This window comes from Amycolatopsis sp. NPDC059235, assembly GCF_042754125.1.
Lineage (GTDB): Bacteria > Actinomycetota > Actinomycetes > Mycobacteriales > Pseudonocardiaceae > Amycolatopsis > Amycolatopsis albidoflava.
Genome location: NZ_JBHZAG010000025.1, coordinates 53,755 through 103,526, shown reverse-complemented (window position 1 = coordinate 103,526; position 49,772 = coordinate 53,755). Strand labels below are relative to the sequence as shown.

General features: G+C 68.7%; 49 protein-coding genes (1 of these 49 running past the window's edge). 29 read left to right on the top strand and 20 right to left on the bottom strand.

The window, feature by feature from the left end:
• Positions 1–115 precede the first annotated feature (115 nt).
• Positions 116–1,912, bottom strand: a complete 1,797-nt coding sequence (metG, locus tag ACFXI3_RS18915; RefSeq protein ID WP_344280348.1) for a methionine--tRNA ligase — start codon at positions 1,910–1,912, stop codon at positions 116–118.
• 62 nt (positions 1,913–1,974) lie between these two features.
• On the opposite strand from metG, the gene ACFXI3_RS18910 reads away from it, so the two are divergent.
• The 5 genes from ACFXI3_RS18910 to ACFXI3_RS18890 all read left to right on the top strand — a co-directional run bounded on the left by ACFXI3_RS18910 (position 1,975) and on the right by ACFXI3_RS18890 (position 6,409).
• A complete protein-coding gene (locus ACFXI3_RS18910; RefSeq protein WP_378400797.1) occupies positions 1,975–2,565 on the top strand; it encodes a PadR family transcriptional regulator in 591 nt (196 codons plus the stop codon).
• 95 nt (positions 2,566–2,660) lie between these two features.
• Positions 2,661–3,659: an ATP-binding cassette domain-containing protein gene (locus ACFXI3_RS18905; protein WP_378400795.1), complete on the top strand. Its 999-nt coding sequence runs from the start codon at positions 2,661–2,663 to the stop codon at positions 3,657–3,659.
• On the top strand, positions 3,649–4,413 hold the full coding sequence (locus tag ACFXI3_RS18900; RefSeq protein WP_344280357.1) for an ABC transporter permease: 765 nt from the start codon (positions 3,649–3,651) through the stop codon (positions 4,411–4,413). Before ACFXI3_RS18905 ends, ACFXI3_RS18900 begins: the two co-directional genes overlap by 11 nt.
• Positions 4,414–4,510: 97 nt before the next feature.
• The gene (locus ACFXI3_RS18895; protein WP_116198951.1) at positions 4,511–5,125 is read left to right on the top strand and encodes a glycoside hydrolase family 25 protein; all 615 of its coding nucleotides are present in this window, start codon (positions 4,511–4,513) and stop codon (positions 5,123–5,125) included.
• Positions 5,126–5,170: 45 nt separating this feature from the next.
• The gene (locus ACFXI3_RS18890; RefSeq protein ID WP_378400793.1) at positions 5,171–6,409 is read left to right on the top strand and encodes an aminodeoxychorismate synthase component I; all 1,239 of its coding nucleotides are present in this window, start codon (positions 5,171–5,173) and stop codon (positions 6,407–6,409) included.
• Positions 6,410–6,443: 34 nt separating this feature from the next.
• Here the strand turns inward: ACFXI3_RS18890 and ACFXI3_RS18885 are convergent, their stop codons facing one another.
• Positions 6,444–7,403 carry a zinc-binding alcohol dehydrogenase family protein gene (locus ACFXI3_RS18885; protein WP_378400792.1) on the bottom strand — a complete coding sequence of 320 codons (960 nt, stop codon included), beginning with the start codon at positions 7,401–7,403 and terminating at the stop codon, positions 6,444–6,446.
• A 172-nt stretch (positions 7,404–7,575) separates the two neighbouring features.
• Between ACFXI3_RS18885 and ACFXI3_RS18880 the strand changes: the two genes are divergently transcribed.
• The 3 genes from ACFXI3_RS18880 (at position 7,576) to ACFXI3_RS18870 (ending at position 9,033) form a co-directional block, all read left to right on the top strand.
• Positions 7,576–8,052, top strand: coding sequence for a QsdR family transcriptional regulator (locus tag ACFXI3_RS18880; RefSeq protein WP_378400791.1), 477 nt, complete (start codon positions 7,576–7,578; stop codon positions 8,050–8,052).
• A gap of 224 nt (positions 8,053–8,276) precedes the next feature.
• Positions 8,277–8,516, top strand: coding sequence for a hypothetical protein (locus ACFXI3_RS18875; RefSeq protein ID WP_378400790.1), 240 nt, complete (start codon positions 8,277–8,279; stop codon positions 8,514–8,516).
• A gap of 226 nt (positions 8,517–8,742) precedes the next feature.
• Positions 8,743–9,033: a hypothetical protein gene (locus ACFXI3_RS18870; RefSeq protein ID WP_378400789.1), complete on the top strand. Its 291-nt coding sequence runs from the start codon at positions 8,743–8,745 to the stop codon at positions 9,031–9,033.
• 1 nt (position 9,034) lies between these two features.
• On the opposite strand, the gene rsmI is transcribed toward ACFXI3_RS18870, so the two are convergent.
• Positions 9,035–9,874, bottom strand: coding sequence for a 16S rRNA (cytidine(1402)-2'-O)-methyltransferase (gene rsmI / locus ACFXI3_RS18865; protein ID WP_378400788.1), 840 nt, complete (start codon positions 9,872–9,874; stop codon positions 9,035–9,037).
• Positions 9,875–9,928: 54 nt separating this feature from the next.
• Here rsmI and ACFXI3_RS18860 point away from each other — a divergent pair, with 54 nt between their 5' ends.
• Entirely contained in the window at positions 9,929–11,497 is a 1,569-nt protein-coding gene (locus ACFXI3_RS18860; protein ID WP_378400787.1) for a dolichyl-phosphate-mannose--protein mannosyltransferase, read from the top strand.
• Here ACFXI3_RS18860 and ACFXI3_RS18855 read toward each other — a convergent pair.
• A complete protein-coding gene (locus tag ACFXI3_RS18855; RefSeq protein WP_378400785.1) occupies positions 11,448–12,227 on the bottom strand; it encodes an AraC family transcriptional regulator in 780 nt (259 codons plus the stop codon). The two genes, ACFXI3_RS18860 and ACFXI3_RS18855, sit on opposite strands and share 50 nt — an antisense overlap.
• Positions 12,228–12,282: 55 nt before the next feature.
• Here ACFXI3_RS18855 and ACFXI3_RS18850 point away from each other — a divergent pair, with 55 nt between their 5' ends.
• On the top strand, positions 12,283–12,855 hold the full coding sequence (locus tag ACFXI3_RS18850; RefSeq protein WP_378400783.1) for a class I SAM-dependent methyltransferase: 573 nt from the start codon (positions 12,283–12,285) through the stop codon (positions 12,853–12,855).
• Here the strand turns inward: ACFXI3_RS18850 and ACFXI3_RS18845 are convergent.
• The gene (locus tag ACFXI3_RS18845; RefSeq protein ID WP_344280394.1) at positions 12,844–14,556 is read right to left on the bottom strand and encodes a serine/threonine-protein kinase; all 1,713 of its coding nucleotides are present in this window, start codon (positions 14,554–14,556) and stop codon (positions 12,844–12,846) included. The two genes, ACFXI3_RS18850 and ACFXI3_RS18845, sit on opposite strands and share 12 nt — an antisense overlap.
• Positions 14,557–14,773: 217 nt before the next feature.
• On the opposite strand from ACFXI3_RS18845, the gene ACFXI3_RS18840 reads away from it, so the two are divergent.
• The gene (locus ACFXI3_RS18840) at positions 14,774–16,648 is read left to right on the top strand and encodes a propionyl-CoA synthetase (protein ID WP_378400781.1); all 1,875 of its coding nucleotides are present in this window, start codon (positions 14,774–14,776) and stop codon (positions 16,646–16,648) included.
• A gap of 508 nt (positions 16,649–17,156) precedes the next feature.
• On the top strand, positions 17,157–18,731 hold the full coding sequence (locus ACFXI3_RS18835; protein WP_378400779.1) for a beta-N-acetylhexosaminidase: 1,575 nt from the start codon (positions 17,157–17,159) through the stop codon (positions 18,729–18,731).
• On the opposite strand, the gene ACFXI3_RS18830 is transcribed toward ACFXI3_RS18835, so the two are convergent.
• From ACFXI3_RS18830 to adh, 3 genes are all read right to left on the bottom strand, one after another.
• Positions 18,708–19,397 carry an MOSC domain-containing protein gene (locus tag ACFXI3_RS18830; protein WP_378400777.1) on the bottom strand — a complete coding sequence of 230 codons (690 nt, stop codon included), beginning with the start codon at positions 19,395–19,397 and terminating at the stop codon, positions 18,708–18,710. The two genes, ACFXI3_RS18835 and ACFXI3_RS18830, sit on opposite strands and share 24 nt — an antisense overlap.
• 106 nt (positions 19,398–19,503) lie before the next feature.
• The gene (locus ACFXI3_RS18825) at positions 19,504–19,875 is read right to left on the bottom strand and encodes a DUF779 domain-containing protein (protein WP_378400775.1); all 372 of its coding nucleotides are present in this window, start codon (positions 19,873–19,875) and stop codon (positions 19,504–19,506) included.
• On the bottom strand, positions 19,875–21,398 hold the full coding sequence (gene adh / locus ACFXI3_RS18820; RefSeq protein WP_344280408.1) for an aldehyde dehydrogenase: 1,524 nt from the start codon (positions 21,396–21,398) through the stop codon (positions 19,875–19,877). The genes ACFXI3_RS18825 and adh overlap by 1 nt, the downstream gene beginning before the upstream one ends.
• A 106-nt stretch (positions 21,399–21,504) precedes the next feature.
• On the opposite strand from adh, the gene ACFXI3_RS18815 reads away from it, so the two are divergent.
• Positions 21,505–22,977 carry a GAF domain-containing protein gene (locus ACFXI3_RS18815; protein ID WP_378400773.1) on the top strand — a complete coding sequence of 491 codons (1,473 nt, stop codon included), beginning with the start codon at positions 21,505–21,507 and terminating at the stop codon, positions 22,975–22,977.
• Positions 22,978–22,980: 3 nt separating this feature from the next.
• Here ACFXI3_RS18815 and ACFXI3_RS18810 read toward each other — a convergent pair whose 3' ends face one another.
• The 4 genes from ACFXI3_RS18810 to ACFXI3_RS18795 form a co-directional block, all read right to left on the bottom strand.
• Complete coding sequence (locus ACFXI3_RS18810; RefSeq protein WP_378400771.1) at positions 22,981–23,892, bottom strand: NAD-dependent epimerase/dehydratase family protein; 912 nt, start codon at positions 23,890–23,892, stop codon at positions 22,981–22,983.
• Positions 23,893–23,917: 25 nt separating this feature from the next.
• Positions 23,918–24,787, bottom strand: a complete 870-nt coding sequence (locus ACFXI3_RS18805; protein ID WP_378400769.1) for a YwqG family protein — start codon at positions 24,785–24,787, stop codon at positions 23,918–23,920.
• A 58-nt stretch (positions 24,788–24,845) separates the two neighbouring features.
• Positions 24,846–25,994: an agmatine/peptidylarginine deiminase gene (locus ACFXI3_RS18800; protein ID WP_378400767.1), complete on the bottom strand. Its 1,149-nt coding sequence runs from the start codon at positions 25,992–25,994 to the stop codon at positions 24,846–24,848.
• Positions 25,995–26,060: 66 nt separating this feature from the next.
• Positions 26,061–26,624, bottom strand: coding sequence for a TetR/AcrR family transcriptional regulator (locus ACFXI3_RS18795; RefSeq protein ID WP_378400765.1), 564 nt, complete (start codon positions 26,622–26,624; stop codon positions 26,061–26,063).
• Positions 26,625–26,741: 117 nt separating this feature from the next.
• On the opposite strand from ACFXI3_RS18795, the gene ACFXI3_RS18790 reads away from it, so the two are divergent.
• The 4 genes from ACFXI3_RS18790 to ACFXI3_RS18775 all read left to right on the top strand — a co-directional run bounded on the left by ACFXI3_RS18790 (position 26,742) and on the right by ACFXI3_RS18775 (position 30,096).
• Entirely contained in the window at positions 26,742–27,527 is a 786-nt protein-coding gene (locus ACFXI3_RS18790; RefSeq protein ID WP_344280425.1) for an SGNH/GDSL hydrolase family protein, read from the top strand.
• Complete coding sequence (locus tag ACFXI3_RS18785; RefSeq protein ID WP_370934010.1) at positions 27,524–28,093, top strand: TetR/AcrR family transcriptional regulator; 570 nt, start codon at positions 27,524–27,526, stop codon at positions 28,091–28,093. Before ACFXI3_RS18790 ends, ACFXI3_RS18785 begins: the two co-directional genes overlap by 4 nt.
• A 213-nt stretch (positions 28,094–28,306) precedes the next feature.
• Positions 28,307–29,449 (top strand): sensor histidine kinase, encoded by a 1,143-nt coding sequence (locus ACFXI3_RS18780; RefSeq protein WP_378400810.1) that lies wholly within the window; start codon positions 28,307–28,309, stop codon positions 29,447–29,449.
• The gene (locus ACFXI3_RS18775) at positions 29,446–30,096 is read left to right on the top strand and encodes a response regulator transcription factor (protein WP_344280431.1); all 651 of its coding nucleotides are present in this window, start codon (positions 29,446–29,448) and stop codon (positions 30,094–30,096) included. The genes ACFXI3_RS18780 and ACFXI3_RS18775 overlap by 4 nt, the downstream gene beginning before the upstream one ends.
• On the opposite strand, the gene ACFXI3_RS18770 is transcribed toward ACFXI3_RS18775, so the two are convergent.
• On the bottom strand, positions 30,063–31,496 hold the full coding sequence (locus ACFXI3_RS18770) for a phytoene desaturase family protein (protein WP_378400763.1): 1,434 nt from the start codon (positions 31,494–31,496) through the stop codon (positions 30,063–30,065). The two genes, ACFXI3_RS18775 and ACFXI3_RS18770, sit on opposite strands and share 34 nt — an antisense overlap.
• 135 nt (positions 31,497–31,631) lie before the next feature.
• Between ACFXI3_RS18770 and ACFXI3_RS18765 the strand changes: the two genes are divergently transcribed.
• Together ACFXI3_RS18765 and ACFXI3_RS18760 are read left to right on the top strand one after the other, a co-directional pair.
• Positions 31,632–32,363, top strand: a complete 732-nt coding sequence (locus ACFXI3_RS18765; protein ID WP_378400761.1) for a DUF2786 domain-containing protein — start codon at positions 31,632–31,634, stop codon at positions 32,361–32,363.
• A gap of 64 nt (positions 32,364–32,427) precedes the next feature.
• Complete coding sequence (locus ACFXI3_RS18760; RefSeq protein WP_378400759.1) at positions 32,428–33,141, top strand: GNAT family N-acetyltransferase; 714 nt, start codon at positions 32,428–32,430, stop codon at positions 33,139–33,141.
• Position 33,142: 1 nt separating this feature from the next.
• Here ACFXI3_RS18760 and ACFXI3_RS18755 read toward each other — a convergent pair whose 3' ends face one another.
• Positions 33,143–34,069 (bottom strand): LysR family transcriptional regulator, encoded by a 927-nt coding sequence (locus ACFXI3_RS18755; RefSeq protein ID WP_378400757.1) that lies wholly within the window; start codon positions 34,067–34,069, stop codon positions 33,143–33,145.
• Between the two features lie 203 nt (positions 34,070–34,272).
• Between ACFXI3_RS18755 and ACFXI3_RS18750 the strand changes: the two genes are divergently transcribed.
• Complete coding sequence (locus tag ACFXI3_RS18750) at positions 34,273–35,961, top strand: 2-isopropylmalate synthase (RefSeq protein WP_378400755.1); 1,689 nt, start codon at positions 34,273–34,275, stop codon at positions 35,959–35,961.
• Positions 35,962–36,006: 45 nt separating this feature from the next.
• Here ACFXI3_RS18750 and ACFXI3_RS18745 read toward each other — a convergent pair whose 3' ends face one another.
• Together ACFXI3_RS18745 and ACFXI3_RS18740 are read right to left on the bottom strand one after the other, a co-directional pair.
• Positions 36,007–36,654 (bottom strand): response regulator, encoded by a 648-nt coding sequence (locus ACFXI3_RS18745; RefSeq protein WP_378400753.1) that lies wholly within the window; start codon positions 36,652–36,654, stop codon positions 36,007–36,009.
• An 11-nt stretch (positions 36,655–36,665) separates the two neighbouring features.
• On the bottom strand, positions 36,666–37,997 hold the full coding sequence (locus ACFXI3_RS18740; RefSeq protein WP_378400751.1) for a sensor histidine kinase: 1,332 nt from the start codon (positions 37,995–37,997) through the stop codon (positions 36,666–36,668).
• 413 nt (positions 37,998–38,410) lie between these two features.
• Between ACFXI3_RS18740 and ACFXI3_RS18735 the strand changes: the two genes are divergently transcribed.
• The 4 genes from ACFXI3_RS18735 to ACFXI3_RS18720 all read left to right on the top strand — a co-directional run bounded on the left by ACFXI3_RS18735 (position 38,411) and on the right by ACFXI3_RS18720 (position 42,719).
• Entirely contained in the window at positions 38,411–39,346 is a 936-nt protein-coding gene (locus ACFXI3_RS18735; RefSeq protein ID WP_378400749.1) for a ParA family protein, read from the top strand.
• Positions 39,343–39,996, top strand: coding sequence for a hypothetical protein (locus ACFXI3_RS18730; RefSeq protein ID WP_378400748.1), 654 nt, complete (start codon positions 39,343–39,345; stop codon positions 39,994–39,996). The genes ACFXI3_RS18735 and ACFXI3_RS18730 overlap by 4 nt, the downstream gene beginning before the upstream one ends.
• 6 nt (positions 39,997–40,002) lie before the next feature.
• Positions 40,003–41,406: a CBS domain-containing protein gene (locus tag ACFXI3_RS18725; RefSeq protein ID WP_378400746.1), complete on the top strand. Its 1,404-nt coding sequence runs from the start codon at positions 40,003–40,005 to the stop codon at positions 41,404–41,406.
• 101 nt (positions 41,407–41,507) lie between these two features.
• Positions 41,508–42,719 carry an MFS transporter gene (locus ACFXI3_RS18720; RefSeq protein WP_378400744.1) on the top strand — a complete coding sequence of 404 codons (1,212 nt, stop codon included), beginning with the start codon at positions 41,508–41,510 and terminating at the stop codon, positions 42,717–42,719.
• Here the strand turns inward: ACFXI3_RS18720 and ACFXI3_RS18715 are convergent.
• Positions 42,667–43,557 (bottom strand): polysaccharide deacetylase, encoded by an 891-nt coding sequence (locus tag ACFXI3_RS18715; RefSeq protein WP_378400742.1) that lies wholly within the window; start codon positions 43,555–43,557, stop codon positions 42,667–42,669. The genes ACFXI3_RS18720 and ACFXI3_RS18715 overlap by 53 nt on opposite strands.
• 57 nt (positions 43,558–43,614) lie before the next feature.
• Between ACFXI3_RS18715 and ACFXI3_RS18710 the strand changes: the two genes are divergently transcribed.
• From ACFXI3_RS18710 to ACFXI3_RS18700, 3 genes are read left to right on the top strand one after another with little or no spacing between them, the layout of a single operon-like run.
• Positions 43,615–44,403, top strand: a complete 789-nt coding sequence (locus ACFXI3_RS18710) for an IclR family transcriptional regulator (RefSeq protein ID WP_378400740.1) — start codon at positions 43,615–43,617, stop codon at positions 44,401–44,403.
• 46 nt (positions 44,404–44,449) lie between these two features.
• Positions 44,450–45,541, top strand: a complete 1,092-nt coding sequence (locus ACFXI3_RS18705; RefSeq protein WP_378400738.1) for an NADH:flavin oxidoreductase/NADH oxidase — start codon at positions 44,450–44,452, stop codon at positions 45,539–45,541.
• A gap of 24 nt (positions 45,542–45,565) precedes the next feature.
• The gene (locus tag ACFXI3_RS18700) at positions 45,566–46,336 is read left to right on the top strand and encodes an alpha/beta fold hydrolase (protein ID WP_378400736.1); all 771 of its coding nucleotides are present in this window, start codon (positions 45,566–45,568) and stop codon (positions 46,334–46,336) included.
• 3 nt (positions 46,337–46,339) lie between these two features.
• Here ACFXI3_RS18700 and ACFXI3_RS18695 read toward each other — a convergent pair whose 3' ends face one another.
• Entirely contained in the window at positions 46,340–47,071 is a 732-nt protein-coding gene (locus ACFXI3_RS18695; RefSeq protein WP_378400734.1) for an SDR family NAD(P)-dependent oxidoreductase, read from the bottom strand.
• A complete protein-coding gene (locus ACFXI3_RS18690) occupies positions 47,068–47,385 on the bottom strand; it encodes a hypothetical protein (RefSeq protein WP_344280473.1) in 318 nt (105 codons plus the stop codon). Before ACFXI3_RS18690 ends, ACFXI3_RS18695 begins: the two co-directional genes overlap by 4 nt.
• A gap of 70 nt (positions 47,386–47,455) precedes the next feature.
• Between ACFXI3_RS18690 and ACFXI3_RS18685 the strand changes: the two genes are divergently transcribed.
• Positions 47,456–48,289 carry a LysR family transcriptional regulator gene (locus ACFXI3_RS18685; protein WP_344280476.1) on the top strand — a complete coding sequence of 278 codons (834 nt, stop codon included), beginning with the start codon at positions 47,456–47,458 and terminating at the stop codon, positions 48,287–48,289.
• Here ACFXI3_RS18685 and ACFXI3_RS18680 read toward each other — a convergent pair.
• Positions 48,272–49,234 carry a hypothetical protein gene (locus ACFXI3_RS18680; protein ID WP_378400732.1) on the bottom strand — a complete coding sequence of 321 codons (963 nt, stop codon included), beginning with the start codon at positions 49,232–49,234 and terminating at the stop codon, positions 48,272–48,274. The two genes, ACFXI3_RS18685 and ACFXI3_RS18680, sit on opposite strands and share 18 nt — an antisense overlap.
• A gap of 113 nt (positions 49,235–49,347) precedes the next feature.
• On the opposite strand from ACFXI3_RS18680, the gene ACFXI3_RS18675 reads away from it, so the two are divergent.
• Positions 49,348–49,772, top strand: the 5' portion of a protein-coding gene (locus ACFXI3_RS18675) for a helix-turn-helix domain-containing protein (RefSeq protein ID WP_378400730.1). 115 nt of this gene lie beyond the right edge of the window; the window shows 425 of its 540 coding nt (coding positions 1–425); its start codon is at positions 49,348–49,350; its stop codon lies off the right edge, out of view.

Below are 49,772 nucleotides of genomic sequence, written 5' to 3'. Positions count from 1 at the left end.
CATCTTTCCCGCCTTGACAAGCACCCCCGAACCGTCAGCACAATAAAACTTCGGGGTGGTGGCCCCCACTCCGAGCGCAATGTCGCCGCCAGGCGACGAGCCGAACGCGAGAACCTCAATCAGTAACGATCGGAGCCCACTCCGGCCCAGTCTCCCCCAACTTCGGATCCAGCTTCGTAAACAACGGAGTCGGCTTCTCCAACGGCCGCCCAACCTCAACCGGCTGAGACTCCCACTTAGCCTGCTCACCGGCGTAATCCCCGGTCAGAATCGGATTAACCCGCCCAGGCAAATCCAGATCCTCGACCTCCTGAAGCTCAGGCTGAGCAGCCCAAACCCCAGTCCCGCCAAGCGCCTCGTGCACCTTCTGCGCCGAATGCGGCAGGAACGGCGTCAGCAACGTGTTCGCGTCCGAAACCACCTGCAACGCCGTGTGCAACACAGCATCCCGCCGATCCGGATCCTCCTTGAGCTTCCAAGGCTCCTGATCCGACAGATACCGGTTAGCCGCCGTGACCACCCGCATCGCCTCAGCCGCGGCCAACTTGAACCGCGACCGCGCAAGATGCCCGCCAGCCGTCTCAAACGCCTGCCGAGACAACGCCTTCAGCTCCTCGTCCGCGGGCGCAGGCGCAGTCGGAGCCGGAATCGCCCCATTGTTCTTGTGCGCCATAGAAATCGACCGGTTCACGAGGTTGCCCCACTCGTTGGCCAGCTCGAAGTTCGTCCGCCGAACGAACTCGTCCCACGTGAAGTCCGTGTCCTGAGTCTCCGGACCGGCCACCGAGATGAAGTACCGCAACGCGTCCGGCCCGAACTCCCGCAGGAAGTCGTGCACGTAGATAACGGTCCCCCGGGACGTGGAGAACTTCGACCCGCTCATGGTGAGGAACTCGCTGGACACGATCTCGTCCGGCAGGTGGAGCTTGCCGTACTTGCCCGCCTCGCCGCCGCGGTCGCCGTCGCCGTTCTGGCCGAGCAGCAGCGCGGGCCAGATCTGGGCGTGGAAGGTGATGTTGTCCTTGCCCATGAAGTAGTAGGCGCGCGCGTCGGCGTTGGCCCACCACTCCTGCCACGCGTCCGGCGTGCCGTTGCGGCGTGCCCACTCGACGCTCGCGGAGAAGTAGCCGATGACCGCGTCGAACCAGACGTAGAACCGCTTGAGCGGCTGGTCGCGCCAGCCGTCCAGCGGGATCTTGACGCCCCAGTCGAGGTCGCGGGTGATCGGCCGCGGCCGCATGTCGTCGATCAGGTTGCGGGTGAAGTTGAGGACGTTCGGCCGCCAGTCGGTCTTGGTGCCCAGCCAGTCGCCGAGGGTTTTGGTGAACGCCGGCAGGTCGAGGAAGTAGTGCTCGGTCTCGACGAACTTCGGCGTCTCGCCGTTGATCCGCGACTTCGGGTTGATCAGCTCCGCGGCGTCGAGCTGGTTGCCGCAGTTGTCGCACTGGTCGCCGCGCGCGCCGTCGTAGCCGCAGATCGGGCAGGTGCCCTCGATGTAGCGGTCGGGCAGCGTGCGTCCGGTGGACGGGCTGATCGCGCCGCGCGTGGTCTTCGGGACGACGTAGCCGTTGCGGTTGAGCGCGAGGAAGATTTCCTGCGTCACCGCGGCGTGGTTGCCGGTGGTGGTGCGGGTGAACAGGTCGTAGGAGAGGCCGAGGCCGCGCAGGTCCTCGTCGATCTGGCGGGTGTACTTGTCCGCGGTCTGCTGCGGGGTCATCCCCTCTTTGTCCGCCTGGACGGTGATCGGCGTGCCGTGTTCGTCGGTCCCGGACACCATGAGCACCCGGTTGCCGGCCATTCGCTGGTAGCGGGAGAAGACGTCGGACGGGACGCCGAATCCGGACACGTGGCCGATGTGGCGGGGGCCGTTGGCGTAGGGCCAGGCCACCGCGGTCAACACAGGGGTGCTCATACCTGTTTAGCCTACGGATGCGCTCCAGTGCGTTTCGTGGTGGTCGGGGAAGGGAGAGCCGGTTGTCGGCGACGCGTCTGCTGGTGCTCGGGGTCGTGCGGATGTTCGGCCGCGCGCACGGCTATCAGGTGCGCCGCGAACTGCTGTCGTGGTCGGCGGACAAATGGGCGAACGTCCAGCCCGGTTCGATCTACCACGCGCTCAAGAAAATGGCCGCCGAGGACCTGCTGGAGAAGATCGACGTCGAACCGGGCGACGGCGGCCCGGACCGGGTCGCTTACCGGCTCACCCCGGACGGCGACAAGGAGTTCCAGTCGTTGCTGGCCAGGGGGCTGTCCGATCCACACGCGGGCAACGCGCAGCTGTGCGCGGCGATCAGCCTGATGCCAGCGCTTGTCCGGGCACAGGCGATCTATCTGCTCCGGCAGCAGCTCATCCACTTCGACGGGGAAGAACGGCGTTCCCGGCTGTCGCTGGAGGACGGCTCCACCTCCGGCCTGCCCTCGCACGTCACGGAGATGAACCGGCTGTGGGCCGGGGTCGCCAAGGCGAACAAGGAGTGGCTCACCGGCGTGATCTCCCGGCTTGAGGCGGGCGAGTACGTAATGGCCGACGACCCCGGTTCGGCGTTCGCTCCGTCAGCCCCCGAGTAATCAAATTTGACTAACCCGCTTCTCCTCGGGCACAGTGTGCGCGTCAGCTAGTCAAGATTGACTAGCTGATCTTCTTGGGAGGAGAGGGGTTCTCAATGATCACGGCACGCGGACTCGAGCGGCGGTTCCGCCGCAAGGGCCGAGCCGGTGGCGAGGTGCACGCGGTGAAGGGGGTCGATCTCGACGTCGAGGCGGGCGAGCTGGTCGGGTTCCTCGGCCCGAACGGGGCGGGCAAGACCACCACGCTGCGCATGCTCACCACCCTGCTGAAACCGACCGCGGGCACGGCGACTGTCGGCGGGCACGACCTGCTGACCGACGCGGCGGGGGTGCGCCGCAACATCGGGTACGTCGCCCAGGGCGGCGGGACCGCGCCCGAATCGCGCGTCGGCGAAGAGCTGGAACTGCAGGGCAGGCTGTACCGGATGAGCAAGGCCGACGCGATCGCGCGCGGCAAGGTGCTCGCCGACCAGCTCGACCTGGCGGGGCTGGAGCAGCGGGCCACGAAGACGTTGTCTGGGGGTCAGCGTCGCAGGCTCGACATCGCGATGGGGTTGATTCATTCGCCGGGGCTGGTGTTTCTCGACGAGCCGTCCACCGGACTCGACCCGCAGAGCCGGGCGAACCTGTGGGAGCACATCCGGCGGCTGCGCGCCGAACAAGGCGTCACGATCTTCCTGACGACGCATTACCTCGACGAGGCGGACGCGCTGGCTGACCGGCTGATCGTGATCGACGACGGCCGGATCGTCGCCGAGGGGCATCCGGACGCGCTGAAGGAGCAGGTCTCCGGGGACGGGATGGCGATCGAGGTGGATCCGCGATCCGCCGCGGCCGCCGCCGATCTGGCCCGGCAGCTGCCCGGCGCGCACGAGTTCTCCGTGCGCGAGGGGTCGATCCGGTTCCGGGTGCCGCGCGGCGACACCGCGATGCCGGAGCTGCTGCGCGCGCTCGACGCCAAGGACATCGCGACGGCCGCCATGCAAGTCACGCGGCCGACCTTGGACGACGTATTCCTTACTCTCACCGGCCGGTCGCTGCGCGAGGCCGAGCAGCCCGCGGCGACGGAACCGGAGGTGTCCGATGCTGCATGACACCTGGCTGATTTTCCGCCGCGACATGGCGGGCGCGCTGCGGAATCCGGCGTGGCTGATGCTCGGGCTCGCCCAGCCGCTGCTGTACCTGTTCTTCTTCGGCCCGCTGCTGGTGAAGTCGCTCAGCGCGCAGGGGATGTCCGAGGTCGACGGCTGGATGGTGCTTACCCCCGCGCTGATCGCGCAGCTGGCCCTGTTCGGCAGTTCGTTCGTGGGCTTCGGGCTGCTGGCCGAATTCCGGTCCGGCGTGGTCGAACGGCTGCGCGTCACCCCGGTGCACCGGGCCGCGCTGCTGCTCGGGAAGGTGCTGGCGAACGCGTTGCAGGCGGTCGTGCAGGCGGTGCTGATCATCCTGCTCGCCTACCTGGTGTTCGACCTGAACGCGCCGTTCGGCGGGGTGCTGCTGAGCCTGGCGATCGTGTTCCTGCTCGCGCTCACGCTGGCGTCGTGCTCCTACGCGCTGGCGCTCACGCTCAAGAGCGAGGAGGCGTTCCCGGCGCTGCTCAACGCGGTGCTCATGCCGTTGCTGCTGCTGTCCGGGATCCTCATCCCGATCACGTCCGGGCTGGCCCCGAAGTGGCTGTACACGATCTCGCAGATCAACCCGTTCCGGCACGTGGTCGACGTGGAGCGCAACAGCTTCCGCGGCGACTTCTCGATGGACGCGCTGTTCACCGGAGGCGTGGTCGTGCTGGTCATGGCCGTTGTGGCGGTGTGGTGGGGAACGCGCACCTTCCAACGGGAAAACGCCTGATCAAAGCCTATCGACACGCCGGGAAAGGTCACCCCGCTCCGGAACTCCGGACGTAGGGTGGCCTTTCACCCGTCGTGGGGCTTGTCAGGGGTGCGTGGTGGCGGAACCGGAGAGTGGGCGCGGACTCACGCTTACTCATCGCGAGCAAGTGCTCGATTGGGCGGCGGTGCGTGGCGCCGACGTGCGATTCGCTTCGGTGACGATCAGCGAGAACGTCAACTGGAGCGATCCCGGCGCGGAGCGGACGCTGGCCGCGGCCCAGCACGCGGGCATCCACACCGGAGCCCGGCACTACGCGCGGCCTGGCGCGGTGCACGACCAGGCCGACCATTTCGTCCGCACGGCGAGCAAGCTCGGGGCGTTCGCGCCCGGTTCGCTCGCCCCGGCGCTCGAAGTGGACGCCCAAAGCGTCGACGACCGGTTCGTGAAGGCGTGGATCAAACACGTGCGGCACGCAGCGAAGATCCGCCGGGTGCTCGTGTACGCCGGGCACGACTGCTGGGCGCACCGGCTGCACCCGGACCGCTGGGCCGATTCCGAAGTGGTGCTGTGGCTCGTGCGGCACAACGGCATTCCCGGGCGGCCCGGCTGGTTCCATTCGCGGCTCGGGCTGCACCAGCACGCTTTCGCGCCGGACGTCCCCGGGGTCGACGGGCCGGTGGCACAGGACGCGGTGGTGTATCCCTTCGCGCTGTCCGATGTGCTGCTCTGATCACCTTTTCCGCTGGTCACCGCCGGTTTCCGGCACAATGGCGCGATGCGTTTCCAGCGGCTGCGGACCGACCTGCCACCTTCGCGGGTGCTTGTCCAGCTGTCCGCGTACGCCCGGGCGCACGGCCTGCCCGAACCGGCCGCGGTCTGCGGGGACTGGTTCGGGTCGCGAGCGGTGGTGGCTCCGTTCCTGGCGGTGACTCCGCGGCCGTTCCCTTCGGTTTCTCCCGTTTCGGGTCCTCCGGGCCGGATCGGTGGCGGGTGGTTCGGGTATCTGGCTTACGACCAGGCGGATCCGTCCGGACGCTCGACCGGGGTTCCGGAGTCGGCCTGGGGCTGGGCGGAGCACGTGCTGCGCTGGGACGCGGCGGGAGTGTGTTGGTTCGAGTCGCTCGAAGGCGACGCCGACGCGCAGCTCGCCGTGGTGGAGCGGGCTTTATCTGGGTCCGAGGAGCTGTCGTGGTCGGCTAGCCCATTGCGGCGGCCGTCCGGACATGAGCAGGCGGTGAAGGCGTGCGTGCACGAGATCGAGGCGGGCGAACTGTTCCAGGCGAACGTCTGCTCGCGGTTCACCGGGACGTTCGAGGGTTCACCGGCCGCGCTCTTCGCCGAAGGAGTGCGACGGCTCGCTCCGCAGCGGGCGGCCTACGTCGCCGGCGCGTGGGGTTCGGTGGTTTCGCTGTCGCCGGAGCTGTTTTTGGCCCGGCACGGGCGCCGCGTGCGGTCGTCGCCGATCAAGGGGACGCTGCCCCGGCGGGGTCCGGCGGACGACGGCAACGCGCTCCGGTTGCGGCAGTCGGCGAAGGACGTCGCGGAGAACGTGATGATCACCGACCTGGTGCGCAACGATCTCGGCCGGGTGTGCGAGGTCGGCAGCGTCGTGGTTCCGGAGCTGCTCGCGGTGCATCCCGCGCCGGGGGTGTGGCATCTGGCGTCCACTGTGGAGGGTGTGCTGGCGGACGGGGTGACCGATCATGGGCTGCTGGCCGCGACGTTCCCGCCCGGTTCGGTCACCGGCGCGCCGAAGATCCGGGCGCTGGACCTGATCGCCGAGCTGGAACCGGCCGCGCGCGGGGTGTACACCGGCGCGGTCGGGATGGTGTCGCCGCTGGCCGGGCTGGAGCTGAACGTGGCGATCCGGACGTTCGAGATCACTGGGGACCGGATCGCGTTGGGAGTCGGCGGCGGGATCACAGCGGACTCGGACAGCGCCGCGGAGTGGCAGGAATGCCTGCACAAAGCGGCGCCGCTGGAGGATCTGCTGGCCAGGCCTGGTGAGTGTTAAAGCCGGATCTAACCGGTTTTAACACTCACAAGCCTCACCTACGCGGGTCGAGCAGCAGCTTGCCCGTCGTGCCCCTGGACCGCAGCGCTTCGTGGGCCTTCCGGGCGTCCTCCAGCGCGTACTCGCCGCCCGCGATCGCGCGGATTTTTCCGTCCAGCACCATCGTGAACAAGTCGCTGAGCGCGGTGCCGAAAACGTTGCCGGGCAAGCGGAACACGTGCGGCAGCCACATCCCGGCCACGGTCGTGCTGTGGCCGAGCAGGTTGCGCAATTCGATCGGCTTCGGCGAGCGGCGGCCGGCCATGCCGTAGAAGACCAGGCGGCCGAACGGGGCCAGCGCGACGATGCTCTGGTCGGTGGTCGGGCCGCCGACCATGTCGAGGACGACGTCGACCCGCTTGCCGCCGTTGGCTTCCCGGAGGACCTCGGTCATGTTCTCCGCGCGGGAATCCACCGCGACGTCCGCGCCGAGTTCGATCGCCAGCGCGCGCTTTTCCTCGCTGCTCGCGGTCGCGATCACGCGGCCCGCGCCCCACGCGTTGGCCAGCTGCACCGCGATCGATCCGACCCCGCCCGCCGCGGCGTGCACGACCACGGACTCGCCGGGTTCGAGGTGAGCGTTCTTGCGCAGCATGATCCACGCGGTCGCGCCCTGGACCAGCATGGACAGCGCGTTCAGGTCGTCGACGCCGTCCGGAACCGGGAAGGTCATGGCCTCGTCGGCGACGACGCGCTCGGCGTAACCGCCGCCGTCGTTGAGCAGCGCGACCACGCGCTTGCCGTCCGCCGTGCGCCCGACGACCTCGCCGCCCGGCACGAGCGGCAGCTTGCTCGGGGCGAGATACGAGTTCTCCGCCTGGTGCGTGTCCGCGTAGTTCAGCCCGACACGGTCGACCTCGATCAGCACCTGCCCTGGCCCGGCCACGGGATCGGGCAGCTCGACCGGCTTCAGCACCTCGGGACCGCCGAATTCGGTCACCTGCACAGCACGCATCTTCGCGGCTCCTCTCGTCGTGAGACATTCTGCCACATGTCTCATCGATGGGACACTCTCTGCTAATGTCTCACCCATCGACACGCCACTGTCCACCCGCGCCTCGCGACCCGACGCCGTCGCGGCCTTCCGCCTCGCCCGCGCCCGGTTCCTCGCCGGAGACCGGGTCGACATGCGCGACCTGGCCGGCGACCTCGGCGTCAGCCGCGCGACCCTGCACCGCTGGGTCGGCAGCCGCGACCACCTGCTGAGCGAAATCCTGTGGGCGGAGACGTCCGCGGTGCTGGATAACGTGAGTTATGCGGGCCGCGGCGGGGACGGCGTCGCGGAGGCGATCGGGGCGTTCGTGCGGACGGTCAACGCGTCCTCGCCGTTCCGTGCGTTTTTGCGCCGGGAGCCGGAGCGTGCGCTGAGGTTGTTGACGACCAAGGCGAGCCTGGTGCAGTCGCGGACCATCGAGAAGGTGCAGGTGCTGCTGTCGGACGAGGTGGCGGCGGGGCGGTTGGAGACTCCGTTGCCGGTGGCGGATCTGGCGTATCTGCTCGTGCGGGTCGGCGAGTCGTTCATCTACACCGATGCGATCACCGGCGAGGAGCCGGACGCGGAAAAGGCTTTGGTAGCGGCGAAAATGCTGTTGCGCAGCCGGTAAAATCTCTTAGTGACCGCTGTCCAGGCCATCGCCCGGATCCCCACCGCTTCGATCGGCAAGCTGGTGTGCCATCCGAAACTGCCGCTCGTCGCCGGGATCGATCAGGACCGGCCCGCGGTGCATCTCTACTACGCCGAGCGAGTGCTTCGCGAAATCGGCGCGGTGGGCGCGGATTCCCCGGAGTACGGGAAGTTCGACCGCTGGACATCGCCGTCTCTGACCATGTGGCCTTCAGCCCGGACGGCCAGTCACTGTGGACGTCGCCGACCCCGCCCGATCTCTACGACCGTTCGGACGTCATCGACCTCAGCACTGGCGCCATCTCGCCCGCCCAGACATGGGACTGCGGCATCGTCGCGCATCCGGCGGGAGGGCTGATCGCCACGAAGCAAAGCGACCAGGGCGCGAGCTTTGTGCTCTTCTCCCGTCCAGGCGACCGGCTGTGGTTCCTCGACCGGGCCTGATTCTGGACTCTAACTGCTGGAGGCTTCCGGTCTTCAGCTCCGACGGGCGGCACCTGGCGATTCGCGGCAACACCTACGAACACCAGGTCCTGGTGTTCGAGTTCCCTTCGCTGCGCCGGGTCAGGAGGATCTCGCTCGGCGACCCGAAACGGCTCAAGCAGAATTCCTCCTGGTCCTGGACGTCGAGCGCGACCGAACCACGGAGCACAAACTGCTCCGCTCGGCAGTGACCGCGCTGGCCGCGACGTCGGCCGGTGACCTCGTCGTCGCCGGAGACGGCGAACTCGCGCTGGTGCCCGTTGCCGCTTCGCGCACCGGCGCCGATCCGGCCACCGTCGCTGAGTTCCTCGCCAGCACCACGGAAATTCCCGACGACGGCCTGCCGGAAGACCATGCCGTGCGCACCGACGGGGTCGGCACTTGGCGACCGGAGGACCTGGCCACCATCACCAAAACCGCACCTAGCGACCCGAGGTGGCTGCAGTTCCGAGCCGAAGACAACGCCCGCCGGTACTGAATCACTTCCGAGCCGCGAGCACCGCCGCGTAAAGCTCCTTCGTGGACACCCCAGCCGCGCCGGCGACCTCGGCCGCGACGGTCTTCAGCCGTTCCCCCGAAGCGACCCGCTCCGCCACCTCCGGCACCAGGTCCGACACCGACACCTGCCGAGGAGCCGCCCCCTCCAGCACCACCGAGATCTCGCCGCGCACCCCGTCCGCTGCCCACTCGGCAAGTTCCGCGAGCGTGCCGCGTTTGACCTCTTCGTACGTCTTCGTCAGCTCCCGGCACACCGCGGCCCGCCGAGACCCGCCCAGCGCGGCGGCGGCGTCTGACAGCAGGGAAGCGATCCGGTGCGGCGATTCGAAGAACACGACAGTCCGGCGCTCGCTCACCAGCTCCGCGAACCACTTCGACCGTTCACCAGGCTTGCGCGGCGCGAAGCCCTCGAAGCAGAACCGGTCGCACGGCAGCCCGGACAACGCGAGCGCGGTCGTCACCGCCGACGGGCCGGGAAGGCAGGTGATCGGCAGATCCTCCTCGACGCAAGCAGCCACGAGACGGAACCCGGGATCGGACACACTCGGCATCCCGGCATCAGTCACGACCAGCACTGTCTCGCCGCCGTGCAGCGCCTCCAGCAGCTTCGGCAGCCGGGCAGTCTCGACGTCCTCGTAGAAGCTGACCACCCGGCCGGCGGGCGACACGCCGAGTGCGGAAGCGAGGCCGCGAAGGCGTCGAGTGTCCTCGGCGGCGATCACGTCTGCCGAGCCCAGCGCCTCGATCAGCCGGGCGGACGCGTCGCCGGGATCGCCCAGCGGGGTGGCGGCGAGCACGAGCCGTCCGGACGCAGAAGTCATGGCAGTCAGCCTAACCAGACGCCACCAGTGGATCAGGCCGTACTATCGGGCCCCGTGACCGCGCTGCTGACCCGAGCCGACGACGAGAGCGTGCGGCCGGACCCGGTCGACGCGCGCCGCCCCCCGACCGACCGCGAAGCCACCCTGCTCGGCCGGGCCATGCCCGCCGACCGGCTGCGCGGCTGGATCGTCACGATCGTGCTGACCGTGATCGGCGGCGTCGTCCGGATGCAGAATCTGGGCCTTCCCACCGACCACGGCAGTCCCGTCTTCGACGAGAAGCACTACGTGCCCCAAGCCGCGCAGATGCTGCGCAACGGCGGGTACGAGGACAACGCCGGGTACGAGCTGATCGTGCACCCGCCGCTGGCCAAGGACTTCATCGCGTTCGGCGAGTGGCTCTTCGGCTACAACGGCTGGGGCTGGCGGCTGATGTCGGCGGTGGCCGGCACGCTGATCGTGCTGCTCACCGTGCGCATCGCGCGTCGGCTCACCCGCTCGACGCTGCTCGGCGGCATCGCGGGCGTGCTGGTGATCTGCGACGGCGTGCTGCACCTGCAGTCGCGGATGGGGATGCTCGACATCTTCATCGCGTTCTTCGTGCTCGCCGCGTTCGCCTGCGTGCTCTGCGACCGCGACCAGGTGCGGCAGCGGCTGGCGGTCGCGGTGCGCGAGGGCTGGATCGGCGAATCGCAGTGGGGCCCGAAGCTCGGCTTCCGCTGGTGGCGGTTCGCGGCCGGGCTGATGATCGGCTTGACCTTCGGCGTCAAATGGTCCGCGCTGTACTACATCGCGGCGTTCGGCCTGCTCACCGTGTTCTTCGACGTCGCGGCCCGGCGCACGGCGGGCGTTCAGCGGCCGTGGGTCGGCACGATCCGCCGCGACGTCGCGCCCGCGCTGTGGGCGATCGTCGTGGTGCCGGTGCTGATGTACCTGGCGGCGTACTGGGCGTGGTTCGCCAGCGAAACCGCGACCGACCGGCACTACACCGAGATCAAGAACCTCGACCCGGGCATGTTCGGCTGGATCCCGCCCGCGCTGCGCTCGCTCGGCAGCTACACCGCCAACGTGCTGCATTTCCACGAAACCCTGCTGACGCCCAAGGACAATCCGCATCCGTGGGAGTCGAAGCCGTGGACCTGGCCGATGGGCCTGCGGCCGATGCTCTACTACTACGACGGCAACGTCACCGGCTGCGGCGAATCGCGCTGCCTCGGCGCGACGATGCTGATCGGCACGCCCGCGATGTGGTGGCTGGCCGTCCCGATGCTCGGCTGGGGCCTGTGGCGCTGGTTCTTCCGCGCGGACTGGCGCTACGCCGCCGTGCTCACCGGCTACTTCGCCGGATACCTGCCCTGGTTCACCAACATCGACCGGCAGATGTACTTCTTCTACGCCACGCCGATGGCCCCGTTCCTGGTGCTCGGGCTGGTGCTGGCGCTCGGGCAGATCCTCGGCAGCGCCAAACGCGGATTCGAGCGCAGAGGCACCGGTCTGCTCGTCGTGTCGCTCTACGTCGGGCTGGTGGTCGCGAACTTCGCCTGGCTGTGGCCGATTCTCAACGGAATCCCGATCACGAACGAGCATTGGCAGGCGGAGATGTGGCTGCCTTCGTGGCGCTGAAGTAGGCGCCCGGCGGCACCCCGACCGCCCGGCGGAAGGCGGCGACGAAGGCGCTGGCCGTCGCGTACCCGACCCGGTGCGCGACGGTCGTCATCGGCAAACCCTGTGCCAGCAACGGCAATGCCGCGCGCAGCCGTGCTTGCGTGCGCCAGGTGCCGAACGTCATCCGGCAGTCTCGGACGAACGCGCGGGCCAGCGTCCGCTCGCTCGCGCCGACTTCCCGGCCCAGCTCCGCCAGGCTGCGCGAGTCCGCGGGGTCGGCGAGCACCGCGTCGGCGACGTCCCGCGCTCTCGGGTCGGCGGGCGCTGGTACGACGATCGGCGCTACGTCCATCGGCTCCAGCAGATCGAACGCGACCGCTTCGGCACGGCGGCGGGCGTCGTCGCTGATGCCGTCCGCGGACAGGTGCTCCAGCAATTCCCGCAGCAACGGCCGGACGATGACGATGCGCGGTGACGGCCACTCGACCGGGCACTGCTCCGGATCGGCATAAATGCCGCGCAGCTCGGCATTCCCGACCGCGCCGGTGCGATGCCAGACGCCGACCGGGATCCAGAGCGCGCGCGTGGACGGCAGCACCCATTGCGCGTCGCCGACCATCACCGCGGCGACCCCGCGCGCGGCCCAGACGAGCTGGTGCGCCGGATGGTCGTGCCAGGGGAACCAGGCTCCGGCCGAGATCGGAAGGTCGCCGAGCAGCATCGCGCCGGTTTGACCGTACTGCGACATGAGATGACAGCCTATCGTCTTCCAGCCAGCGCGGCTCGTCCCTAGCGTCGAGGCCATGCCGATGAACCTGATGCACCGCAAGCTCTGCAGCTCGGAAAAGTGGGCCGCCGCGGTGGCCGAGGTGCTGCCGGACTGGCTCGCCCGCTTCGAACTGGGCGACGACGTGCTGGAAATCGGACCGGGTTTCGGGGCGACCACGCGGGTGCTGGTCGACGCCGTGCCGCAGCTGACCGCTTTGGAGATCGATCCGGCGTCGACCCGCCTGTTGCGGGAGAAATACGGCGAACGGGTCGACGTCGTCGAGGGCAGCGGCGCGGAGATGCCGTTCGAGAACGGCCGGTTTTCCGGGGTCGTGTGCTTCACGATGCTGCACCACGTGCCGACGAACGCGCTGCAGGACCGGATCTTCGCCGAGGCGTTCCGGGTGCTGCGGCCCGGCGGCACCTACTGCGGCGTGGACAGCCAGCTCAGCTTCGGATTCCGGCTGCTGCACCTCGGGGACACGATGAACGTCCTCGATCCCGCGACCCTGCCCGCCCGGCTGACGGCGGCCGGGTTCGAGCAGGTGCGCGTGGCGATGGAACGGAAGCGGCTGGAGTTTTCCGCGGTGAAGCCGTCAGCGGGGTGACCGGCGCGGCACGATCTGCGTGACCGGCCCGTCCAGTGCCTTGCCCTGCCGGCTCAGCCAGCCGTCGACCTCGCGCCGCACCGAGTTCAGCGTCGGGCGACGGCGCGGTTCCGGATCCAGCGACGCCGCCAGGATCCGCGCGTGCACCGAACGCTGCGGCATGTGCGTGACCGGATCGGCGCGCGCCGCGGCCATCAGCGCGGCCATCGGCGTCTCGCGGGTGCCGCGCGGTGGCTGGCCGGTCAGCGCGTAGCTGACCGTGGCGGCGAGCTGCCAGGCGTCCGAGGCCGGGCTCGCCGGGGAGCCCATCGCCTGCTCCGGTGCGACGAAGTCGGGCGTGCCGATCATCATCCCGGTGGCGGTCATCTTGGAATCGCCCTGGCTGCGGGCGATGCCGAAATCGATCAGGTGCGCGATGCCCGCCGGGTCGAGGATGACGTTGGACGGCTTCACGTCGCGGTGCAGCACGCCCCGCTCGTGCGCCGCGACCAGCGCGCCCGCCATCGTCGACCACAACCGGCCGGCAGCGACGTCGTCGATCGGGCCCTGTCCGTCGACCACCTCGGCGAGCGGGCGGCCCTGCAGGTACTCCATGACGAGCGCGAGCCCGTCCGGCTCCTCGGCCAGGTCGTACACGCGGACGCAGTTGGGGTGGTTCACCACGGCCAGCGCACGCGCCTCGCGCTGCATCCGCTCCTCGGTGTCGCGGTCGGGCGCGTGCGCGATCTTCAGCGCGACAGTGCGGTTGAGCTGCGTGTCGACGGCTTCCCAGACCGTGCCGAACCCGCCGGTCCCGAGCTGGCGGACGCGCCGGTACCGGCTGCTGCCCGCGTTGCGCGACCCGGGAGGCGGCGGAATCATGCCGGGCGCGGCGGCCAGCGCCCCGGCAGGCGGCTCCGGAGCGGACGCCAGCGCGGTGGCCGGGTAGGGCTTGTTCTGCGGCGGCGGAGGCGGCGGCAGCTGCTCCCGGCGCGGCGGAGGCTGCGCGGCGGGCGGTTCGTCGCGGCGCGGCTCCGGCCGGTTGATCACCGACCACGGCGGCGGGCCGACCAGCGCGACCGGGATCAGTCCCAGGATGCTGAACGGCAGGAACCCGAGCCAGAAGTGCACCGCGGTGTTGGCCGACATGCCCGCCGACGCGATCGCCATGACCACGAAGGGAATCCAGAAGAACCGCGACGGCCACTTCGGCCCGCGACGGAACGCGGTGCGCGCCTGCAGCATCACGAACAGCAGCGAGCCGACCGGCAGCACCGTGAAGGCGAGCAGGTACAGCACGTAGGAAAGCTTGAGGCCGCGCGGGTAGAAGAGCGTCTCGAAGACGTTCGACCCGCCGCCGAGGTAGCTCTTCTGCACGCCGATGAACGAGCAGTAGTCCTTGTTGAGCGAGGCCGCCCCGGACAGTCCGGTCGCCTGGCCCGCGTTGGCCGCGCGGAACGTTTCCGAGATGCCCGAGGCCATCAGCCACGGCAGCACCAGCACGCACACCACGCCGATGAGACCGAACACGGTGAGCGTGGTCGCGTCGTACCGGTTGCCGGTCCCCTTGCGCACGATCGCCACGATCAGCGCCCCGGCCGCCGGGAAGAGCGCGACGAGCGCACCCGCTGTGGTCGTCGCCCACACCCAGTCGCCGGGGCAGAACCCCGGGTCGAACAAGGTGTGCGCGAGCGAGAGCAGCGCGCTCGCGATTCCGCTCACCGGCTGGTTCCCCTCACTGTCAGTGTTGTCTTCCTGCCGCTGCGCGGCCGTTCCCCACGGTCCAGCTTAGGACGCACACGGCCTCCGCGGGGTTGCCGGGTCGCGGCGGGAACGTGATCCACCGCATCGATCTCGCCGGACGCGGCTGACCTGCGACCCGCCGGGGGAAAGGCCATCATGAGGGCAGATTCGGCCGTCTGAAGTCAAAGGAGACCTCGTGGGCGCGTACACCGAGACGTATCGGCGCAGTCTGGACGACCCGGAGCAGTTCTGGCTCGACGCGGCCCGGGCGATCGACTGGACGCAGCGGCCCACCCGCGCGCTCGATTCGTCCGCCGCGCCGTTCTACCGCTGGTATCCCGACGGCGAGCTGAACACCTCCTACAACGCCCTCGACCGGCACGCCGACGGCGGTCGCGGCGCGCAGGACGCGCTGATCTGGGATTCGCCGGTCAGCGGCCGCAAACGCCGCTACACCTACGCCGAGCTGCGCGACGAGGTCGCGACCTTCGCCGGCGCGCTCGCGTCGCTCGGGGTGACCCGCGGCGATCGCGTGATCCTTTACCTGCCGATGATTCCGCAGGCCGTCATCGCGATGCTCGCCTGCGCGCGGATCGGCGCGGTGCATTCCGTGGTGTTCGGCGGCTTCGCGCCGAAGGAACTGGCCGCGCGGATCGAGGACGCCAAGCCGAAGCTGATCCTCGCCGCGTCGTGCGGGATCGAGCCGACGCGGGTCGTCGAGTACAAGCCGATCATCGACGCCGCTCTCGAAACCACCGAGCACCAGCCGGACCACGTCGTGGTGTTCCAGCGCGAGCAGGCGCGCGCGGAGCTGTCCGGCACTGACCTCGACTGGACCGAGCTCGTCGCCGACGCCGACCCGGTGGATCCGGTTCCGGTGAAGGCGACCGATCCGCTGTACATCCTCTACACGTCCGGCACCACCGGGCGGCCGAAGGGCGTGGTCCGCGACGCGGGCGGGCACGCGGTCGCGCTGGCGTGGTCGATGGGCGCGCTGTACGACGTCCACGCCGGCGACGTGTGGTGGACGGCTTCCGACGTCGGCTGGGTCGTCGGGCATTCGTACATCGTCTACGCGCCGCTGCTGGTCGGCGCTACAACCGTGCTGTACGAAGGAAAACCCGTCGGGACGCCGGACGCGGGCGCGTTCTGGCGGGTCATCTCCGAGCATGGCGTGCAGGCGCTGTTCACCGCGCCGACGGCGTTGCGCGCGGTGAAGAAGGTGGATCCGGACGCGGACGAACTCAAAAAGTACGACCTGTCCCGGTTCCGCACCCTGTTCCTGGCGGGCGAGCGGCTCGACCCGGAGACCTACCACTGGGCGCACGACATCCTCGGCACGCCGGTCGTCGACCACTGGTGGCAGACCGAAACCGGCTGGCCGATCGCGGCCAACCCGCGCGGGCTCGAACCGATGCCGGTCAAACCCGGATCGGCGACGAAACCGGTGCCCGGCTGGGACGTGCGCATTCTCGATCAAGCGGGCGAGGAATTGCCGGCGGGCCGCGAAGGCGCGATCACGCTGAAACTCCCGCTGCCACCGGGTTCGCTGCCGACGCTGTGGGGCGACGACGAGCGCTACCGAGAGGCGTACCTGTCGCGTTACCCCGGCTACTACTTGACCGGCGACTCGGGTTACCTCGACGAGGACGGCTATCTGTTCGTGATGGGCCGCACCGACGACGTGATCAACGTGGCCGGGCACCGGCTGTCGACCGGTTCGATGGAAGCCGCGCTGGCGTCGCATCCGGCGGTCGCGGAGTGTGCGGTGATCGGGGTCGCGGACCAGTTGAAGGGACAGGTGCCGCGCGGTTTCGTGGTGCTGAAGTCCGGCGTGGAGGTGCCCGAGGAGCAGTTGCGGGACGAACTGGTCGCGCTGGTTCGCCGGGACATCGGGCCGGTGGCGGCGTTCCGGGACGTCTCGGTGGTCAACGCGCTGCCGAAGACTCGCTCGGGGAAGATCCTGCGCAAAACGATGCGCGGGATCGCGGACGGTCGCGACGAAGCGGTTCCGTCGACCATCGAAGACCCAGCGGTGCTTGACGCGTTGCGGGCGATCCTGCGGCCCTGAGCACCGCACAGATGAGGTTTTCTCAGTGGTGCACCGCCGGGCCGCGTGGCTCCGTTGCCGCCGAGGTCCGTGAGGGGAACCCTGAGGGACTCTGAGTCCGTGAAGGTTCCCCTCACGGACCTCGGCATCGCGCGTCAGGGCAGCCGCGCGACGCGAGAACCCCGCGCAAACCGGGGTCTCCCCGCAGGGCTGCGCGGTGGAATGCGGCGCGGGCAGCTGCGGCGACGCGGCCGACCCACGCCACGCCACGCCGCTCCCGCAGACGTCCTTCACGGACCTCCCCAAGGCCACTACTGAGAAAACCCCAATGTGGCATTGGGTGCATGCGACGCACCGAATGTGGCGTTCGGTGCGCTGAGCGCACCGAATGCGGCATTGGGGCGCGGCGGGCATCCCGGCGAACGGGACATCGGGCGTCAGCCGACCCTTTCGGGCGTTGTCAGCGTCCCCGGTAGTGGTCTATACCTCTTGGAGTCCGCCTTCTCCGCGACGCGACCGGAGGTATGCCGTGAGGAAGACCCTGTCCAGGGCCGTGCTTGGGGTGACCGTGCTCGGGCTCGCCGCGGTGGGAGTGCCCGGGCCGGCCGCGGCGAGTCCCGCGCCCAGCGAACGGCAGGTGACCGACCTCGTACCGGTGCCGGTGCACGCCGTGGCGAAGGCGGACGCCACCTTCCGGCTCACGCCGCTGACGGTGATCCGGGCCGGGCACGGCACCGGCGACGTCGCCGCGTACCTGCGCGGGCTGCTGCGGCCCGCGACCGGCTTCCCGCTGCCGGTCGTCCCGGTGAGCCCGGGCTTGTCCGCGATCTCGCTCGACCTCGGCCACGCCGACCCGCGCGTCGGCGACGAGGGATACCAGCTCGACGTCACGAAGAACGGCGTCCGGCTGCGCGCCAACACTTCCGCCGGGCTCTTCACCGGCGTCCAGTCGCTGCGGCAGCTGCTGCCCTCGGCGATCGAGGCGAAGTCCGTGCAGCACCGGACGTGGACGATCGCCGGCGGCAGCGTGCTCGACTACCCGCGCTTCGCCCACCGCGGCGCGATGCTCGACGTCGCGCGGCATTTCTTCACGCCCGCGCAGGTGAAGAAGTACATCGACCAGATCGTCCAGTACAAGATCAACACCCTGCACCTGCATCTCAGCGACGACCAGGGCTGGCGCATCGAAATCAAGAGCTGGCCGAAGCTGGCGACCGAAGGCGGCAAGACCGCCGCGTACGGCGATCCGGGCGGTTACTACACGCAGGAGCAATACAGCGACATCGTCGCGTACGCCGCGAGCCGCCACATCACGGTCGTGCCGGAAATCGACATGCCCGGGCACACCAATGCCGCGCAGTCGGTGTACGCGGAACTCAACTGCGACGGCAAGGCGGTCCCGCCGCGCACCGACATCGAGGTCGGCTACAGCTCGCTGTGTATCAAATCGCCTACCACGTACCGATTCGTGGAGGACGTGATCCGCGAACTGGCCGCGATCACTCCTGGCAAATACATCGGCATCGGCGGCGACGAAGCACACTCGACGCCCGCCGCGGACTACAAAACCTTCTACGAGAAGGTGACCCCGATGGTCGCCAAGTACGGCAAGCTGATCACCGGCTGGCACGAGATGGCGAAGGCACCGCTGCCGACGTCCGCCGTGCCGCAGTACTGGGATCAGGGCGGCCCGAACGCGGACGTGGCCGCCGCCGCGGCGCGCGGGAACAAGTTCATCATGTCGCCCGCCAACCACGCCTATCTCGACATGAAGTACACGGAATCGACCAAGCTGGGCCAGGATTGGGCCGGTTTGGTCGAAGTCCGCGACGCCTACGAATGGGACCCGGCGACGCTCGTTCCCGGCGTCGGGGAGAAGTCCGTCGCCGGGGTCGAGGCTCCACTGTGGACGGAAACCATCCGGACCAACGACGACATCGAGTACATGGCCTTCCCGCGCCTGCCCGGTGTCGCGGAAATCGGCTGGTCGCCCCGCGCTTCGCGGACCTGGGACGGCTACCGGGACCGCATCGCCAAGCAAGCGCCGCGCTGGGAAGCCCAGGGAATCGACTTCTACCGCTCACCCCAGGTCGACTGGAAGTGATTCCCTAGCGCGGTCCACTTTGGACTGAATGCCCTTGCGATACCCCTCCGGCAACGCGTCCGTCGACAGCACCCGCTCGGCCAGCTCCAGCATCGGCCCCGGCTCGGGCAACCGCGCGTAGTTCGCGGCCGCGACCAGAAACGTCTCCGCGACGGTCGGCCCCTCGGCCCGCTCCACCAGGTCGAGCGGCCCGGCCGTCGGGACCGTGCCCGGCCGCAGCACGCGCAGGTACCAGCCGCAGCGGTTGGTGTCGATCATCGCGGGCACGACGTCCTTGCGGCCGGTCCGCATCGCGAGTTTGAAACACGGATGCCGCGGCTGCGCGATTTGCACGAGCGCGTCGCCCCAGGCCCAGATGTCGCCGATCCGCACGTCGCTCTCGAGCACGCCTTCGACGGAGAGGTTCTCGCCGAAGTCGCCGTGCGCGACGTCGTACCCCTCGCCGGTCCACGTCGGATAGTGCTCGACCGGGTAGACGTAGACGGCCTTGTCGGGACCGCCGTGCACGGAGAGGTCGGCTTGGCGGTCACCGGCCAGGTTCAGCTCGGACAACGCCAGCTCGTCCGCGTCGACCCGGCTTTTCCGGATGGCGCTCAGGACCGGCTGGTCCCGCTGGTGGCCGAGTACGGTCGGCTCGCCCACGTAGACGTCTTTCAGCGACAGCATGGAGTGAACCTAGCAAGGCAACGAGCAGGCGCACCAAGGTTTTCGGCCGCGCAGCGGTCAACCGAGCGGTGCCCGGTGCGCGGTAAACGCGCACCGGGCACCACGATCAACCGTTCAGCTCCGCCGACTCCTCATCGCTGAGCAACCGGGACCGGATCAGAAACCGCACCCCCTCCGGCGCCTCCAGCGAGAATCCGCTCCCCCGCCCAGGCACCACGTCGATGGTCAGATGCGTATGCCTCCAGTACTCGAACTGCGGCCCGGACATCCACACCGGCACCGCGTCGATGCCGTCCACCGTCAGGTCTCCCAGGTGCACATCGTGCGACCCGACCCGGAATTCGCCTGCCGGGTAACACATCGGGGCGCTGCCGTCGCAGCATCCGCCGGACTGGTGGAACATCACCGGTCCGTGGACTGGCACCAGCCGCCGCAGCAAGTCGGCGGCGGCCGGTGTCAGGGCGACCCGTTCGCCCATCAGAAGAAGCCCAGCGCCTGGTCGGAGTAGGAGACCAGGAGGTTCTTCGTCTGCTGGTAGTGGTCCAGCATCATCTTGTGGTTCTCGCGGCCGATGCCGGACGCCTTGTAGCCGCCGAAGGCCGCGTGGGCCGGGTAGGCGTGGTAGTTGTTCACCCACACGCGGCCGGCCTGGATGTCGCGGCCCGCCCGGTAGGCGGTGTTCCCGTCGCGCGACCAGACGCCGGCGCCGAGGCCGTACAGGGTGTCGTTGGCGATCTTGAGCGCGTCGTCGTAGTCGTCGAACTTCGCCACGGACACCACCGGGCCGAAGATCTCCTCCTGGAAGATGCGCATCTTGTTGTCGCCCTCGAACACCGTCGGCTGCACGTAGTAGCCGCCGGACAGGTCGCCGCCCAGGTCGGACTGCTCGCCGCCGGTGAGCACCTTCGCGCCCTCCTGCTTGCCGATGTCGATGTAGGACAGGATCTTCTCGAGCTGGTCGTTCGAGGCCTGCGCGCCGATCATCGTCTCGGTGTCGAGCGGGTTGCCCTGCTTGATCTTCTTCACGCGCTCGACCGCGTCGCCGAGGAACCGGTCGTAGATGCCGGACTGGATCAGCGCGCGCGACGGGCAGGTGCAGACCTCGCCCTGGTTCAGCGCGAAGAGCGCGAAGCCTTCCTGCGCCTTGTCGTAGAACGCGTCGTTGGCCGCGGCGACGTCGTCGAAGAAGATGTTCGGGCTCTTGCCGCCCAGCTCGACGGTCACCGGGATGATGTTTTCGCTGGCGTACTGCAGGATCAGCCGCCCGGTCGTCGTCTCGCCGGTGAACGCGACTTTGCGCACGCGGTTGCTCGACGCGAGCGGTTTGCCCGCCTCGACGCCGAATCCGTTCACGATGTTCAGCACGCCCGGCGGGATCAGGTCGCCGATGATCGACAGCAGCAGGTGGATCGACGCCGGGGTCTGCTCGGCGGGCTTGAGCACGATCGCGTTGCCCGCGGCCAGCGCCGGGGCGAGCTTCCAGACCGCCATCAGCAGCGGGAAGTTCCACGGGATGATCTGGCCTACGACGCCGAGCGGCTCGTGGAAGTGGTAGGCGACGGTGTTGTCGTCGATCTGCGAGATGCCGCCTTCCTGCGCTCGCAGCGCGCCGGCGAAGTAGCGGAAGTGGTCGATCGCGAGCGGGATGTCGGCGGCGAGGGTTTCGCGGACCGGTTTGCCGTTCTCCCAGGCCTCGGCGACCGCGATCCGCTCGAGGTTCTGCTCCATCCGGTCGGCGATCTTGAGCAGGATGTTCGCGCGTTCCTCGGTCGAGGTGCGGCCCCACGCGGGTGCGGCGCCCTCGGCCGCGTCGAGCGCCCGGTCGACGTCGGCCGCCGTGCCGCGGGCGATCTCGGTGAAGGTCTTCCCGGTCACCGGCGTCGGGTTCTCGAAGTACTGCCCGCCCGCCGGCGCGACGTATTCGCCGCCGATGTAGTGGTCGTAGCGGGTCTCGTAGTCGACGACGGCGCCGTCGGTGTTCGGTGCGGCGTATACGGCCATCTTGCCCTGCCTCGTTGCTGGTCGGTGACGGTCGGCGGCGACCGTAGGCCGGGCAACGTTGCGCCAACGTTGCAGCCTTGTGACCAGGGTCTCTACTCTCGTTCACGTGGCGGAGCTGCCCGAACCCGACCTGCTGCGCGATCCGGAGTCGTACGCGCGGCTGCTCCGGCATGTCCGCGAAGCAGTGCTGTCCGGGGCTACCGCACCGCGCTCGCCACGGTCAGTGGTGTCGGCGTCGTGGGAGCGCTCGCTGGCCGCGCACGTCGACCCGGACTCGGGCGAGGCCCCGCTGATCTTCGAGGCGGACGAGCTCACCGACCTGCGCGCGGAGCATCCGCTGGCCCCGGTGCTGCCGCTGCTGCGCGAGATGCTGGTGAGCATCGCCGACGACGCCGAGCACATGATGATCGTGACCGACGCGAACGGGCTGATCCTGTGGCGCGAGGGCGCGACCGGCGTGCTGCTGCGCGCGGACCAGGTCGCGCTCACCGAGGGCACACGGTGGAGCGAAGAGGCGATCGGCACAAACGCGATGGGCACGACGCTCGCGACCGGCCAGCCGGTGCAGATCTACTCCGCCGAACATCTCGTCCGCCGCTATCACACCTGGACCTGCGCGGCGGCCCCCGTGCGCGACCCGGACACCGGCGCGCTGCTCGGCTCGATCGACGTCAGCGGCCCGCTCCGCACCGTGCATCCGGCGATGTTGTCGCTGGTCACCGCAACCGCGCAGCTGGCCGAGGGACGGCTGCGCGCCCAGCTGGCGGTCCGCGACGAGAAGGTGCGGCGGGCGAACATGCCGCACCTGGCGTCGCTGCGCGGCCGCCCCGGCGCACTCCTTTCCGCGGGCGGACGGGTGCTGGCGGCCGAATCGTGCACGCTTCCGTCCACTGTGGAGGTGCGGAAAGGCGGCGGCACGGTGACGCTGCCGGACGGCCGGATCGCCACCGTCGACCCGCTGGACGAGGGTTACCTCCTGCGGATCGCCACGTCCGGCTCCGCGACCCGGCGCCGACTGTCCCTCGAATACCTCACCGACGGCCCTGGATCGACCATTGTGGACGGTCGCGACATCCCGTTCACCTTGCGGCACGCCGAATTGCTGACCCTGCTCGCGCTTCAGCCGCGCGGCTTGTCGGCGGAAAAGCTGGCGCTGCAGCTGTACGGCGAGGCTGGCAACCCGGTGACCGTGCGCGCCGAGATCCACCGGCTGCGCACCCAGCTCGGCACCGGAGTGTTGCAGACCCGCCCGTACCGCCTCGCGGCCACCGTGGACGCGGATTTCCTGCGCACCAAAGCCGCCCTGCGCGCCGGCGACGCCGCGGCGGCGGTCCGGTCGTTCCAGGGACCGCTGCTCGCGGAGTCGGAATCACCCGCGATCCTGGAGGAACGCGAATCGATCAGCGCGCAGGTCCGCCAGCTGGCGTTGAACAGCGGCGACGCGGACACGTTGTGGTCGTTCTGGGAAACCTCCTGTGGTGCTGACGATCTGGCGATTCTGGACGCGTTGTCCGCCGTGCTCGCGCCGTCGGATCCGCGGTTGGCGGCGGTGCGGACTCACCGCGCCCGGCTGGGCTGATTCTTACCGCGCAGCAGCAGTCTCCCGGATCGCGTCGTCCACCGGAGCCGAGTAGTTCAGTTCCAAATACAACTCCCGCAACAACAACCCGTCCATGTGCTGCACCGTCAACCCCGGCTGCTTCCCGCTCAGTCCGTTGAGAAATCCGCCGAGCTTGAACGCGCCGCGCACCGGCCAGGACGGCATCGACCGCACCCGGCGCGGTCGTCCCGCCGCCGCGGCCAGCCGGGCGAACATGTCCGTCCACTGCAGATTTTCCTCCGCCACCGGGACATCCGCGCCCGACGCCGCCTCCAACGCATCCACCGTCGCGATGCCAACCCCACGCGCGCTTGTCGCGGCAGTCCCGCCAGGAGGCGCGAGGAGCGGCGAGTTGGAGTGCACCCACTTCACGATCGGCACCGACCACTGCGGCACCCGATCCTCCGCGACCCCAAAGACAAACGGCACTTCGATCACCGCCACCGGCAACCCCGGCCCAGCCGTCTCGCGCGCGACGCGGGCCTGCTCCAGCCGACTGCGCACGTACGGATGCTTCGCGGCCAACCCCCACTCCGGGCGTACGCGGTCGAAGTACGTGTAATACGACCCGAGCACCGCCGCCCGCGTACAGTCTGCTTCGCGCGCCGCGCGCAACAACGCGGCGACAGGCGCGACGTTGCCCGCGCGCAACCGAGGCTCAACCGGCCCGCGTCCGACCGCGCGGTCGTCCATGCCGCCAGCGAAGACGACGCCGTCGTGTCCGTCGAGTGCTTCGCGCAGTTCGGCGTGCGAAGCCTTCGAGACGTCGAGCGTCCGGTCGACTCCCTCACGTGCCGTACGCGCGACGGCGGTCGTCTCGTGCCCGCGTTTCCTCAGCTCGTCGAGGACGTGCTGCCCCAGCAGGCCACTGCCGCCCACCACCAAGATCTTCATGGTCCATTTCCGTTCGGGCTTAGCGTCAGCCGCACTGCATCAAGCTGCGGGCGGCGTCGAACCGGCCTTCTTTAAGATCGTCGGTTCGGATGAGCCAGTACACCATCCCGACGTCGCCCCACATCATGTCGGTTTCGTTGTCACTGTCGAACTGCGCGAGCAGCACCCAGCGGGCCGCTTCTTCCTTGAGCCGCGGATCTTGCCACCCGCCTTCCAGCACCTCCGCCGCGATCTCGTTCTCCACCGCGTCCTGGACCGCGGTGGAGAAGCCACCGACCTGATGTTTCGGCTTGTCTTCGCTGAGTTCCCAGGTCATTTCTCCGAACACATCGGTGCCCGCGCGCCCGGGGCCAAGGACCTTCGCGACAGCTTCGGCCAGGGACGCCCCGCTCGCTGTCGTGGTCTGGTCCAGCAGAATGTGCCCCCTTTCCGGGGCTGTGGCCACGATCTCCGCGAAAACGTCACGGCGTGGGTAGGCCTCGAGGCCGGCCGGCGGCGTTCGTTCGGCGACCGCGGTGCCCTCGGGCACGAAGATCACTCGATAGCCGTCGGCATCGGTGGGCAGAATGTGCCGGTAGTTATCGGGTTCGTAGCGTCCGTCGAACGAAAAGAACAGCAGCGTCCCCGTCTCCGGCAGCGGAATGGTCAAAAACTCCCGCGGCAGCGACGCGCAATCCACCGCGGCGACGAACGTGAGCGGCCCCTTCTCCTCCCAGATCGGCCATTCCACCGCGTCCGGCAGCGCCGGATTTCCGCCGAGCTGCCCCACGCGCGGCCCGATGCCCTCGGCGGCAAGCCGGATCCCGGGTTGGAACAGCTCGATCCATTTCGCCGCCACCTCAGCGGGCAGCCGATCTTGAGCGAGAGTGCTGAGTTGATCTCTCCATGCAGTCACTCCGCCATAGTGGCGCAAGGCACCGACAAAAACGCTCGAGCGCCGAGCGGCTCCCCCATCAGCCGGGCATGTCGTGGGTCGAGCAGTGAATCCCGCCGCCCCCGGCGGCGATCGCGTCGATCGGGACCAGGACGGCCTCGCGGCCGGGGAAGTGCTCGGCCAGGATGCCGCGCGCCCGGTCGTCGGCGGCTTCGTCGCCGAATTTCGGCAGGAACACCGCGCCATTGGCAACGTAGAAATTGGCGTAGGACGACACGAACGCCTCGCCCCGGCCGGTGATCCGGTCCGGGTCGGGCTGGGGCAAGTCGACGACTTCGAGCTTCCGGCCGGCCGCGTCGGCGGCGCTGGCCAGCACTCCGCGCGCCTGCTCGGCGGCACGCGACCAGACGTCCGCCGGCGCGCCGGGAAAAGGCTTGTCCAGCAAGACGACACCAGGTGCGACGTAGCGGACGAGGCAGTCGACATGCGCGTCGGTGATGTCCTCGCCTTTCACTCCGGCCAGCCAGATCACGGTGGTGACGCCCAACGTCCGCTTCAACTCGTCTTCGACGCGTGCGCGGTCCTTGCCCGGGTTGCGGTTGTCGTTGACCAGCGAGCTTTCGGTGACCAGGAGCGTGCCCTGGCCGTCGGTCTCCAGCGCGCCGCCCTCGGCGACGAGCGGAGCCGCGATGCGGGGCAGCTGGTACTTCTCCAGCACGGCCTTGGCCACCGCGCCGTCCCGGGCGTGCTGCTGTTTGCCGCCCCAGCCGTTGAACCCGAAATCGACGCCGGTCAGCTTTCCGGCGTTCCGGATGAAGACCGGGGCCGTGTCCCGGGCACAGAGGTCGTCCACCGGGATCTCGGCCACCTCGACGTCGGAGCCGACCGCGCTCTGGGCGGCGTCGCGATGGTCGGGACCGGCCAGCAGGACGACCTTTTCGAAACCGGCGACGGCCCGGGCGAGCCCAGCGATGGCGGCCTGGACCGCGGGCAGGTCAGGACCCCAGACGCCGTCCGAAGCAGGCCAGGCCATGAGGGTGCGAGCGTGCTTCTCCCATTCGGCCCCGAACACCCGACCACCGGACGCCGTGCCGCTGCTGCCCGGTGACGGAGGCGCGGCCGGAGTCGGAGCTGGGGTTTCGGTCCCGCACGCGGCCACGCCCAGCGCGGCGCCGAGCCCTAGCGCGGCGGTGAGCGCGGTGCGGCGGGAAACGAATTCGTGCGTCATCGAGTGAGCTCCAAGCGGGTCGGCGGAGCCTCACTCTGACACTGACTGAAAATTTAGTCAATTTGATCAACCCAGCTCGGCGACGATCGCTCCCCGGACGAGGACACGCGCCCGCTGGAGGTCGAGGGTCCCGGACAGCCAGCGTTCGGACAGCCCTTCGACCAGCGCCGTCAGCCGCTCGGCAACGTCCGCGGGTTCGGAGAGACCGCCCGGTGCCACGCCGGCAGCCTCGACCAGTTCGGCGATCTCGGCAACCCACAGCCGAGTGGCTTCGGCGAGACGCTCCCGCAGGTCGTCCTCGAAGACGGCACTGGCCCGCAACTCTCCCCATGCCGTGCTGTTCTCCCGGACCTCGGCGGTGTCCTGCAGTTCCAGCAGCAGCGTCTGTTCCAGCACGGCCCGCGCGTCCGCCGAATCCGGTACTTCCTGCGCGGTGTAACGCTCGGCACGGTCGTTGACGTGATCGAGGGTGGCGCGCAGCAGCCCGGCCCGGTCCTTGAAGTGGTAATAAATCAACCCGGTCGACGCGTCGGCCTCCGCGGCGACCTCCTCGACCCGCAGCCCCCGGACGCCGCTTCGGGCGATCATGCCCACCGCGGCCCGCAGGATGCGATCCCGTTTGCCTGCCATCCACACCTCCTTGACTGAAGCTTCAGTCAACACGGTAACGGGGCCCGGGTGTAGACACCGTCTACCTACTTTGATAGACAGTGTCTACAAGATGAACCATGGGTTACGGAGAGCGGAATGGGTTTCCACACGTTCGTCGCCGTCGGCGACAGCTGCGCAGAGGGGCTGGACGATCCCTACCCGGATCACAGCCGGTACCGCGGCTGGGCGGATTACGTCGCCGGGCGGCTCGCGCGCGACGAAACCTCGTTCCGCTACGCCAACCTGGCCGTTCGCGGGCGGCGGCTCGACCAGATCACCGCGGAGCAGATGCCAGCTGCCGAGCGGCATGAGCCGGACTTGATCGCGTTGTTCGGCGGCGGCAACGACGTCATGAGCCGAGGCTGGGACGCGCGCACGGTCGCGCGTCGCGTGGACACCGCGATCCGCCAGTGCACGCAGATCGCGCCGAACGTCGTCACCTTCACCTTGAGCGACATCGCGCATCGCATGCCGCTGGGCGGGCGGATGCGGCCGCGGGTCACCGCGCTCAACGACGCCATCCGCGAGGCTTCGGTCAGCTACGGCGCGAAGCTCGTCGACCTGTGGCCGGACCAGGCCGCGCACGATTCACGCTACTTCGGGCCGGACCGGCTGCATCTGTCGCAGGCCGGGCACCTCCGCGTCGCCGGCCACGTGCTCGACCGGCTTGGCGTGGAGCACGACGGCAGCTGGCTGCAACCATTGCCCGGCGCGCCGGCCCAGGGCAGCGCGATCGCCGACCTGCGCTGGCTGTGGCAGGAGGTGCTGCCGGTGGGGATCACGCGGCTGCGCAACCGGCTCATCGGCCGGTCACCCGGCGACGGCTTCCTGCCGAAGCGTCCGGAGCTGCTGCCCGTGGCCTTCTCCGAAGCCCAGGTATGAGCGCGCGCCAGCGGTTGATCCGTACCGCAGCAGACCTGCTTGTCGGCTCCGGCGTCGAGGCTGTGACGTTGCGCGGTATCGCGAAGGCGGCAGGCGTGTCGCACGGTGCGCCGCTTCGCCATTTCTCGGGACGCGCGGAGCTGCTGTCGGCCGTAGCAACGCTTGGCTTTACACAGTTGCTCCAACGGGGAGCACAGTTGCCCGACGGCACCCCGCGCGAGCGCGTCACGGCCGCCTGTCATGCGTACGTCGACTTCGCGGTTACGAATCCCGCCATGTTCGAGCTGATGTTCCGTCGCGACCTCATTGACCCTGAAGAGCCCGGGCTGGTCGCGGCCAGCAGTGCTGTCTTCGACACCTTCGCGGAGCTAGTACGTCTCGACCGCGCCGAAGCGGACGACGACCGACTGCGTCCGGGTACGGATCCTCGGCTCGTCGCAGCGTCGCTGTGGGGCGCGTTGCACGGTCTCGCGCAGCTGTGGCTGTGGGGCGGACTGGCTGGAGCGAGCTTCGCGCCTTCGCCGGAATCGGCGTTGGCGGTGACGCTGGACGCGTATCTGGGGTGAAGCTCAGCGGAGAGCCCGGAATCCTCCCCACCCCTGGCTCTCCGCCGAGCAGCGGGAATGGATGACCATTCGGAACCGACCGTAACCGCTCGATCCGTCCCCGGGATCCACCCGTCGCCGCATCCGCCGGTAAACCCTGGCGGTAGGCGGCCTGCCGCGACCGCGGTAGAGAATTGGGAAACCGCCGGTCAGGAAGGTAGCTTCGGGCGCGTGATGCGGATCTTGCGGGCGCGGCCGCTCCTCACGGATTCGCTGCTGGCCGCTGCGGTCGGACTATTCCTTTTCGCCGGGGCGGCGGTCCACCACGGTTCTCTCGGCGACCGTCCGGGGCTGCCCGGATTGCTGCTCGCGGTGGCGGGAGCGGTTCCGCTGGCGGTCCGGCGGCGCTACCCGATCGGCGTGCTGATCGCGGTCACCGTGCTCGTCGGCGCGTTCGCGCTGGCCGGGTATCGCGCGACGCTCGGCCGTCCCGACGTGCTGATCGCCGCGTACACAGTGTGGGCGCGCTATCCGGTGCGGCAAGCCTGGCCGCCGTCGCTGTTCGCGATGGCCGGTTTCGAGGTGACGATGCTCGTCGGCGACAGCTCGAACCCGATCGGCGACACGGTGATCGCCGTGCTGCAAGCGTCCGCGACCGTCCTTATTGGACACTCCGTCTACCTTCGCGGGCTCGCCCTGCACGCGACCGCGGAACGTGCCGACCGCGCCGAGCTGGCAGTCGTGGAAGAACGGCTGCGCATCGCGCGCGAGCTGCACGACGTCGTCTCGCACCATCTGTCGGTGATCTCCGTGCAGGCCAACCTCGCGCGGTACGTCTTCGAATCCGCGCCGGACACCGCGCGCGGCGCGCTCGACACGATCACCGGCACGACCACCGAGGCGCTGGACGAACTCCGCCGCCTGCTCAGCGTGCTGCGCCCGCCGCATCACGAACCGGGCGAATACCGTCCGCAGCCCGGCCTCGACGAGCTTCCCGCGCTGGTCAGCCGAGTCCGCGAGGCTGGTCTCACGGTTCGGCTGCAGGTCACCGGAACGCCGCGGACGCTGCCGTCGGGCCAGCAGTTGTGCGCGTACCGGGTCGCGCAGGAAGCTTTGACGAACGTGTTGAAACACGCGCCGGATTCGTTCGCCTCGCTGGACGTCGAGTACCTCGCCGACGCGCTACGGCTGCGCGTGGCCGACTCCGGCGGCGGACCGCGCACCGACGGCAATCCCGCCGGTCACGGCCTCGTCGGCATGCGCGAGCGGGCGCGTATGTACGGTGGCGAAATCGAAATCGGGCCTCGCGAACCGGCGGGGTTCGAGGTTGTGCTGACCCTCCCGTACCCGGGCCGGACCTCCGGAGAACCCCAGTGACCAGTGTGCTCGTGGTGGACGACCAAGACCTCGTCCGCGCCGGCCTCGTCGCGCTGCTTAACGCCGCGCCGGGCGTCGAGGTTGTCGGCGAGGCGCGTGACGGGCTGGAGGCCGTGCACGAGGCGGCGCGGCTGCGGCCCGAGGTGATCCTGATGGACATCCGGCTGCCCGGCCTCGACGGGGTGTCCGCCACCGCCCGCATCCTCGCCGGGCCGGAGAACCCGCGCGTGCTGATCCTGACCGTCTTCGACCTCGACGAATACGTGTACCGCGCGCTGCGGGCCGGCGCCGCCGGGTTCCTGCTCAAGGACAGTCCGCCGGAGACGCTGATTTCCGGCATCCAGGCAGTGGCGCGCGGGGACATGCTGTTCGGCCCGACGATCACGCGGAGGCTGGTCGAGGCGTACACGAGCGGCCCGCCCGCCGAACCCGCGCCGGAACTGAGCGGGCTGACCGAGCGCGAACGCGAGGTGCTCCGGCTGGTCGGCACCGGAATGCCGAACGGGGAGATCGCGGCTCAGCTGCTGGTCAGCGAGGCCACGGTGAAGACGCACCTCAACCGGCTGATGCCCAAACTCGGGATCTCGAGCCGGGCGCAGGCCGTGGTGGTCGCCTACGAAACCGGCCTGGTCCGACCGGGGCGGTAGCCGAACTCGTTGCGCAGCACACGTTCCGCGGCATGCTGACCGGCCATCCCGTGCACTCCCGGACCCGGCGGCGTTGCGGCCGAACACAGGTAGACGCCGCGCAACGGAGTCCGATACGGATCCCAGCGCAAGACCGGCCGCCCCAGCACCTGGCGCATCGTGACCGCGGCGGCCGCGATGTCGCCGGTGACGTAATTGGGGTTGTAGGACTCGAATTCGCTCGCCGGGATCGCGCGCGAGGCGAGGATCGTGTCGCGGAAACCCGGAGCGAAGCGTTCGATGCGGCGGATGATCGCCGCGGTCGGGTCGAGCGGATCTCCTTGCGGGACATGGGCGTAGGCCCAGATCGGCTGTTTGCCGGGAAGACCGCGGGACGGGTCGGCGGCCATCGGCTGGGAGAGGAGGACGAACGGGTCTCTCGCCCGTTTCCCGGCGGCTACCGCGTTTTCGGCCGCGTGCACCTCAGCCCTCGTTCCTCCGATGTGGACCGTCCCGGCTTGGGCTAGTTCCTTTTCGCGCCAGGGGATTTCTTCGGAGACCAGGAAGTCGACCTTCGCCGCCGCAGGCCCGTAGCGGACTTTCTCCAGCGCCGTGCGGTACTGCTTCGGCAGGAGCGGCCCTGCTAGCTCTAGTACGCCTTTAGGCGCTAGGTCAAGCAGTACCGCACGCGCGTGCGCTAACTCGCGTACGTCGGTGACGCGCGCGTTGGTGCGTACGCGACCACCGTGTGCCTCGATGTCGGCGACAAGAGCGTCGGTGATGCGTTGCGAACCACCACGGGGAATCGGCCAGCCCGTGGTGTGCGCGAGATGGCTCAGCAGTACCGCGATGCCGCCGCCGATGAGCGAGGGCAGCTTGCCAAGCGCGTGCGCCTCTACACCCGCAATCAGCGCTGCTGCTTCCTTGCCCTTGAAGGGATTCACTGTCGCCGCGAGAGCACGCGTCGCGATGTACGCCGCCGTACGCGGAGGTGGCGGGTGTCGAAGGTCGCCGAGGAGCACTTCGGTGATCTCAGCGCTGTGCTCGATCAATGGCGTCATGAAGCGCCGCCACCGTTCCCCGTCGCTCCCTAGCCGCGCGCAGGTGCGTTCGAGATCCGCGTACGCGATCGCTGTGGTCTTCTCGTCGATCGGCTGCGCGTACGGGATTTCGGGATGACAGAGGTCGAGATCGAACTGCTTCAGAAACGGCGAGGCCGCCGCCATCGGATGGACCGCGGAGCAGATGTCATGGACAACGCCGGAATCGAACAGGTGCTTCGACCGCGCCCCGCCGCCCGGCTCGGCAGCCGCCTCGTACACCTCGACCGACAGCCCGGCCCGCGCGAGCACCACGGCCGCGGCCAGGCCGTTCGGCCCCGAGCCGACGACCGCGACGTCCAGCGTGACAGGCGGAGACACGCCCCGAGCCTACGGCTGCGACGAACCGGGCGCCCAGTGTCACTCCCGAACATCTGATCGAATATTGTCGTACCCCACGCCTACCGTGCACCCCATGCCGGTCCGCACGGGCCGCGCCTGCTGGAGAGGGGGGTCATGCCCGACCACGACACGTTGCTGGAGCGCGTGCGGAAGCTGCTGGCCAAGGCCGAGGACCCGGCCGTCACGCCCGCCGAAGCCGAGCTGTACAACACCAAAGCGGCGCAACTGATCGCGCGGCACGGGATCGACAACGCGATGCTGGCCGCGTCCGGCCAAAGCGGCGACGACATCACCGTGCTGAGGCTGCCGATCGCCAATCCGTACAGCCGGGACAAGGCCAGCCTGCTCACCAGCATCGCCTATCCGTTGCGCTGCCGGACCCTGCTGCACCGAGTCGGCCAAGGCGTCGAAGAGGTCACCGTGTTCGGCTTCCGCACCGATCTCGCGCGGGTCGAGCTGCTGTTCACCAGCCTGTTGCTGCAGGCGAGCACTCAGCTCACGCGGGTGCGCCCCGAGGAACGGGTGTTCCGCGAATCGCTGGCGGCTTATCGGCGGACGTGGCTGCACGGTTTCGCGCGTGCGGTGCACGAGCGGCTGAGCGTGGCGGAGGAGAACGCCGCGCGGACGTACTCCGATGTCGTCGGCGGGAAGTCGGCGGAACTGGTGGTGCGGGACCGGACGGCGTTGGTGCAGCAGGCTTTTGACCGCGAGTACGGCGACCTGCGCTCGGCCGCGCCACGGCGGTTGTCCGGGTCGGGGTACCGGGAGGGACATCGGGCAGGGACCCGGGCGAATCTCGACCCGGCGGCGTTGGGGAGGCGAAGGTCGGCGCTTCCGGTTCGGTGAGGTCACCGCTTCCTGGGCCGCGGTCCGCGAGCGGAACCTTCCCGGGGCGGTGATGGGGGACCGCATGATTCGCTTCGAAGACCTTGCCACCCGGCCGGACCTGCGCATCCCCGCGCTCCAGCTGGGATTCGTCGGCGGAGAGTTCCTCGGCCAAGGTCTCACCGCCGGGCTGGCCAGCTCGAAACGGATCGCCGCGCACTGGCCCGAGTTCTTCCTGGTCCTCCTCGACGGCAAGGTCCCTGTCGCGCGCGCGGCGGCGATCCCCGTCGCCTTTCCGGCCGCGGAACGGCCCGAGCTGCCCGACCACGGCTGGGACGGCGCCCTCGTCTGGGCTGCCGAAGACCACCTCGACGGCCGGGAGCCGACCACGCTGGTCGCGCTGGAGGTGTACGTCGCGGAATCCGCGCGCGGGCAAGGGATTGCCGCACAAGCGCTCGCCGAGCTGAAGAATCGGGCGCGCCGGGCCGGGCTTTCCCGGCTGGTCGTGCCGGTGCGGCCGACCGGCAAACCACCTTTGGAGTCCATTGTGGACTACCTAGGCCGGGGCACCGATCCCTGGCTGCGCAGTCACGAGCGACTCGGCGCGGAGTTCCGGAAGATCGCGCCGTTCGCGATGACCGTCACCGGCACGCTCGCACAGTGGGAGCAGTGGACCGGCGTCCGCCTCGGCGACGGACACACCGTCGTACCGGGCGGAATCGCGCCGGTGCTGGCGTCGAAGGAGCAGGATCTGGGCGTGTACGTCGAGCCGAACGTCTGGTACGAACACCCGCTCTGACCTACTGCTCCCAGCCAGGCAGCCAAACCCCGTCCCCTGGCTCCGGTCCTGTCACCAGGTGATCCCGCAGCTTCAGCACATCCGGGTGCGATGGCTCCCGCCGCCACAGCAGCGACATCGGGTACACCGGCGTCGGGTCGACCACCAAAACCCGGCGGAGGTCGTACTCGTCCGGCCAGAAGTACCGCGAGCCCGCGCCCACGAAGGTCGACAGCTCCGGGGACGTCGCGAGTTCGTCCAGCATCGTTTCGTTGCCGAAGACCGGACCGGACACGTCGATGGTCAGGTCGAACGCCTCGGACAGCTCCGCGTAGTACGCGCCCCATTCCGTGCTCGCCGACAGCCCGGGCATCCAGATCCGGTGGCCGACCAGTTTCGCGATCGGCACCGACGGCAGATCGGCGAACGGGTGGCGCGGGCCGACCAGCAGTTCGTGTGCGTCGTAGTCCACGACTCCGCTCGTCACGCCGCCCGGGAGGTCGCGCTTCGGCACCCCGCGGAACGCCGCGTCGACCGAACCAGCGGCGACCGCTGCGACAGCGGCGTCGAAGCTCAGCTCGGCACCCGTGGTCACGACTTCCAGCGCAACCTCGGGGAACGCCCGGTGGAAACCCAGCGCCAGCTGCGCCGACCTGGTTCGCCGGTTCAGCACGTCCACCCGCAGCGGGCGTTTCTCCGGACGCACCGCGGCGAGCGCGCGCTTCTCCGCGTCGAGCAGCACCCGCGCATGCGGCAGGAACGCCTCGCCATCGCTGCTCAGCCGGGCCCCGCGCGCGGTCCGGGTGAACAACCGCACCCCCAGCTCGCGCTCCAGCGCACCGACGCGTTTGGACACGGCTTGCTGCGTGATCCCCAGCTCCGCGGCCGCTTCCTGGAACTGCCCTCCGTCCACGACGGCGACGAAGGTCCGCACGAATTCCAGCTCCACGGGCCAATCCTAAGCGCTCGCGCCGCCCGCCGCGGCGATCTGCCCCAACCCCGCTACTTGTCTGAGGAGTTGTGCTACGCTCCGCCTCGATGTTCACGCGCTTCCTTCTCCTTCGCCGCCACGGCGGGGCCTGACCGGACCGGCCCCCCGCCGTGGGGCGAGCACGCGCGCCGGTCGGCTTCCGATCACCTGAAGGACCGCAGATGAACACCGTTTGGAACCGGCAGCGACCCTCCCGCATGCCATCGCACCGCTACCGCGACGTCTACGAGCGCGTCGACGTCCCCAACACCGGCCGCGCCTGGCCCGGCAACCGGATCACCCAAGCCCCGCTCTGGGTGCCGGTCGACCTGCGCGACGGCAACCAGGCGCTGGCCGAGCCGATGGACCCGGCGCGCAAACGCCGGTTCTTCGAGCTGATGATCAGCATGGGGTACAAGGAAATCGAGGTCGGCTACCCGTCCGCCTCGCAGACTGACTACGACTTCGTCCGGCTGCTGGCGGACACCGATCTGGCTCCGGACGACGTCACCATCGTCGTGTTCACCCCGGCGCGGCGCGATCTGATCGAGCGCACCGTGGAGTCCATCCGCGGCATCCGCAACGACGTCGTGATCCACCTGTACACCGCCACCGCGCCGACCTGGCGCACAGTGGTCCTCGGCCACGATCAGGCGTCGCTGAAAGAACTGATCCTCGACGGCGCCCGCGACGTTCTGCGCGCGGCCGGCGACCTGCCGAACGTCCGCTTCGAGTTCTCGCCCGAGGTCTTCAACCTCACCGAACCCGACTACGTGCTGGAGGTCTGCGACGCGGTCACCGAGACGTGGCAGGCGAGCCCGGACCGTCCGGTGATCCTGAACCTGCCGGCGACCGTCGAGATCGCGACGCCCAATGTGTACGCCGACCAGATCGAGTACATGCACCGCAACCTCGCCCGCCGTGATTCGGTGATCCTGTCCGTGCACCCGCACAACGACCGCGGCACCGGCGTCGCGTGCGCCGAACTCGCCGTGCTGGCCGGGGCCGAACGCGTCGAGGGCTGCATTTTCGGCAACGGCGAGCGCACCGGCAATGTCGACCTGGCGACACTGGCGCTCAACCTGCACGCGCAGGGCGTCGACCCGATGATCGACTTCTCGGACATCGACGAGATCCGCCGCACCGTCGAATACTGCAACCGGATCGAGGTCCACGCGCGGCATCCGTACGTCGGCGACCTCGTGCACACCGCGTTCAGCGGCGCTCATCAGGACGCGATCAAGAAGGGCTTCGCCGAACACCACGCGCGCGCCGCGGAAACCGGCGTGCCCGCGCGGGAACTCGACTGGCGCGTCCCGTACCTGCCGATCGACCCAGCCGATCTCGGTCGCGACTACGCCGCCGTGATCCGGGTGAACTCGCAGTCCGGCAAGGGCGGAATCGCCTATCTGCTGGAAAGCGAGTACGGCATCGCGCTGCCTCGTCGCCTGCAGATCGACTTCGCGCGCCGCGTCCAGGGCCACACCGACGACTCCGGCCACGAGGTGACGGCGACCGAACTGTGGCAGCTGTTCGAAGCGGCCTACCTCCAGCCGAACCCGGCAATCACGTTGTCCCGCTTCGAAAACTCGGCCGACGAACACACCAGCATCACCCTGCGGGTCGACGGAACCGAGTACACCACCACGCACACCGGAACGGGGCCGGTCGAAGCGCTCACCGCCGCACTCGGCGCGCACGGGCGGAAGGTCGACATCGTGGCGCTGCACCAGACGAGTATCGGCTCCGGCAACTCCAGCGAAGCGTTGACGCTGCTGGAATACCGCACTGACAGCGGTACACAATGGACAGCCGGGCGAGACCGTTCCGTGCTCGCGGCCAGCCTGACCGCCGTGGTGAACGCCGCCTAATCGCTGAGGCGGTGCGAGCGCAGACTGTGCTGCGCTCGCACCGCTTCAGCCTCCCCCGCGAAGAAACGCCAGCACCGCCAGCACGCGCCGGTTCCCGTCATCCGTCGGCGGAAGGTCGAGCTTCGACAGGATGCTCCCGACGTGCTTGCCCACCGCCGCGTCCGACACCACCAGCCGCCGGGCGATCGCGGCGTTGGAGCGGCCCTCGGCGATCAGCGACAGGACCTCCCGCTCCCGCGCCGACAGCCGGGCCAGCGGATCGGCCCGCCGGCGCAGCAGCTGGCGCACCACCTGCGGATCCACCGCCGTCCCGCCGTCGACGACCTGGCGCAGCGTCCCGACGAATTCCTCGACGTCGACCACCCGGTCCTTGAGCAGGTAGCCGACCCCGCGCCCCTCAGCGGAGTCGAGCAGCTCGGCCGCGTGGTGGTGTTCGACGTACTGGCTCAGCACCACCACAGCCAGCTCCGGCCGCGTGCGCCGCAGCTCGACCGCGGCGCGCAAGCCCTCGTCCGAATGTCCGGGCGGCATCCGGATGTCGGTGAGCACCAGGTCCGGATCATGCTCCCACACTGCGGCGTGCAGCCTCTCGGCATCGCCCACCGCGGCGACGACCTCGAAGCCGAACCGTTGCAGCAACCCGCACAGTCCCTCGCGCAGCAGCACCTCGTCTTCGGCGAGGACGACCCGCATCGGTTCTCCCCTCAACACGGCAGCTCCGCTCGCACGACGGTCGGCCCGCCGACCGGACTGCGCACCCACATCCGGCCGCCCAGCACGGCGACCCGGTCGCTCAACCCGGTGATCCCAGTCCCTCGTGCCGGATCAGCACCTCCCGCCCCGTTGTCCCATACCTCAATAGTAAGGACCCGACCGACAATTTTGGCGGTCACCGAGGCGCAGCTGGCCGCGGAATGTTTGGCGACATTGGTCAGCGACTCGGCCACCACGAAGTACGCGGTGGATTCCACCGACTCCGGCAACCTCGACGGCACCGCGACATCAACGGTCACCGGCACCGCGCAGCCGTCCGCGAGTTCCTCCAACGCCGCGGGCAAACCGAGTTCGGCGAGCGCCCGCGGGTGGATTCCGTTGATCAGCTCACGCAGCTCCACCATCAGCTTCTTGGCCTGATCATGCGCGTCCGACACCGCCTTCGCCGCCTCCGAATCCGGTGGCAGATCGACCTTCGCTAGCCCCAGTTGCAGGCTCAGCCCGACCAGCCGCTGCTGCGCCCCGTCGTGCAGGTCGCGTTCGATGCGCTTGCGTTCCGCGTCGAACGCCGACAGCAGCCGCGTCCGGGATTGCGACACCTCGGTCAGCTCGCCGCGCAGCTTCTCGGCCGCGCCGTCGGTGAGCAGCGAACGGGCCAACATCGCGTGCAGGCCAGCGCATCCGGACAGCAGATAGCCCGACAGTACGAGCAAGACCACACCGGCCAGCGCGTACGGAACGGCCCCGCCCGGAGTGGAAACCTCAGTGAAGCCAATGGAAATCGTGTCGTTCGCGTTCACGAGCAGCGGGCTGGCCGCCAAAACCACCGCGAACAACGCGACCATGCCCGCCACCGCGTACAGCGCGGGAATCGCGGTGCACAGCAGAACCGCGTAGCCGAGTTCGCGCCACGACGCCGGTTCGGTGTAGCGCGCCCGCATTCGGGGCCACCAGCCCGGTTCGCTGGTCGGTCCACAGGGGACAGTCACCGGATTCAGGTCGACCATGCGCAGCCGCTGCCGCTCGACCCCGGCCACCACCGCCGCCCACGCCGGGCCCGCGCCCAGGAACAGCAGCATGCCGAACACCGAGAACACCGCGACCAGCGCGAGGTTCGAGGTCTGCCCGTGCACGACCCGGTTGACCAGCACCGCGAGCGGCAGCAGGCAGAACCCGAACGGAAGCCCGAACAGCAGCGTCATCGGACCGGTGCTCAGCCCGTACAGCAACGCCCGCCACGGCCAGGAGGAAATCAGAAACGTCCGCCGCGCCAAGGCATCCAGTACGGTGCGCGGTTTCGCGTTGGGAGAGACGGTAGCCACGTGATCCAGATTAGCCAGCGTGGTACCCGGCTTCGATCGGTTTGTCCGTAGTCTCGAAGGTAGGGCTAGGCATACCCCAAACATCGCGCGTCGGCCAGCCAGCACGTCGGATGGGCAGGACCGCTTCAGCGTCCCGTCGACGACTGGCACTGGTGACTCGCCAAGTCCAGCGGCCGTAATAAAAAGGAATATGCAGCACCGACTACCGAGAGTCGCCGCGCCTGTCTACACCTAGCGCACGAGTACGACAATCGGCCTACTTCCCTGCGCCCGTTAGTGTCGATGTACCGCCTTGTCGGTTGTCATCGTCGCTTGGCTTCTGCAAGGGTCGGGACAGCTTGGCGAACCTCGTTGAACCCTTGCACTCCACCACCGTCGGACACGAGACAAACGGGGAGAAGATCATGCGGGTCATGGCGGTCATGAACTACAAAGGCGGCGTGGGGAAAACGACACTGACCGCCAACCTCGGCGCCGTGGCGGCCAGGCGCGGATTCCGCGTCCTGCTGCTCGACCTCGACCCGCAGACCAATCTGACTTTTTCTTTCTTCTCCATCGACGAGTGGCACAACCGGCTCAAAGACGGCCGCACGATCAGGAAATGGTACGACACCGAGGTGCCGGGGAAGGACATCTCCCTCGCCGACCTCATCGTCACGCCAGAACGGGTCAACAAGACCTTCCGGGACTCCGAAGGCCGGCTCGATCTGATCTCTTCCCACCTGGGCCTCATCGACATCGATCTCGAACTCGCCGCACGCCTGGGCGGAACCACCACCATCGACGGATCCAAGCGCAAGTTCCTTGACCTGCACAGCTGCCTCCGCGACGCGCTGAAGAAAGCCGACTTCCCCGGCTACGACCTCGTCCTCATCGACTGTGCGCCGAACTTCGGGCTCGTCACCAAGACCGCGATAGTCGCCAGCGACCGGATCCTCGTCCCCGCCAAAGCGGACTACCTTTCCACCCTGGGACTGGACTATCTCGTCGGCAACTGCGCCAACCTGGTAGAGCAATTCAATGACTACGTAAACCACAAGGGCGGCAACGCTGACTACCGCCCGATCCGACCGCAGTTTCTGGGCGTCGTGTTCACGATGGTCCAGATCTATTCGCAGCAAGTCACGGCGGCACAGCAAATGTACATCCAAGAGGTGCTGGAAAACTCCGAGGTGCCCGTCCTCGAGAACAAGATACGCAACAGCCCGCGCCATTTCAGCGATTCGGGAGAAGGCGGCATACCGGCGATGGTGAGGGGAAGCGGATCCGACGAGGTGACCAGGGAGTTCGATCAACTGGCCGACGAAGTCCTCGACTCGCTCGGACTGTTCTCGGACAGTCACCGGTGAACACTTTGCACACGGTCGCCGCACTGCAGGCGCGCGTGTGGGAATTTCTCGAACAGCAGGACGAACAGACTCTTCTCGCGATCACAGAGGGGCAAGCACGCTTGGCCGTCCTCCACCGCGACGGCGAGTCCCCGGAGCCACAGCCGCATACGACGGTCAGTCGCTCGCCGGCCATCTCCACGGATCCGCTGAACATCGCGAGAGAACTCGCGATGCTGGCTACCGAAGAGGAACGCCGGACGTTCCTGAACTCGACCAGACTGCCCGTAACCGATCTGCGACAGGTCGCGAAAATCGCGGGGCGAAAGAGATACAGCAAGCTCAACCATGCTGATCTCGTAACTTTGCTCGCAGGAGACAGCCCGCACCCGCCGCCGGCACGCGCCCCAGGCCCGGCAGCAGAGGCTGAACCCGCACCCTCGAACGCCAAGGCCGCAGCCATCGCCAACCATCTCCGGCACACCGAGACCGAGGAAGAGGGCGCGGACTATCTCCGTGAGCAAGGTCTGAGCAGGGAAGACCTTCTTGCCGTCGCCGCCGATCTGCAGCTCACGAGGGTAAGCAGGCTGAGCCAGACGGAACTCGTCAGAAGAGTGCTCAAACAAGCGATCGGCGCACGCCGCAAATTCGCCGGGCTACGAAAATGGTGACTTCTCATGTCCAGTGAGACTGACGACGAAAATCCCAGTAGCCGCTCGATGTACCTGATCGAAGGCCGCCGGGTCACGGTTTCAGATCTGCTCGACGCGGGCCTCCTCCAGGCAGGCGACACTCTCCGGTTCGCACGCACTCGAATCGGCGTCGCTTACGACGCGACAGTGACTGACGAAGGCCGAATCCGGCTTAGGTCAGACGGGGAAGAGTTCCGCTCTCCCTCCCGGGCCGCGATGGTCGCGGCCGGTATGCGCGCGGTTGACGGCTGGCGCGCATGGCAAGTAGTCGAACAGGACCGATTGCTGGACAGCCTTCGGCAAGAGTTTCTCGACCGCGCACTCCGTGACACGGCCAGCACGACTCAGCGGCAAGCTGAAGACGAGGACCGCCAGCACATCCACGAGCGATTGAGACAAGCGCGAGGTCGAGCCGATCGGCAAGATCCGGAACGCATCTCGGTACGGGAACTGCTGTCGTTCTGGCGCGCGACAGGACGAGGCGACCAGGTGAGCCAGATCGAAGCCGATCTGGCCAACCACGGTCTGGTGACGTCACCCAATTTCCGCGCGGTGACCCTCGACACCATGGTTTTGCTGACCATCCCGCGGGATGACGCCGAACCGTCCGACCCGGAGACACCGCACGAGGTCGACCCCTTGCCCATCACAGAAGACGACGAGGCCGGCGGCGACCTGAACGTCCGGTTGACGGTGGGGAACCTGTCACCGTTGGACGGGGTGGCGTCCGTCCGGCCCGACAGCACCTTCGAGGAAGCTGTCACCAAGATGATTCTCAACGACTTCTCCCAGCTCGCGGTCCTCAACGGACCGCACAACCTGCGCGGTGCCGTAACCTGGAGATCGATCGCGCAGGTTATGCACGAGGGGCCGGACAGGCGTTTCACTGACGCGATCGACCCGCACGTGGAAGTTGTCGCGTACGACCGCGATCTGCTCGATGTTCTTCCGATGCTGCAACAGAAAGAATTTGTCTTCGTCAGAGACGAAAGCAGAGCAGTCAAGGGCATCGTCACGACCGCGGACGTAGTGCACAGGTTTGGCGAAATGGCTACGCCGTTCCTTCAGCTGGGCGAGCTGGACCAGACCCTCCGCTGGGTGCTGCGCCGGACGTTCGACGTCGAGACTGTTCAAACACTGTGCAATCGCGTGATCACCAGCTTCGACAAGCTGACCATCGGCGACTATCAGCGGGTCCTTGAGAACAGGAACGCCTGGGAGCAGTTGGGATGGCGGCTCGATCGGTCTGCTTTCATCACAAGACTGGAGGAGATTCGGCACCTCCGCAATAAGGTAATGCACTTCCATTCCGATCCGGTGCCCGAGGATACCGTCGATAAGTTGCGGAGATTCAACACGATGCTGCATCGATTTCGCGGTTCAGCCTAGCCTGGGCATGGTCGCCGCCGGTGTCGTCACGACCCTGTGCCGCGGCGTTCGATGCTCGCGGCGTTGACTTCGAGTTAGGTTGAAGTTCTACCTTCGGCGTCGTGACCGAAACGACTGACGCCGAAGTGCGGCGCCCACCAAAGTCCTTGCTGGCGACGCTGCTCGGCGTCAGCACCATGACCATCATGGCCAGCGCCACGATCACGCCCGCGCTGCCCGGCATGCAGCAGCACTTCGCCGCCGAACCGCACGCGGAACTTCTCGTTCGGCTGGTTCTCACGCTGCCCGGGCTGGCGATCATGGTGTCCGCGCCGCTGCTGGCCAAACTGAGCGGCCGGACCGGACGCGTGCCGGTGCTGCTCGCCTGTCTGGCCCTCTACACCGTCGGCGGCGGGTCCGGTCTGCTGCTGGATTCGCTCCCCGCGTTGCTCGTCGGACGGGCCGTGCTCGGGATCGGCATCGCCGGGATCATGACGACCTCGACCGCGTTGATCGCCGACCATCACCACGCCGACGAGCACGGCCGGGTGCTCGGATTGCAAGGCGCGGCAATGGGTTTCGGCGGTGTCGTCGCCCTGCTGCTCGGCGGTTTGCTGGCCGCGGTGGACTGGCGAGGGCCGTTCGCTATTTACCTGCTGGCGATTCCGATGCTGGCCCTCGTGCTGCGATTCGTGCCGGACGCACCCGTCCAGCCAGCCGATCCGACGGACACCACCACGGCCGCGTCGCCGTGGCAGCCACGGCTGCTCGGGTTGTACGCGCTGATCTTCATCGGCGTCGTGGTCTTCTACACCGTTCCGACGCAGGCCCCGTTCTGGCTGGCCGAAGTCGGCGGCGCGGGACCGGCCGCCGCGGGAGCGTTGATCGCCGCGGTCAATCTGGTGATGACCTTGGTGGGCCTGAACTTCCGCCGGCTGCGCGCTCGGTGGTCCTTCCCGATGCTGGCGATCACGATGTTCGCCGCGTTCGCCGTCGGGCTGGTCGTGCTCGGCACCGCGGGCGCGTTGTGGACCGCCGCGCTGGGCATGGTCGTGGTCGGGCTGGGGATCGGGCTGCAGAACCCGACCGTCAACGGCTGGCTGGTCTCGACGGCCGCCCCCGGCGTGCGGACGAGGTCGTTGGGATTGCTGACGTCCGCGTTGTTCCTCGGGCAGTTCTCGTCGCCGCTGATCGCGCAGCCGGTGATCGACGCCGTCGGGATGGGGACGACGTTCGTCCTTTCCGGAGCGTTAGCCGCGGTCGTCGGCGTTGTCGTGGCGGCTATTCACTGGCGACGGGTTCCGAAACGTAAGCCGCGACTTGAGCGTGCGTAGCGAACCAGACCCCGTCGTGCGAAGCGATGTGCTCCAGCAGTTCGGTGAGAATCGCGATGCGGGAACGATGTCCGATGACGTGCGGATGCATCGTGAGCTGGAAGAGGCCGCCCTCGGCCAAAGCCAGATCGAACTCGTCGCGCCAGATCGACAACACTCCCCGCGGCGGGGTGTACGGGCGCTGCGAACCGAAGCGATCCATCACGAAGTACGGCGCATCGTCGCGGATCCATTCCACCGGAAGCTCCACGATGCCGGTCGGTTCGCCATCGGCGAGGATCTCGTAGCAGTCGTCGTCCGCCATCAGTGACGAGTCGTAGGCCAAGCCCAGTTCGCGGATGATCGGGAGAGTGGTTTCGGAAAAGTCCCAGGACGGGGTGCGGATGCCGACTGGACGCGTGCCGGTGAGCCGCTCCAGGGTGTCCGCGGCCCGGAAGGTGAGCTCACGCTCGGCTGAAGGCGGCAGTTGAGCATTGCTTTCGTGGATCCAGCCGTGCAGCGCGACCTCGTGTCCGGCGTCCACATAGGACTGCGCCTCGCCGTCGTGCAGCAACGCCGACACCGCGGGCACGAAGAACGTCGAAGGCGCCCCGAACCGCTCAAGCAGCTTCAACACCCGCGGCACGCCGACCCGCGAGCCGTACTCCCCCTGCGACAGCTTGCCCGGCAGCACGTGACCTTCGCGCAGCGCGAGCGTCTCGTGGTCCGAATCGAACGACAACGCCACGGCCACTTTCGCACCGCCCGGCCAAGATTCCGGCCGCAACGGCCGCCCGGCTCGCACGCGGTTGACGTGGTCCCGCCAGGTTTGCTCGCTCCACTGCCACGGTTCGGTCATGCTTCCTCCCCAAGACGACGCGCGTCCCCATCGTATCGCTGTGCCACGATGAGGCACATGCGCGAAGAAGAAGCCGACAAGCCGGGCGTCCGGTCGATGAACAGTGTCCTCAGCACGCTGCGCGTCTTCGAGGAAGTCGCCCAGCGGCAGCCGGTCGGCGTCTCCGAACTGGCGCGCTGCACGGAGATCCCGAAGAGCACCGTCCAGCGCGGCCTGATCACGCTTCAGCAGGCGGGATGGCTGAAAGTCGTGGACGAGGAACGCGCGCGCTGGGGTGTCGCGCCGAGGGTGCTCGCGCTCGGGTTGCGCGACTGCGGGAAGCCGGACCTCAAAGAAGTCGCCGGCCCGACCGTCAAGCGCCTCGCGGCCGGGACGAACGAGACCGTCATGCTGGCCGAGCGCGACGGCGACAGTCTCGTCGTCGTCGCCAGTCAGGACACCGACCAGATCGTGCGGGTCGTGCTGGATGTCGGCACGCGGGTGCCGATGCTCGCCACCTCCGGCGGCACGGCGATCATGGCGCTGCTCGACGAATCCGAGGTCGAGGAGCTTTTTACCCACGAACTTCCCGAGTTCGCCCAGACTCCGGCACTGGATTTCGCCGCGCTCCGTCGGGACATCGCTCAGGCCGCGAAACGCGGGTACGCGCTCAACGGGTCCTCGTCGTGGTTCCGCCCGCAGGTGTCGTCGATCGGCGCGGCCATCACGGACGCGGCCGGACAGCCCATCGCGGCGATCACGCTCGCCGTTCCCGACATGCGGTACACCCGCGCGCAGGAAAAGACCTTCGCGCCGCTGGTCGTGGCCGCGGCGGCCGAGATCAGCCGCCTGCTCGCCGCTGGCTGACCAGCAGGTGTGCCGCGATGCGGAATGAGGCGTACCGTGTAGTGGCATGAGCGAGTTCAGCGCGTCCAGCGCGGAGTTCCCGGAAACCACCCCGTTGCGCTTGCGCGACGTCACCTTCCGCAACCGCGTCTGGATGTCCCCGATGGCGCAGTACGCGGCCGGCCCGGACGGTCTGCCGGCCGAATGGCATCTGGCGCATTACGGCTCCCGCGCGATCGGCGGCGTCGGGCTGGTCATGGTCGAGGCCACCGCGATCAGCCCGGACAACCGGTGCACGCTGGCCGACCTCGGGCTCTGGAACGAGGAACAGGCACTCGCGCACCGGAAGCTGACGTCGTTCGTCTCCGGTCACGGCGCGGTTCCCGCGGTGCAGCTGAACGCCGTCGGCCGCAAGGGATCTCACCAGGTCCCGTGGGTCGGCGACGGACAGAACGGACCGGTGCCGGTCGCGGACGGCGGCTGGGAGCTGATCGCGCCGTCGGCGATCCCGTTCGGCAATCTCGCGATGCCCCGCGCGGCCACCGAGGCCGACCTTGACCAGGTCGTCGAGGACTTCGCGCACGCGACCCGGATGGCCGGGCTGGCCGGTTACCAGGCCGTCGAAATCCATGCCGGGCACGGCTATCTGCTGCACCAGTTCCTGTCCCCGCTTTCTAACCAGCGCACCGACGACTACGGCGGGAGTTCGCGGAACCGGATGCGCTTCCCGCTGCGCGTGGCCCGCGCCGTGCGGGAGGCGTTCCCCGAAGACAAGCCGGTTTTCGTCCGCATCACCGCCACCGACTGGGTCGAGGAAAGCGTCACGCCCGACGACGCCGCCGAGTTCGGCAAGGAACTGGCGGCCATCGGGATCGACCTGCTCGACGTCACCTCCGGCGTGCTCGTGCGCGATCGGGGCGCCCGGCCGCCGGACCGCGAGGGCGTGAACGTCGATTTCGCCGCCGCGCTCAAGGAATCGTCCGGGCTGGCGGTCGCGCCGGTCGGCCAGATCACCGACCTGAGCGCCGCGGGCCGGATCATCCGCGAGGGCAAGGCCGACGCGGTCCTGATGGGGCGCCCGCTGCTGCGCGATCCGTATCTCGCCTTGCGAAACCAGCCCAAAGACGCCTGGCCCGTCCGCTACCACCGCGCTTTCTGAGACCGTCGGACAAGGAAGATCACCATGAATCGCGAAACCATCCGGCCGGACGGCACGAAAATCCGTTACACCGCAACCGGTCCCGCCAACGGGCCCGCACTGACGCTCATCCACGGCTGGGGCTGCGACCGCCGGGATTTCGACACGATCATCGAGCACCTCCCGCCCGATGCCCGCGTGCTGGCCGTCGACCTCGCCGAGCACGGCGACTCGCGGTCGGATCGCGACACCTGGACCATCGAGGAATTCTCTCGCGACGTCGCCGCCGTGCTGGCCGCCGAGTCGGTCGATTCCGCCGTCGTAGCCGGGCATTCGCTCGGCGGAGCGGTCGCGGTCGAGACCGCCCGGCTGCTTCCGGACATCGTCACCCAGGTCATCGCGCTCGAAGCGTTGCACTACTTGAACTTGTTCCCCGCGCAGAGCGAGAAGGACGTCCAGGCGTTGCTGCGGCCGTTCAGGGAGGACTTCGCCGGTGCGATGCGCGGCATGGTCGAAGCTGGCTCTCCCGAAGGGACCGATCCGTCCTTAGTGGACTTGTACACCAAGAAGATGGGCTCCGTACGCCAACCCGCCGGCCTGCACTCGCTCGAAGGCTTGGCGCGCTGGGACATGGACGCGGCGCTGCGCGAAGCCACCCAGCCGGTCGCGCTGTTCGCCGTGCGCTCGATCATCGCCAAGGAGGCGATCGACCGCTACGGCGACCGGGTCCGGATCGAGCTGGTCGACCTCGGCAGCCACCACTTCCCCGTCGAATCCCCGGTGGAGACCGCCCAGCTCCTGGCGGGCGAGCTTTAGGAATTACGCCCGTCGTCCGCCATCGACCGACAGCGTGGTCCCGGTGACGTACGACGCGGCGTCCGAGCACAGCCAGACCACGGCCGCGGCGGCTTCCTCCGGCGTGGCCAGCCTGCCGAGCGGAGTGATCGCCTCCTGCCGGGCGATCATGTCGGGGTCGCCGGCCCAGTTGTCGAACCCCGGCGTCCGCGTCGGCCCCGGGCACACCGCGTTGACGCGGATGCCTTCCGCCGCGTAGTCCACCGCCGCGACCTTGGTCAGGCCGACGATCCCGTGCTTCGCCGCGACATAAGCCGGAGCGTTCGGGATCGCGTACAAGCCGCCGTTGGACGCGACGTTCACGATCGCGCCGCCCTTCAGATGCGGCAGTTCGTACTTCATGCAGAGGAAGGTCCCGGACAGATTCACCTGCACCACGCGCTCGAACTCGGCGAGTGTCAGCTGGTCGACGCGTTTATGGGACGACAAACCGGCGTTGTTCACCGCGAAGTCGAGCCCGCCGTACGCCTCGACCGTCTGCTTGACCGCGGCCTGCACCGAGGGCTCGTCACCGATGTCGACCCGGACGGCCAATGCCTCGCCACCGTCCTTCTCGATCAGCTCGACGGTCTCCGCCGCTGCGGCTTCGTCGATGTCCAGCACGGCCACCGACGCCCCGCCTCGGGCGAACTCGATCGCCGCCGCCCGGCCGATCCCGCTGCCCGCCCCGGTGACGAGCCCACGCCGCCCGCTCACGAGAGCGACTCGTGGTTCGCCCAGGCCACGCGGTACGAATGCCGCGCCTGCCACCGGTCGATCACCTCGTGCAGTTCGGGCGCGGTGAAGCTCTTCGCCAGCGTGTCGAGGTCGGCGACGGTGACCTGGACGATCGCCGTCGCGATGAGCGCCGGGATGGCGTCCTCGCCGGGGATCGGCAGGTGCCGCCGGGTCTCGACCGTCTCGGCGAAGCCCGTCGCCAGCATGGCCTGTTTGATATCGCTGAGGTACTGATCCAGCTCGGGGTCCGGAATCGGCCGGTCGAACGAAACAATCATCGTGTGCGTGATCATGCCTCAAGTTTTGCCCGCATCCCGGCTGGACGTCCAAGACCGATTCGCTATTTGACGATAACCTGGAGGCATGGCTGAGCTAGAGACGCGCGAACTCGAGTACTTCCTGGCGGTCGCCAGCGAGCTGCACTTCGGCCGGGCGGCCGTGCGGCTGTCGATCGCGCAGCCGGCGTTGTCGAAGGCGATCCAGCGCATCGAAACCCGGCTCGGCGTGCAACTGTTCGCCCGCTCCAGCCGCCACGTCGAACTGACTGCGGCCGGCGAGGCGCTGCAGGAACACGGACGGCACGCGCTCAACGCGGTCAGCGCCGCCGCCCGCAACGCCCGCCGCGCCGGGGAGAGCCACCTGCGCCTGGTGCTCAAACCGGGCGGCGACGCCGGACTGCTATCCGGAATCCTCGCCGAATACTCCCGCCATCCCGACGCCCACCAGGTCGACATCCTGTTCAGCGGCCCCGCCGACCGCACCGATTTCCTCCTCAGCGGACGCGCGGACGTCGGCCTCCTGTTCATCCCGTTCGACGACCTGACCGGGCTCGCCTACGAAACCCTGCACTTCGAGGACCGCGTCGCCATCGTCCCCGCCGCGCATCGGCTGGCCGAACGCGAATCCGTTCGACTGTCCGATTTGGACGGAGAAACGATGCCGTCGTGGAAAGGGGTGCCCGGGGTCGAGGGAACCGGACCCGAGGTGGCGGACGTGGTCCAGCTGCTGCACCTCATCTCACTGGAGCGGATGGTCGGCGTGCTGCCGCGATCGCTGGTCGACCAGGTCCCGCCGGGGGTCGTCTGCGTGCCGATCGCGGACGCTCCGCCCAGCCAGCTGGTGCTCGCCTGGAACGAGCAGGACCGGCGGCCGCAGGTGGCTTCGTTCGTGAACGCGGCGCTAGATTCGGTTCGATGAAGCTCGTTTGAAAGCCGCTAGCAGCAACACCGCCACCGCGATCGCGAACCCGATGTTGCCGAGCAGCGCGGTCGTTCGCGGAATGTCCATGTCGCGCGCATGCTGCCAGCCGACCCAGACGTAGGTGACCAGGGCACCCGCGGCGAGCGCGAGCCGATGCCGCGCGCCCCATCCGGCAGACCGGCACCACCGGAACACCAGCGCGACCGCCGCCGCGACCAGCAAACACCACCCGGCCGCGACTACCCGTTGCGAGACCCCGTCCGGCAGGAATTCCCGGCACCACACCAGACTCGTCACCCCGAACGCCGCGACCCCCACGACCGCGGGTGCGGGAGCGACGCCGTCCCGAGGCGGCACCGATCTTCTGCCCAGCCAAAATCCCAGCACGACCAACCCGGCGACGGCCGCGAACGACCACCCCAGCTGACCGGCCGAAGCGACAAACCCCGTCGATGCGATCTGCATCGCGCACAACGCCGCCGACCCGACCACGAACACCACCGCGACCACCGGCAGCCCGACCTTGCCCAGCCAAGGCTGAGTGCGGTCCCGGCAGAAGGCTTCCACGATGGCGATCGGCACGCAGATGCTCCAGACCGTGTGCATGGTCAGCACGTCCTGCAGCATCTGAACGCTCGTCCCCAGCGGCGGGACGTACGTTTCGGCGTACGCAGCCGCGATGTCGAATCCGCCGTAAGCCGGATTCCACAGCATCATGTCGATCGGCCCCTCCTCCAGCAGCGCGTATGCCGCCGCGAACGGGACGATCGCCGCCCAGCCGCGCCCGGTGCGCCGCGCGACCTCGCGGATCAGCAGCGCGCCGCCGCCGTACATGGGCGCGAACAGGAAGAGCGACCCGACGTCGGTCACCGGGGTGTTGCCCAGCAGGTACTCGCCGACCAGCGGAGCGAGGAGGAAGAGAGCGACTGCCGGCCTGATCACGCGAACCAGGTTAGGGCGGCGGAGCGGGCGAAACATCGGTCCGAGGTCGATCGCGGATAGCCGTCGGGCTAATTGCGTTCAGTCCTGCGGCTAGTGCTGTCATGCTGGTTCGCGTGGACGACATCATCGCCGAGATCGGCCCCCGGCTCCGGCTCTTCCGGCGGCAGCGGAACCGCACGCTGGAAGAACTGTCGACCGCCACCGGCATCTCCATCAGCACCCTCTCCCGCCTCGAATCCGGCCGGCGCAAGGCCACCCTCGAACTCCTGCTCCCCATCTCGCGCGCCCACCGGATCCCGCTCGACGAACTCGTCGGCACCTCCCCGCTGCAACCGGTCACCCGCAGCGACCGGACCGTCGTGCCGCTCACCCGGCAACCCGGCCGGCTGCAATCGCTCAAGATGATCTTCGACGCCACTCAATGCGAGCCCGCTCCGCGCACGCACCCCGGCCACGAGTGGTTCTATGTGCTCAGCGGCAAGGGCAGGCTCGTGCTCGGCGAGCACGACGTCGTCCTCAAGGCAGGCGAGGTCGCCGA

Excerpts from the sequence above, each read along its gene's own strand:
- ACFXI3_RS18685 (WP_344280476.1), top strand. The coding sequence starts at position 47,456 with ATGGCTGAGCTAGAGACGCGCGAACTCGAGTACTTCCTGGCGGTCGCC.
- ACFXI3_RS18710 (WP_378400740.1), top strand. The coding sequence starts at position 43,615 with ATGCGCGAAGAAGAAGCCGACAAGCCGGGCGTCCGGTCGATGAACAGT.
- ACFXI3_RS18880 (WP_378400791.1), top strand. The coding sequence starts at position 7,576 with ATGCGCGACCTGGCCGGCGACCTCGGCGTCAGCCGCGCGACCCTGCAC.
- ACFXI3_RS18795 (WP_378400765.1), bottom strand. The coding sequence starts at position 26,624 with ATGGCAGGCAAACGGGATCGCATCCTGCGGGCCGCGGTGGGCATGATC.
- ACFXI3_RS18790 (WP_344280425.1), top strand. The coding sequence starts at position 26,742 with ATGGGTTTCCACACGTTCGTCGCCGTCGGCGACAGCTGCGCAGAGGGG.
- ACFXI3_RS18885 (WP_378400792.1), bottom strand. The coding sequence starts at position 7,403 with ATGCGTGCTGTGCAGGTGACCGAATTCGGCGGTCCCGAGGTGCTGAAG.
- ACFXI3_RS18890 (WP_378400793.1), top strand. The coding sequence starts at position 5,171 with ATGCGTTTCCAGCGGCTGCGGACCGACCTGCCACCTTCGCGGGTGCTT.
- ACFXI3_RS18750 (WP_378400755.1), top strand. The coding sequence starts at position 34,273 with ATGAACACCGTTTGGAACCGGCAGCGACCCTCCCGCATGCCATCGCAC.
- ACFXI3_RS18900 (WP_344280357.1), top strand. The coding sequence starts at position 3,649 with ATGCTGCATGACACCTGGCTGATTTTCCGCCGCGACATGGCGGGCGCG.
- metG (WP_344280348.1), bottom strand. The coding sequence starts at position 1,912 with ATGAGCACCCCTGTGTTGACCGCGGTGGCCTGGCCCTACGCCAACGGC.
- ACFXI3_RS18715 (WP_378400742.1), bottom strand. The coding sequence starts at position 43,557 with ATGACCGAACCGTGGCAGTGGAGCGAGCAAACCTGGCGGGACCACGTC.
- ACFXI3_RS18780 (WP_378400810.1), top strand. The coding sequence starts at position 28,307 with ATGCGGATCTTGCGGGCGCGGCCGCTCCTCACGGATTCGCTGCTGGCC.
- ACFXI3_RS18825 (WP_378400775.1), bottom strand. The coding sequence starts at position 19,875 with ATGGGCGAACGGGTCGCCCTGACACCGGCCGCCGCCGACTTGCTGCGG.
- ACFXI3_RS18760 (WP_378400759.1), top strand. The coding sequence starts at position 32,428 with ATGATTCGCTTCGAAGACCTTGCCACCCGGCCGGACCTGCGCATCCCC.
- ACFXI3_RS18810 (WP_378400771.1), bottom strand. The coding sequence starts at position 23,892 with ATGAAGATCTTGGTGGTGGGCGGCAGTGGCCTGCTGGGGCAGCACGTC.
- ACFXI3_RS18850 (WP_378400783.1), top strand. The coding sequence starts at position 12,283 with ATGCCGATGAACCTGATGCACCGCAAGCTCTGCAGCTCGGAAAAGTGG.
- ACFXI3_RS18745 (WP_378400753.1), bottom strand. The coding sequence starts at position 36,654 with ATGCGGGTCGTCCTCGCCGAAGACGAGGTGCTGCTGCGCGAGGGACTG.
- ACFXI3_RS18830 (WP_378400777.1), bottom strand. The coding sequence starts at position 19,397 with ATGCTGTCGCTGAAAGACGTCTACGTGGGCGAGCCGACCGTACTCGGC.
- ACFXI3_RS18905 (WP_378400795.1), top strand. The coding sequence starts at position 2,661 with ATGATCACGGCACGCGGACTCGAGCGGCGGTTCCGCCGCAAGGGCCGA.
- ACFXI3_RS18735 (WP_378400749.1), top strand. The coding sequence starts at position 38,411 with ATGGCGGTCATGAACTACAAAGGCGGCGTGGGGAAAACGACACTGACC.
- ACFXI3_RS18800 (WP_378400767.1), bottom strand. The coding sequence starts at position 25,994 with ATGACGCACGAATTCGTTTCCCGCCGCACCGCGCTCACCGCCGCGCTA.
- ACFXI3_RS18700 (WP_378400736.1), top strand. The coding sequence starts at position 45,566 with ATGAATCGCGAAACCATCCGGCCGGACGGCACGAAAATCCGTTACACC.
- adh (WP_344280408.1), bottom strand. The coding sequence starts at position 21,398 with ATGGCCGTATACGCCGCACCGAACACCGACGGCGCCGTCGTCGACTAC.
- ACFXI3_RS18765 (WP_378400761.1), top strand. The coding sequence starts at position 31,632 with ATGCCCGACCACGACACGTTGCTGGAGCGCGTGCGGAAGCTGCTGGCC.
- ACFXI3_RS18705 (WP_378400738.1), top strand. The coding sequence starts at position 44,450 with ATGAGCGAGTTCAGCGCGTCCAGCGCGGAGTTCCCGGAAACCACCCCG.
- ACFXI3_RS18690 (WP_344280473.1), bottom strand. The coding sequence starts at position 47,385 with ATGATCACGCACACGATGATTGTTTCGTTCGACCGGCCGATTCCGGAC.
- ACFXI3_RS18855 (WP_378400785.1), bottom strand. The coding sequence starts at position 12,227 with ATGTCGCAGTACGGTCAAACCGGCGCGATGCTGCTCGGCGACCTTCCG.
- ACFXI3_RS18725 (WP_378400746.1), top strand. The coding sequence starts at position 40,003 with ATGTCCAGTGAGACTGACGACGAAAATCCCAGTAGCCGCTCGATGTAC.
- ACFXI3_RS18785 (WP_370934010.1), top strand. The coding sequence starts at position 27,524 with ATGAGCGCGCGCCAGCGGTTGATCCGTACCGCAGCAGACCTGCTTGTC.
- rsmI (WP_378400788.1), bottom strand. The coding sequence starts at position 9,874 with ATGACTTCTGCGTCCGGACGGCTCGTGCTCGCCGCCACCCCGCTGGGC.